Raw genomic sequence first — 57,671 nt, 5'->3', positions numbered from 1 at the left:
CCCGGGGCCTCGCGCGCCCTTGACGCCCGGGAGCGCTACCTGCTGGGGCCGGACACCTACAAGCTCTCCACCATCACCGCTTCCGGAACCGTCAAGGGAACCGCGGACCACCTTCTGGGGCCGGCCGAAATCGCACAGGTGCTCTCCGGGCAAAAGATCTCCCGGACACTGGCCACCAGCGAAGGGAAGCTGCTCGTGGAGGCCCGCACCCTGCAACGCGGCGGCGGCATTGTGCTGACCCGATCGCTGAAGGACGTCAATGCTGAATCCGCCCAGGTGCTTGAGCGTGCGCTTCTGGCCCTCGCCATCGGGCTGCTGATTGCGGTCCTGGCGGGCACCCTGCTGGCCCGGCGGCTCTCGCTGCCTCTGGTCCGAACGGCGGCGGCAGCGCGCCGGATCGCCGCCGGCGAGCGCACCATTGAGCTGGCCCCGTCAGGCATGACGGAAGTGCGGGCGATGGGCGAGGCGGTCAACACCTTGGATCGGGCCCTGATGGCCAGCGAGGGCCGCCAGCACGAATTCCTGCTGTCCGTCTCTCACGAGATCCGGACCCCGCTGACGGCGGTGCGGGGCTATGCGGAAGCCATGGTGGACGGGCTTGTCCGGCCCGAAGAGCTGGCCCGGGTGGGGCAGGTCCTGGCCGCCGAAACCGAACGGCTGGACGGGTTTGTCCGCGATCTGTTGGCGCTGGCGCGCCTGGAGGCGGATGATTTCGCCTTGGAGGTTGGGCCCGTTGATGTTGCAGGGCTCCTGGAACAGGTGCGGGAAGCCTGGCACGGTGCTGCCGTCCAGGCCGGCGTGCAACTGGACATCCGCCTGCCGGCAGGCGGCGGAAGCCTTGCTGTTGACACGGACGGGCAGCGGTTGCGGCAGATCATCGACGCCCTGGTGGGCAATGCGCTGCGGGTGACGCCGCCAGGAAAACCCCTGGTGATCGAGGCCAGGCTGGAATACTCCCAGGGCTCCCCGGAACCTGCGGAAGGATTGGGCGCGGGCAAGGCCACCGCCGGCCGGCCCGACGTCGTCGCTGTTGACGTGCGGGACTACGGTCCCGGACTGACCGCCCAGGACGCCGCGGTTGCGTTTGAACGGGGCGTCCTATTCCGCCGCTATGCCGGCCGGCGGCCGGTGGGCAGCGGGCTGGGACTCTCCATCGCCGCCCGGTTGGCGCAGCGGCTGGGACTGCGGCTCACGGTGGAGCCGGCAACCTCCGACGACGGCGGCGCCTGCTTTTGCATCCGGCTGCCGCGCAGCCCCAGCGGGCAATGAACGTCCGGCAGTGCAACTCCAGCAGTCTGGCTACATGTGGACGTGGAGGCGGCGGGCGGCCTCGGCGATGGACCCGGACAGCGACGGGTACACGGTGAACGTGTTGGCGATGTCGTCCACGTGCAGCTTCTGGGCCACGGCCAGCGCGATCGGGAAGATCAGCTCGCAGGCGCCGGCGCCGACCACGACGCCGCCGATGACGGTGCCGGAGCCCCTGCGCGCGATGATCTTGATGAAGCCGTCGTTGACGTTGCGCATCTTGGCGCGGGCGTTGGTCTGCAGGGACAGCTTCACCACGTCGCCCTGGTACTTGCCGGCTTCCAGCTCGGCCTCGGACACGCCCACGGAGGCGATCTCCGGGGAGGTGAAAATATTGGAGGACACTTGCGTGAGCTTGAGCGGGCTGACGCCGTCCCCGACCAGGTGCGCCACGGCGATGCGGCCCTGCATGGCGGCCACGGAGGCCAGCGCCAACACGCCGGTGCAGTCGCCGGCGGCGTAGACGTTGGGCGAACTGGTGCGGGAGACGCCGTCGACCTTGATGTGGCCGCTGGGGGTCAGCTCGACCCCGGCCGTCTCGAGGCCAATGTCCGTGGTGTTCGGAATGGAACCCACACAGACCAGGCAGTGCGTGCCGGTGACCTTGCTGCCGTCGCCCAGGGTGACCACGACGCCGTCGGCCGTGCGCTCGACTGCCTCGGCGCGGGAGCGGGACAGCACGCGCAGTCCGCGGCGCTCAAACACCTGCTCGAGCACGGCGGCGGCATCCGAGTCCTCACCGGGCAGCACCTGGTCGCGGCTGGAAATCAGGGTGACGTTGGAGCCCAGGCCGTTGAAGGCGGAGGCGAACTCGGCGCCGGTGACGCCGGACCCCACCACGATGAGTTCCTCGGGCAGTTCGTCGAGGTCGTAAATCTGGGTCCAGTTCAGGATGCGTTCGCCGTCGGGCCGGGCCGTGGCGAGCTCGCGCGGGTGGGCGCCAACGGAGATGAGGACGGCGTCGGCCTTGATGATTTCCTTGGTTTCGCCGCGGTCCACCTCGATGGTGCGCCCGTCCAGCATCCTGCCGGTGCCGATCACAATGCGCACGCCCAGCGCTTCCAGGCCCCGCCGGATGTCCGTGGACTGCTCCATGGCCAGCACCTTCACGCGCCCGTTGATCTGCTTCAGGTCCGCACGCAGGGCCGTCTTCAGGTCGCCGTCGTCGGCGTTGAAGCTCACGCCCAGCTCGGTGGAGTCGATGCTGCGGTTCATGGACTCGGCCGTGGCGATCAGGGTCTTGGAAGGCACGACGTCGGTCAGTACAGCGGCGCCGCCCAGGCCCAGACGCTCCACGATGGTTACCTGCGATCCCATGGCGGCTGCCACCATGGCGGCTTCGTAACCGCCGGGGCCGCCGCCGAGGATCGCAAGGCTGGGGACGGCAAAGGGCTTGGATGCTTCTTGATTGCTGGTCACAGTAGTTCATTCTCGCCTATCCGGGGACAGCCGCCAAGTTCTACAGCACACCGAACTGGGGCGGCCGGCACGTGGCGCGGGCCTGCGGCTTGCCGGTAGGTTGGTTCCGTGAACACCCAAGAGACTTCCCCCGAAAAAGACCCGACGCAGCTGGCCAGCGGGGCCGCCGCATACATTGCCCAGGCCACGGGCGTGGAACAGCATGAACTGGCGCTTGTGCTGGGCTCCGGCTGGGGTGAGGCGGCCGGTCTTATCGGCGAGGTGACCGCCTCTTTGAATGCCGCGGACGTGCCCGGCTTCTCCGCTCCCGCAGTGGCGGGCCATGTGGGCACTCTCACCTCGATACGCACCCCGGACGGCAAGAACGTGCTGGTGCTTGGCTCCCGCACTCACTTCTACGAGGGCAAGGGGGTGCGAGCCGTGGTCCACGGGGTGCGCACCGCAGCTGCCGCCGGTGCCAAGACCGTGGTGCTGACCAATGGCTGCGGCGGGCTCAACGGGGCCTGGACCCCGGGGACGCCGGTGCTGATCAGCGACCACATCAACCTCACCGCCACCTCGCCGCTGGAGGGCGCAACGTTCGTGGACCTGACAGACCTGTACTCGTCCCGGCTGCGCTCCGTGGCCCGCGAGGTGGACCCGTCGCTGGATGAGGGAGTGTACGCACAATTCACCGGCCCGCACTATGAGACGCCGGCAGAGGTGCAGTATGCCAAGCGGATCGGCGCCGACCTGGTGGGCATGTCCACCGCCCTGGAGGCCATTGCCGCCCGTGCCGCCGGCATGGAGGTATTCGGCATCTCGCTGGTGACGAACCTGGCCGCCGGCATCAGCCCCGTCCCGCTCAGCCACGCCGAGGTGATCGAGGCCGGCCAGGCCGCGGGACCGCGCATCTCCCGGCTGCTCGCGGACATCATCGCCAAGCTGTAGCGCCTGCGGTCGCCGTCCTGTTCTGCGCCGTCCCAGCTACGGACATGGCGCAGAACAGCGTCCTGCGCCGCGTTCAGCCCGAGCGCGGTGCAGAACGGATCATGGCCAGGGCCTGTCGGACCCACCGCAACATGACCTCAGGTTGGTAGAGCACCACGGCAGCCGGAATCCGCAGCCTCCACATGCCGCGCAGGACATACATGGTGTCCTTGCGCAGATCCTCGGCCCAGCCAGACTCCGTGTCATGGTATTCCTTGCCGTCCCCCTCGATGCCCAGGACACCGTCCACCAACAGGTCCAGGTGCCCCGCATCACGCACATACGCCTGGCCCTGGACATTAAGTCCGGCGTCCCTGAGACGGGACCTGCCCACGGTTTCCGTGATGGCCATGGACTGGGGATCGATCTTCTCGATGATGCCGCGGGCCCGCTTGTCACTCCTCCGCGAGAATTCCGTCCGGAGCTGGTCAATGGTGCACTTGTTCTTGACGACCGCCGATTCCAGGATGACGAGTGCCTCCAGGTCACTGCCGCAAGCCACACATTGGCGCAGCACCTCCAACAGGGTGGGTTCACCGGCCAGGCGGTGGACCGCACAACCGGGAATCGGCCGTCCGTGGGCAGCGGCCACGTGCATCTCCCGCGGTTCCTCCAACAGCCACAGGCCCAGCTCCCTGACCTTGCTCAGGCAGGTCCGCCGGGCCTGGTGCCTGGCCAGGTAAATGTCCCACTCAGACACGCCGGGCAACCCGTAGTGCCCCCTCGCCACGCGCATCACGCGGCCATCCTGGACAGCTGTCCGCAGTTGCCGCGTATTGATCCCAAGGGACAGCAGTTCTGACTGCCGCGCAACCGGTCCGAGCCGGGTGATGGCCGCCTCGACGGAAAGTTTGGGGGTTCTCCTGTATGAATTCATGACTCCATCGTTGCCAGGGTTGACCTGCTCCAGCACGCTCCATCCACCAAATGTGGACAAGACCGGAGGCCGTCCGCCCTGTGGAGGACGCTCATGGCCTGGGGCAGTCCCGTTAGGCGCAGCGGGCATCACGACGGCGGCGCCCGACAGTGCACTGCGCACCTCTCGTGGCGAGCGCAACGCAGAACGGAACGGCGCCGGATACCTCCCGCCGCGGCGCTGCCGCTAGATTAGTCTCGTGACCCATTCTTCGCAGACACGTTCCGAGTCCGCCGCAGCACTCGAAACCGCAGCCCTTTCCACCGCAGCCTCCCAGTGGGCCACCAACGATCCGGATCCCGCAACGGCCGCGGCATTACAGGAACTGGCGGCCCGGGCAGGCAACAGCCAGGAAGCGGCCGCCGAGCTCGAGGACAGCTTCGACGGCAACCTGCAGTTCGGCACGGCCGGTTTGCGCGCCGTCATGGGCCCGGGTCCGAACCGCATGAACCGGACAGTGGTGCGCCGCGCTGCCGCTGGGGTGGCCGCCCACCTGCTGGTTCTGGCGATGCCCGGGACTCAAGGCAACGCGGACGACGCCGGCTCCCCCTCCCAGCCGGACCCGGCCTCCCAGCCCGATACAGACGTGACCGGTCCCCAAGCGAACCAGCAGGCCGGCTACAGGCCCCGGGCGGTGGTCGGCTACGATGCCCGCCACAACTCGGCAATCTTTGCCGGGGAGACGGCGGCGATCTTCGCGGCGGCCGGCATAGAGACCTTCCTGCTGCCCGCGGCTCTGCCCACCCCCGTGCTGGCTTTTGCCGTCCGGCACCTGGACTGCGAGGCCGGTGTGATGGTCACCGCCAGCCACAACCCGTCCCGGGACAACGGCTACAAGGTCTACCTGGGGGGGCGTGCCGTGGCACCCGAGGCCCGCGGCGTGCAGATTGTGGCCCCGCACGATGCACAAATTGCCGCGCACATCGCCGCGGCCTCCACGACGCGGGAGGCCGGCGACACTTCCGCCATCCCGCTGGCCAAGGGGGGCTGGACGGTTGTGGGCGGCGAACTCCTCGCCAGCTACAAGTCGGCCGTGGCTGCCCTGGCGGATTCGGAAATGTTCCCCTCCCGCGAACTCCGCATCGTCCACACGTCCATGCACGGCGTCGGTCATGACACGGCCCTGGACGTGCTGCACAGGGCCGGATTCACCGACATCCATGCCGTCCCCGAGCAGTCCGCCCCCGACCCCGACTTCCCCACCGTCTCCTTCCCCAATCCGGAAGAGCCCGGGGCCATGGACCTGGCCTTCGCCCTGGCCCGCCAGGTGGGGGCCGACGTCGTGCTCGCCAACGACCCCGACGCCGACCGCGCCGCCGTCGGCGCCCTCGACCCGGCCACCGGCCAGTGGCGCAAGTTCCACGGCGACGAGGTGGGAGCCCTCCTTGGGGCCCACCTCGCATCCCGCGGCGGACGTGCCGAAACAAGTGCGACGCCGGACCCGGCCCAGGTGCCCGTCTTTGCCAACTCGATCGTCTCCAGCAGGCTGCTGGCCCGCATCGCCGCATCGGCCGGCTACCCGCATGTGCAGACTTTGACCGGTTTCAAGTGGATCTCGCGCGTGCCCGGCCTGACGTTTGGCTATGAGGAGGCGCTGGGGTACTGCGTGGCCCCCGAGGTGGTGCGCGACAAGGACGGCATGTCCGCCGGACTGCTCATCGCGGAGATGTCTGCCGCGCTCAAGGCCCAGGGCCGCACACTGTTTGACGTGCTGGATGACCTCGCCCTGGAGCACGGCCTGCATGCGAGCGACCAGATCAGCATCCGCGTGGAGGACCTTGCCGAGATTACCGCGATGATGGCCCGGCTGCGCGCCCGGCCGCCGGCGGCCTTCAACGGGTCAGTTGTCGTGGAATCCACCGACCTGTCCGTGGGGACCCCGGAGCTCCCCGCCACCGACGCGCTGCTCTACCTGACGGCAAATGACAGCAGGGTGATCGTGCGCCCCAGCGGCACGGAACCCAAACTCAAATGCTATTTGGAAGTCATTGTGCCCGTGGCGGCACGCGGGGAACTGGACGCCGCCCGCAGCGAAGCTGCCCGCGCGCTGGCCGGCGTTGCTGCGGACGTCCAGGCAGCCCTGGGGCTGTAGGCAGCCGGCCGGGCCGCCGCCGGGGCCGCAGATCTGAGAACCCGGAACCGGAACCGTAGATGTGGTAACCGCGATGCCGAGTCCCGGCAGCCCGCCCCGGGCCCCGGGCCGCCCGGGGCAATCACCGGCGGCAGGCGGCTGGCAGGCGCTAGGGTGAAACCATGTCTGGGACGGCAGAGCGCGCGGCAAGGGAAATACCGTGCGCCCGGCGTCCCGGAAATGAGGCAGGCTTCGAAGGCGGCATCTGCACGGCGCCGTCCATCCGTGACCCCGCATGAAAGGGACTGTTAGATGAGCCCGTACGCAAACGGCGAAACCGGCGCTGCCGTAGAAAAGGCCAGCGCCCCGGCACCGGACGACCCCCGCAAGCCCCGGAACCCCGGCAAGCTGCCGGCCAAGTCCTGGAAATACGTGACCAGGCGCGCTGTGGGCAAGTTCAGCTCCGACGGCTGCACGGACCTGGCAGCCGCACTGACGTATTACGGAATATTGTCCCTGTTTCCGGCCATTCTGGCGCTGGTGTCCATTCTCGGGCTGCTGGGACAGGCCGAACAAACCACCAAAGTGATGCTGGACCTGGTGCGCCAGCTGACGGACCAGCAAGTCATGGACACCATAAAGGGACCCGTAGAGCATTTGGCGTCCTCCTCCGCCGCCGGCTGGACGTTTGCGCTTGGACTGGTCACGGCCCTGTGGTCCGCCTCCGGCTACGTCGGAGCCTTCAGCCGGGCCATGAACCGCATTTACGGCACCGACGAGGGCCGCCCCGTCTGGAAGCTGCGCCCGGCCCTGCTGCTCGTGACCCTGGCCGCCGTGCTGATCGTCGCTGCCATTGCCCTGATGCTGGTGGTCTCGGGCCCGGTCGCCAGGGTCCTGGGCGACGCCCTGGGCGTGGGAGATGCCGCCGTCGCCACCTGGAACATCGCCAAGTGGCCCGTGGTCGCCATCCTGGCCATTGTGCTGATCGCCGTCCTGTACTATTTCACGCCCAATGTCAGGCAGCCCAGGTTCCGCTGGATCAGCGTCGGCGCGAGCGTTGCCCTCGTGGCCATGGTGGTGGCCTCCGTGGGGTTCGGCTTTTATGTCAGCAACTTCTCCAAGTACGACAAAACGTACGGGACCATTGCCGGCATGATCGTGCTGCTGCTGTGGATCTGGATCATGAACCTCATGCTGCTCCTCGGGGCCGAACTTGACGCCGAAGTCGAACGCGGCCGCCAGCTGCAGGCCGGCATCAAGGCGGAAGCGGAGTTGCAGCTGCCGCCCCGGGACACGGCTGCGAGCGCCAAGAAGCACGACAAGGAACTGCTGCTGGTGGCCGAAGGGAGGATGTTGCGCCGGCAGGCTTCCCCGAATCCCGGCCCGGACGCCGCCCAGGAAAAGCGTGTCCTGTGGTGGACCACGGGGGTCGGCGCCGCCGTCGTGCTTGCCGCGGTGCTGCGCCGCCGCCAGAAACGAAGTTGGTGAGCGAATAAGGGGGCGGCTGCGACCAGACCAGGTCCCTAGGACAGTCCTGCGGCGATTCCTTCCACCGCCTGCGTGAGTTCCGCCATGGATTTGGGGCCGCCGTGCCCCTCGTCCTCGACAATGACCAGCTGGCTGCCCTTCCACCGCTGATGAAGCTGCCACGCAGTGATCGCGGGGCCGCTGACGTCCCGGCGGCCGTGTATGAGGTGGCCGGGGATCCCTTCCAATTCATGGATCCGGGGCAGGATTTCCCGGCTGCCAGTGAGGAAGCTGTCGTTGGCCCAGTAGTGCGTCACGAGGAGCGCGAAGGTCATGCGCTGCGCTTCGTCCTCGAACATGGGCCCGGGCTGCCAGTAGGGGCTCATGGATATGTGCGTGGATTCCCACCGGTCCCAGGCTGCGGCCGCCACACGGGCTTCCTCCCTGTCGCTGCCGGCCAAGCGCCGGGCATAGGCCTCCACGATCCGCTCGCCCGGCCGCGCCGCGGCGGCCCCGGCAAACTCGGCCCAGGCCTCAGGGAAGATGCGGCCCACGCCCTCAGTAATCCAGTCCACGTAGTCGCGGTCCGTGGTTGTCACCGCGACCAGGGCGATCCCCAGCACGCGGTCAGGGTGCGCCAATGCGTAGGCGAGCGCGAGAGTGCTCCCCCACGAAACACCGGTGACGATCCACTTTTCGATACCCAGGTGCCTGCGCAGGGACTCAATGTCCTCAATCAGCGTCTGCGTGGTGTTATCCGCCAGATGTTCCAAGTCGTCCTGCGCCGTGGGGGTGCTTTGCCCGCACCCGCGCTGATCGATGCCGATGGTCCAGAACCGCGCCGCATCATGCTTTTTTCGGTACCCTCCCTTGCCCAGCGACCCGCCCGGACCGCCGTGCAGGTAGAGCACCGGCACACCCTCAGGATTTCCCGTCGCTTCCCAATGGATCCTTGCCCTGGGGACTTCCACCCAACCGCTGCGCATGTTTAACGGTTCTTCAGTCATGCCCCAACGATATGGCAGCTGGCCGGCATCGTTTTCTCAGCCCTTGATTTTCGTCACGGCGCTCCCCTTGTGCATGGCCAAGTGGTCCATTTTTTTTATTGCCCTCTATTCAGTTCTGTAAATCGGCGGGCGCGGCCCTCATGGTCGGCGTCCCTGGTGTGGACTTTCTTAACGGTGCACGGAGCCGGTGCCCGTGGCTCGCCTGCGTTTAAGAGTGGGTGAAGTGATGAAGCGCCGGCGGCTGTCCAATCCCGGCTCCGGCGCGCTGGCCGCCAAGAAGGTTGGCGGATTGCCGGTCGATGTAAGCCGGGATGCTCGAATCAACTCTTTCCTGCTCGCCCGCGCACACCGCATCTCTCAGCTCCGTGAGTGTGCAGTGGACCAACGCTTCAGCTGCTTCGGGCTTCAGCCCCCAGGAAACTCCCTCGGCCACCAGGTCGGTTAGCCGTAGGTCCGGCTGGGAGGCCAGTCCGTTGATCCGCAGGGCCATGTTCTGCTGTCCGCCGGTGGCCATGGCATGGGTTGAAACGTCGTAGAGCGGGGCCAGCGCGACTCGTCCGTTTGAGTAGTGCACGATGGAAAAATTCTTTGCATGGGCGTCTGTGTTTCCGATGGCCGCATTGAATGTGACGAATGCCAACAACCGCTCCAAGTCCCCTGGTGCGGATGAGATGGCCTGCCGCGTCCGGCTCACGAGGCCTGCCACCGCATGGAGATTCGCCCGTGTATCGACGGCCTCGAATTTTGCATCGCTGTTCCAGCGCAGCGACAGGGCCTGGGCAGCATCTTCCTGATGGATGCGGTCGACTTTGTTGCCGTGAATCTCTCGGTCATAACGTTCAATGACGAGAACCAGCCGGTCGCCGAAACGTTGAAGATGGCTGTCGAAAGTCGTCAGCCCCAGCGTTCGACCCAGCGAAAGACCATAGGCCTCCCTCTCGGCTGACTGCTCTTATTCCCTCGGCACCGGCTTGAGAATGTGGGTGGAAGCCGCACTGCCTGTGGCCATGCACCACTTTCCGTTGATGCGTGCCAAAGTGGTTTTTGGCTGGTAGCCGGCCAGCGACCCGCCGCCTCCCACGGACCCCATCACGTATTCGTACGTCCTATCCAGCCGCGCGAGGATCTCGCCGTCACTGACGGGTGCATAGCCGCCGTGACTCGCGTTTACCAAGTGCCCCACCTGGACGGCTCCGGCGACGTCAAGGCCGGCGAATTCGATCAGGGCATACACGTCATCAGTGGCTGCGCCGGCCTGTTTTGCCAGGTTGTGCAGTCCCCGGCCTTCAGGAAGGAGCCCACCGAAAAAGTTGGTTGCTGCCTCCACACTGGACGGACGGGAGGCAAGGGGAAGGCTGCGGGAGAGGACGGGTGAGCCAACGGGCGAACCTGGCGCTGCCCTGTTCTGACGAATGGAAGCGAACCCCCGCAGGACTGATGCGTTCCAGATGACCGACAACGGTGCCGTATAGATGGACCGGCAGCAGCGCGCTCACTCCTGAACTTCCCGGTAGATGAGCTCCACACCCAGCTGGTCGAGGACTGAGAGCAGTTTCGCGTTCAGGACCTTGGGTTTCCCAGTCTCCAGCTCCGAAAGATAGCGCTGGCTGACCCCAAGCCGGGTGGCCAGTTCAGCCTGGGTGAGCTGATGCCGCGTGCGGACACCATGAACCATCAGCCCCAGGTCCTGCGTAGTCCTCATGACGCCTTGCACAACTGCTCCTTATTACGTCCCGGTAATAATTCCCATCCTATCCGGAAAAAGTAATAATGGTCCACTAATTACGAGTTCGTAATCAAATTAGGCGCTGCAGTCCTCACAGCCGACCGAGGTCCGCGACGGGCCAGTATGCTCATTAACGGGCCTCAGGACAGCAACGAAGCAACTTTCCTTCGAATTTTGGCTCAACTTTTGGCTCAACGGAGCCCATGCAGCGGCGCTTGCCTCGAATGGACCCGGTGGCGGCGCCGGATTTCCATCATCCCTTGATTTTCGTCAGGGCGCTGCCCTTGTGCATGGCCACGTGGTCCGTTTTGCTGCTCTTGATCTCGTACTGCGGATCCTCGGGCGTACACCGTCGGGTGTGGCCCTTGTAGTCGACGTCCCCGGTGTGGACCTTGGTGATGGTCCCCTGGACATGCCCGGCCTCGGAATTCCATGTGACGTGGTCGCCCACCGCAAATTTATGTGCCATGGATGCGATTCTGCCCGTTCGCGGCAGCCCGGGCAAGTGCAGCCGGGCCTCCGCCCACTGGACACTAGTGGCTGAAATGGGTGCCGAAAACAGCCACAAGTGCCCAGTCACCTCGCCCTTACAGCGCCACCTCGACGGCACCGTCCACCACACGCACCTGGTACGTGCCCAAATGCAGTTCGGGGTTCCCGAAACACTCGCCCGTGGCCAAGCTGTAGACCTCCTTGTGGAGGGGTGAGGCGATGGTGTGGGTGTTCCCCCTCGAGCCGACAATGCCGCGTGCCATGACATTGGCACGGGTGGCGGGATCCGCGTGGGAGACGGCAAAGACACTGCGCTCCCCCACCCGGAAAAGCGCCACCTGGCGGCCGCCGACAAGGGCCGCCTCACCCCAGGAATCGTCCAGTTCGGCGACCCGGCAGACCCGGTGCCATGTGGCACCGCCGTGCGGGGCGGGGACCCCGTGCGGGAGCGGAGTCCCATGCAGGGCCGGTGCGAATCGGGCAGCGTCGCGGTGCGGTGCAGACTGCGTTTCCATGAGGGTATCCATGCCGCTTCTTCCTTAATCTACGGGGTACGTGTGCGGGGTATATACCGGGTTCGATCCGATGGGAAAAACACTATTGGCGGCGTGTTTCCCGCACCCTCCCCGAAGATGACAAGCACGTAAACCTTCCCTCACCGGCCGGCCCCTGCCGTCCGTTAGGTGAAAGTTAACGCGAGGAAACATATCCGAAACGGCGGGGCAACGCCGGCTCCCTAGTCTTGAACCACACCTTGGCCGCAGCACCCAGCACCGGACGCACCCAGCAACCGCAGCAGCACCAGACCGCACTCCGCACCAGCACCAGCACCGGGCCAACCCAAGCGAAAGGCGCCAGCCATGAATCAGGGAACAACCGAGGAAGCAGCGCCGGCCCGCCAGGTCGTGGTGGTGGGCGGTGGTCCAGCCGCCCACCGCTTCGCCGAGGCCATGCACGCCCGCGGAATGAACGGCTGGAACGTCACGGTCCTCGCTGAGGAGGCCCACACTCCCTACGACCGTGTGGACCTGGGCAAGGCCCTGACCGAGACGGAAACCGATCTTTCCCTCGGCGACTCCGCGCTCTGGGACCACCCCGCCATCACACTGGCCACCGGCGCCCGCGCCGTCACCATCGACCCCGCCGCCCGGACGGTCACCACAAGGTCGAGGGACGGCGTGGAAGCCAGCCACCGCTACGACGAGCTGGTCCTGGCCACCGGCTCCGACGCGGCCAGGCCGGCCATCCCCGGCGCCGAACACACCCACGTCTACCGCACCCTTGACGACGTCTGGGCCCTGAACCGCGAGGCGGCCCGCCTGCAACAAGTGCTGGGCCGCCAGGTCAGGGCCGCAGTGCTGGGCGGCGGCCTGCTCGGCCTGGAAGCGGCGGCCGGGCTCATGAAACTCGGCGCGGACGCCACCGTCATCAACGGCGGCGGCTGGCTCATGAACGCGCAGCTGGATGAGGGCGCCGGCCAGGCGCTGGGCCGCCTGGTCGCCGCCAAGGGAATCTCCGCCGCCACCGGCGCCTACCCCTCCGCCATTGAAACGCACGACGCCGGCCAGGTCACCGGGGTGGTCCTGGCCGGTGGCGCCGTGGTCGCCGCCGACCTGGTGGTGGCCGCCATCGGCGTGCGGCCCCGCGACGAGCTGGCCAGGGACGCGGACGGCAACGCCGCCCACGGCCTGACGCTGGGACCTCGCGGCGGCGTCCAAATCACTGAAGGCTGCGCCACCGCCGTTCCCGGCATCTGGGCCATCGGCGAGGTGGCCAACTTTGACGGCATGTGCCTGGGCCTGGTGGCGCCGGCCAACACCATGGCGGAAATTGTGGCCGACCGCCTGCACGGAGGGACCGCCACGTTCCCCGGGTTCGACACGGCCACCAAGCTCAAGCTCTCCGGGGTGGACGTGGCCAGCTTTGGCGACGCCTTTGCCCGCACGGAGGACAGCCTGGAGGTGGTCTATGCCGATCCCGCCCGCGGCATTTACCAAAAGATCGTCACCAGCGCCGACGCCAAAACCCTGCTGGGCGGCATTTTTGTCGGCGACGCCACCCCGTACACCAGCCTGCGCCCGTTGCTGGGCCGGGAACTGCCGGCCGGGCCCGGCGCGTTCCTGTCGGCAGCAGGCGGAGGGGACGCACCCGCCGTCGAACTTCCCGACGACGCCATCCTGTGCTCGTGCAACAACGTCTCCGCCGGCAGCATCCGCGACGCCGTCAACGGCTGCGGCAGCTGCGAGGGCGCCGACCCCGTCCGGGACCTGCCGGACCTTTCGGCGTGCACCCGGGCCGGCACCCAGTGCGGTTCCTGCGTGCCCCTGCTGAAGAAGCTCATGGAGGGCGAGCTGGCCAAGTCTGGCATCGCCGTGTCAAAGGCGTTGTGCGAACACTTCGGGATGTCCCGCGCGGAGCTCTTTGAGGCCGTCAGCGCCCTGGAACTGACCAGTTTTCCGGACATCCTGGCCCGCTTTGGCGTCGATGAAACCGCCCGGGCCGGGCACGGCTGCGACATCTGCAAGCCCACCGTGGCCTCCATTCTGGCCAGCCAGCACAGCGAATACGTGCTCGACGCTGGCCGGGGCACCCTCCAGGACACCAACGACCGCGCCCTGGCCAACATGCAAAAGGATGGCAGCTACTCGGTGGTTCCGCGCATCCCCGGCGGGGAGATCACCCCCGCCAAGCTGGCCGTGATTGCCGCGGTGGCCCAGGAGTTCGGCCTGTACACCAAGATCACCGGCGGGCAGCGCATCGACCTTTTCGGCGCCCGCCTTGAGCAGCTGCCGGCGATCTGGAAGATCCTCATCGACGCCGGCATGGAGTCCGGCCAGGCCTACGGGAAATCCCTGCGCACCGTGAAGTCCTGCGTCGGCTCCACCTGGTGCCGCTTTGGCGTGCAGGACTCGGTGGCCATGGCCATCCAACTGGAACTGCGGTACCGCGGCCTGCGCAGCCCGCACAAAATCAAGCTCGGTGTCTCCGGCTGCGCCCGGGAATGCGCCGAGGCACGCGGCAAGGACGTAGGCGTCATCGCCACCGCCGACGGCTGGAACCTGTACGTGGGCGGCAACGGCGGCGCCACCCCGGCCCACGCGCAGCTGCTCGCCAAGGACCTCGACGACGCCACGCTCATCAGCTACATCGACCGCTACCTGATGTACTACATCCGCACCGCCGACCGCCTGCAGCGCACGGCCCGCTGGCAGGAGGAGCTCGACGGCGGCCTGGCGCACGTGGCGGACGTGGTGGTCAACGACTCGCTGGGCATCGCGGCGGACCTGGAAGCCGCCATGGCCCTGCATGTGGAGCACTACGAGGACGAATGGGCCGCCACCCTGGCCGATCCCGAACGGCTACGGCGCTTCCGCTCCTTCGTCAACGCCCCGGAGGCGGCCGATGACTCGATCGAGTTTGTGCCAGAACGCGGGCAGATCCGCCCGGCCACGGAGGCCGAGAAGGCAGCGGCGATGGAGGCAGCTGCCGGTGAGGCGGGGGTTGGGAACGCTGCGGCCGGATCGCGGGGCCCGGTGCTGGTGGCCACCCACATCCCCGTCCGCGGCGCAGATCCCCACCGGAACTAGGCGCCATCCCCGTTCCCCGCACCCCAGTCCCCCATCCGCTGAATCGATATCGCAGATCTCGGGCAGCCTCCACCGGTCCGGCTGGCGCCCACTTTTCACATTTTCCCGCCAGTACCCAAACCAGCAAAGACAGGCACACCATGTTGACCCGCACCCGCACCCCGAAGACCGGCCGGATCACGCTCGTGGGCGGCGGCCCCGGCCCCGCCGACCTGCTCACCCTGAGGGCCGCCAGGGCACTCGCCGCGGCGGACCTGGTCTATTTTGACCGGCTCGGTCCCACCCGCGACCTGGCGGAGTTGGCGCCGCACGCCTCCTTCGTTGACGTGGGAAAGACTCCGGGGCGTCACTTGGTGCCGCAGGATGACATCCAGCGGCGGATGGTCGAGGCGGCCCGCACCGGGCTGCACGTGGTCAGGCTCAAGGGCGGGGACCCGTTTGTTTTTGGCCGCGGAGGGGAGGAAGTGGCGGCAGCCGTCGCGGCCGGCATCCCGGTCACGGTGGTCCCGGGCATCTCCAGTGCCGTGGCCGTCCCCGGTGCCGCCGGCATCCCGGTGACGCACCGCAACGTGAGCCACCTGTTCACGGTGGTGTCCGGCCACGCACCCCTGGAGCCGCACGAATACCGGCACCTGGCCGGCCTGGGCGGGACCATTGTGGTGCTCATGGGCATCGGCACCCTGCCCCAGCTCGTGGCCGGGCTGCGCCTGGCGGGACTGGCCAATGTTACGCCGGTGGCCGTCGTCGAACGCGGTTTCAGTCACACACAGCGCACCACCACTGCCACGCTCGGTAGCATTGTCAACGCGGCCTCCAAGTGCCGCAACCCCGCGGTCATCGTCATTGGGGACGTGGTGGCCCTGGCGGGCGGCGCCGAGCTGCCGGTGGCCGATTTCCTTTCCGGCCGTCTTCCCCACACCGCACGCCAGCCAGCTTGAAGGAGCCCATGAGCGAATCGCCAGAGCACGCCCAGTCCCGGCCGTTGCAGGGATTCCGGATCGGGGTGACCGCGCACCGGCGTGCCGGGGACCTCATCGATGCCTTGGAACGGCGCGGCGCCCGGGTGCTCCACGCACCCGCACTGAAGATTGCCCCGGTGGAAAGCGACGAGGTCCTGCTCGCCGAAATCGCCGCGGTCATTGCGGCGGCGCCGGACGTTGTCATGGTGACCACGGCCTACGGGATGCGGCGCTGGTGCGAGGCCGCGGACGCCGCAGGGCTCGGTGAGGAACTCCTGGCGGTCCTGGGCCGGGCGGATATTTATGTGCGCGGGCCCAAGGCGCGCGGCGCCGTGCGGGCCGCCGGGCTGGACGATGCCGGCATCAGCTCCGACGAGACCACGGCCGCCCTGACCGGGCTGGTCATTGACACCGGCATAGCGGGCAAGGTAGTGGCCGTGCAGGTCCACGGCTACACGGACGTCGCTGCGCTCGCGCGGCTGCGCGCCGCGGGTGCCCAGGTACTGACGGTCACCCCGTACCGCTGGGTCAATGCCGAGGACGGGGACCGCCTGTCCCAGCTGATCGACGCCGTGGCCAACCGGGAGCTGGACGTCCTCACCTTCACCAGCGCGCCCGCCGTCGACGCCGTCCTGAGCGCCGCCGCCCAGACGGGCCGGGCAGGGGCGTTCCTCGCCGCCCTGCGCGGCGGTGCGGAAGGCATCCTGCACGGGGGCCCGGGCGGCACCCCGTGCACCGGCGGGACAGCCGCTGTGGCCAGTGCCGCCGTCGGGCCCGTCACGGCTGCGCCGCTGCTGGCCGCGGGCATCACGCCCCTGGTACCGGAGCGGTTCCGCATGGGCGCGCTGATCCGGCTGGTCTGCGAGCATCTGGAGGCGGCCGGCGCACTGCGCATGGAAAGTTCGGGTCAGCTGCTGGAAGTGCGCGGGCAGGCGCTGCTCATCAACAAGGTTCCGGTGCCGCTGGCCCCGGCGCCGCTGCAGCTCCTCAAGGCACTCATCAGCGCCGGCGGGTCCGTGCGTTCGCAGGGCGAACTGGCCGCCGAGCTGGGCGTGGGCGAGGCGGAGCATGCACTGCACATGACCATGAGCCGGCTGCGGGCCTCGCTGCCGGACCCGGGCGTCGTGGAGACAGTGGTTAAGCGCGGCTACCGGATCCGGCGGTAGCCCGTCCCGGCGAGTGTGACGGGCTCGCCCGCGGGCCCGGCCAGCACCCGGGGCCCCTTCCACATGGCCCGGCCACGGCCACCTTCGCGCTGGGAACGGGCGCGCATGTGAAGTCGCTCCTGGCCGTGGGGCTCAAGCGCCTGGTCCTGGTTGCCGCAGCCACCGTCTGGGTGGCCTGCCTCGCACTGGCGGGCATGCTGATGTTCCCCTGGCGCTTGTGACACCATTAGCTAACGCACGCTCCACACTGGAACCACACAGGAAGGCCACTCCAATGACGCCGAACGCCACATCCACACCCCAGGATGCCGACTCCGGGCTTGCCGGCTACATCGACCACACGCTTCTCAAGCCCGAAGCCTCCGAGGCCGACGTCCTGCGCCTGTGCAAGGAGGCTGCCGAACATCACTTCAAGTCCGTCTGCGTAAATCCCGTGTGGGTGAAGACCGCCAACCGGGCGCTGCTGGGCACCGGCGTGCTGACCTGCGCCGTCATCGGCTTCCCGCTCGGCGCCAACAACACCGACGTCAAGGTCTTTGAGGCCCGCGGCGCCACGATGGACGGTGCCGACGAGGTGGACATGGTGATCAACATCGCCGCCGCCCGCGCCCTGGACAAGGATGCGCTGGTTTCGGACATCTCCGCCGTCGCCGAGGTGGTTCACGGCGAGGACTCCCTCCTGAAGGTCATCATTGAAACGTCCCTGCTCAGCGACGCTGAAAAGGTCCTGGCCTGCCAGGCGGCCGTGGAGGCCGGTGCCGACTACGTCAAGACCTCCACCGGCTTCAACGGCGGCGGTGCCACGGCGGCCGACGTTGCCCTGATGCGCCAGACGGTGGGCCCCGACATTGGCGTGAAGGCCTCCGGCGGTGTCCGCACCTTGGAAAAGGCCCGGGAGATGATCGCCGCCGGGGCCACCCGCATCGGCACCAGCTCCGGCATTGCCATTGTCACCGGCGCCGCAGGCACGGAAGCATACTAAAACGTACTAAGATCGTGGGTAGATCAGAGCGCCGGAGCACCGGTGCAGCCACCCAGATCCCCGTTTGGGGTTAGGAGGACCCGTGTCCAGCAATGCCAAGTTCCGTTCCGAGAACAATCTGGTGCAGTCCATCATCTTGTTTGTGATTTTCTTTGGCCTGTTCCTGGGCGGCATTTTTGCCATGTCCTTCTGGAGCCTGGAAAGCCCCGAGCACGCCTTCATCCCGGGCGGCATCGCCTTCCTGTGCGTGTTCCTGTCCCTGGCGATCCCGATGACGTGGATCGGCCGCTCCAACTCCGCCGGAGAGTAGCCGCAAGGAACTAGCCCGCCATAGTGGCTGGAAATCCGCGATTTAGCGGTGTTTTTCAGCCACAATTGCGGGCTTGTTTCCGTTTAACGCCCATGCGCCGGACCCACGCCGGGTATGGCGCCAGTGGACAAGCTGTGCCAAACCCGGATCCAGTCCAGCGCATGGAAAAAGCGCATGACGCTGATCGGGCCACTTTTCCATGAACGACGCCGGTTACCTCCCCCAGAGGTGCGGTGCGGGACGCCGCGCTCCGGGAAGGCCGTTGTTTTCACGCCATGCGTGGATCCAGTCAGGGAGCACCAGATCCGCCGGCGGTGCCCCGAACTCCTCGATGATGCGTTCGATGCTGACAGGTCCGTCGGCTGAGAGCAGGCGCGTGGCAATGTACGCCCGGGCATGGATTTCACCGTCGGCCACCATTCGCTGTTCAAAGTAGATGGCTTTCGCGTCCAATCCGATGATCCGGGACTCAATGGTGAAGCGCTGCCACAGCTTCACGGACTTCCTAAACGCTATGGTCTCGGCGCTGACCACCGGGTTCCACTTCAGTTCCTGCATGCGCGCCCAGATGCCGCTGCGCTTCATCAGGTCGAAGCGGCCCAGGTCCATGAGCGAAAAATACATGCCGTTGTTGATGTGCAGGGCCACGTCGATGTCGGTGGGCCAGGCACGTGTGTGCCAGGAGGAGACGTCCCACATGGAGAGCCGGCCGCGGCGCCCCGAGAGAAACAGGTGGAAGAGGGTTCGAATCAGCAGGTGCATGTCCCTATGTTACCCGTGAGTAATATCATTTCGCTCGTTGCGGTTCGAGACCATGACATCCACCGGCGCGCTGAGCCGTCGTCGCCTCGAAGCGGGCGCAGCACCGGGGCACCGGTCGCAGCACCGGCGCCCACAGCTGTCCTCCCGGGCGCCGGAGCCGGGCAATGCGGATGGGCAAGTGCGGATCATGGGCTGTTTTCCGGCTCCGGGGGCTGCCACCGTGCCCGGGACGGGTCCAAACGCCCAAGGGCATGGCCAGCGCCTCGCCGCAGGGGCCGTTCGAACCGTTCAAAAGACAGCACATGCGGGTGCTGCCCCCGGCTGCCCATTGAAAAGACAGCACATGCGGGTCATGGGGCCTGTGACCCGCAGGTACTGTCTTTTCAATCCACAGATGCGCCCAACACCCGCAGGTGCTGTCTTTTCAATCCCTCCAGCCGTCCCCTGCCGGAATTTTCAACTTGCGCCTGTCATTCCGGAACCCTGCGCAGCGTCGGAAGTGGCGCACCGTTGCATGCCACGCGTGCGCGGGCTGCCGAAATGGGCCGGGCCCGGCGATAGCCCGCCGGCGGCGTGCCATGCTGACGACGGCGGGTGAAATTTCATACGCCCCCGCCAGCCTGGCACGCCGTCGGCGCCTAGCCGCTACAGCTACGCCGACGCAGGAGCCGGCTCGAAGAGCGCCTCCAGCACGCCCGCGGCCCACGTGAGCACCTCGGCGTCGGCCAGGTCGCGGCCGCCGATCCGCGCCGTCTTCGGTTTGGGGATCAGGACGGCAGAAAGGGCAGGCTTCACCATGGCGCCCGGGTACATGCGGTTCAGGCGCATGACCTTGGACTCGGGCAGGTCCGCCGGGGCGAACTTGATGAAGTTGCCCTGCAGCGCGACGTCGGACAGCCCGGCGGCGCGGGCCTGGACCTTGAACCGCGCCACGGCAATGAGGTTCGCGGCGGCCGGCGGCAGCTCGCCGTAGCGGTCCACCAGCTCGGCCACGACGTCCTCGATCTCCGCCAGCGTCACGGCGGCGGCCAGCTTCCGGTAGGCCTCCAGGCGCAGCCGCTCCCCCGGCACGTAGTCGTGCGGCAGGTGCGCGTTGACGGGCAGCTCAATCTTCATCTCGGCGGCGCGCTCCTCGCCGTCGCCACGGTATTCGGCCACGGCCTCACCCACCAGGCGGATGTACAGGTCGAAGCCCACGCCCTGAATGTGGCCGGACTGCTCGCCGCCCAGCAGGTTGCCGGCACCGCGGATCTCCAGGTCCTTCATGGCCAGTGCCATGCCGGCGCCGAGCTCGTTGTGGGCGGCCACGGCCTTGAGCCGTTCCAGCGCCACCTCGCCCAGCGGCTTGTCCGCCGGGTACAGGAAGTACGCGTAGGCCCGTTCGCGGCCGCGGCCCACCCGCCCGCGCAGCTGGTGAAGCTGGGACAGGCCGTAATTGTTGGCCTGCTCCACGATCAAAGTGTTGGCGTTGGAGATGTCCAGCCCGGTCTCGATGATGGTGGTGCACACCAGCACGTCAAAGCGCTTTTCCCAGAAGTCCACAATGATCTGTTCCAGCCGGGACTCGCTCATCTGCCCGTGGGCAACGGCCACGCGGGCATCCGGCACCAACTGCTGGATGTGCGCGGCCGTCCGGTCAATGGATTTAACCCGGTTGTGCACATAAAACACCTGGCCCTCGCGCATCAGCTCCCGGCGGATGGCGGCGGCCACCTGCTTGTCGGTATACCCGCCCACGTAGGTCAGGACGGGGTGGCGCTCCTCGGGCGGGGTGGCCAGGGTGGAGGTTTCGCGGATGCCCGTCATGGACATCTCCAGCGTGCGCGGGATGGGCGTGGCACTCATGGCCAGCACGTCGACGTTGGTGCGCATCTTCTTCAGCGCCTCCTTGTGCTCCACGCCAAAGCGCTGTTCCTCGTCGACAATCACCAGGCCCAGGTCCTTGAACGCAAAGTCCTTGGAGAGCAGCCGGTGCGTGCCGATGACGACGTCCACGGACCCCGTGCGCACGCCCTCGACGATCTCCTTCGCCTCCTTGCCGGTCTGGAAGCGGGACAGCGGCTGGACGCGGATCGGAAACCCGGAGAAGCGTTCATTGAACGTCTCGTAGTGCTGCTGCGCCAGCAGCGTGGTGGGCACCAGGACCGCCACCTGCTTGCCGTCCTGCACGGCCTTGAACGCGGCCCGCACCGCAATTTCGGTCTTGCCGTAGCCCACGTCGCCGGAGATCAGCCGGTCCATGGGCACTTCCTTTTCCATGTCCGCCTTGACCTCGTTGATGGCCACCAGCTGGTCCGGGGTCTCCACGTACGGGAACGCCTCTTCCAGTTCGGCCTGCCACGGGGTGTCCGGGCCAAAGGCGTGACCGCGGCTTGCCATGCGCGCGGAATACAGCCGGATGAGCTCGCCGGCAATCTCCTTGACCGCCTTGCGCGCCCTGCCCTTGGTCGCCGCCCAGTCCGAGCCGCCCATCTTGGACAGCGCCGGCGCGTCCCCGCCCACATACGCCGTCACCTGGTCCAGCTGGTCGGTGGGCACAAACAGCTTGTCGCCGGGCGCGCCGCGCTTGGACGGCGCGTATTCGAGCACCAGGTATTCGCGCAGCCCCACGGCACCGCCGGCACCGGCCCCCGCCACCTTCCGCTGGATCAGCTCCACAAACCTGCCCACGCCGTGCTGTTCGTGCACCACGTAGTCGCCGGCGTGCAGCTGGAGGGGGTCGACGGCGTTCCGCCGCTTGGAGGGCAACTTCCGCATGTCCCGGGTCGAGACGGCGGACGCGCGCCCGAGCAGGTCCGCCTCCGTCAGCAGCCCCAGCTTCAGGGAGTCAAACACAAAGCCGCGGCCCACATCCGCCGTGGTCACCTCGATGATCCCCGGCACGGGTTCCTTGTCCAGGGATGCCACGCGCGACGCCGGGATGTTGGCTTCGTGGAACAGCTCGGCCAGGCGCTGGGCGGGTCCGGGACCCTCGGTGGCCACCACCACGCGCCACTGGTCCTTCACCCGCGAGCCAATGAACTCCATCATTTCCGCCACGTCGCCGCGGTAGCCGCGCGGTTCCCGGGCCTGGAGGTTGACAACGTCAATGTCCGGCAGCAGTTCCTCGTCCTGGGCCAGGGAGCTGATGGACCACCAGCTCACGCCGTGGGCCAGCGCGGCTTCCCGGGTTTCGGTCAGCGACTTGAACGAAGCGGCGGCGAGGTCGATTCCGCCCGGGACAGCGTTCTGTGAGGCCAAATCCAGGGGTGCTGTGCCGCCGTCGGACGCGGTGGACCAGGCGGCCTCCAGAAATTCCTCGTTGGTGGATTCCAGGTCGTGGGCGCGGGCGCGGACCTTCTCCGGTTCGAGCACCACGGCCACGGAGCCGGCGGGGAACAGCGAGGTCAGGGCCACCATGCCGTCCACCAGCGCCGGCGCCAGGGACTCCATGCCTTCCACGGCAATGCCGCCGGCAATTTTTTCCAGCATCCCGGCCGCGGCCGGCATCGTATCCTTGAGCTTGGCGGCACGGCCCATGACGGTGGGCGTGATGAGAATTTCCCGGCACGGCGGCGCATACAGCCCGGTGGGCTGGGTGATCTCGCCCTTCACCGAAGTCAACGAGCGCTGGTCGGCCACGGAGAACCAACGCATGGCCTCCACCTCGTCGCCAAAGAACTCGATCCGCAGGGGATGGTTTTCGGTGGGCGGGAACACGTCCAGGATGCCGCCGCGGACGGCAAATTCGCCGCGGTGCGTCACCATGTCAACGCGGGCGTAGGCGGCGTCGGCCAGTCGCTTGACGAGGTCGGTGAACGGCACCTCGTCCCCCACCTCCAGGCGCACCGGCACCAGCTCGCCCAGGCCGGCCACAATCGGCTGCACCACCGCCCGGATGGGTGCGACGACAACGCGAAGGTGGTCCCCGGCGTCGTACTCGGGGTGGGCCAGGCGGCGCAGTACGGCCAGGCGCCGGCCCACGGTGTCCGAGCGCGGGGACAGGCGCTCGTGCGGCAGGGTCTCCCAGCTGGGGAACTCGGCCACGGCGCCCTCCGGCAGGAAGGAGCGCAGCGCGGCCACGGTGTCCTCGGCCTCACGGCCCGTGGCGGTGACGGCCAGCACGACGCCGGGCCCGTCGCCAAGTGCCTTGGCTGCGGCCAGTCCGTCCGCCACCTCGGCCAGGAGGACCGGGCGCAGGCCCGAGGGCGCGCTGAACTGGAGGTCGGAGCTGCGCTGTGCATGGTCCGCGGCCGCGTACGCGCGCACCCGGGCAAACAGCGGATCCTGGGCCAGGGCGGTGCGCAGACCATTAAGACTCATGGGCGGATTTTCTCCTTGGAACGGTGCAGGAACGGGTGGGGCAGCAACACGGGAGCAACACGAAAGCCCGGAATTCACAAGTGAACGCCGGGGACGTCTCCAGCTTACTCCCGCAGGGCGCCGCCAAGGTATCCTGAGGGCTGCCCCAACCCCATCCCCTCGGAGGAACCATGGCGCTCACCGCCTCAACCACTTTGTCAGCCACCGCACAGCGTGTCACGGATGTTTTTGCCGACGAGGAGTTCGTCAAGCACGTGAGCTTCACGGTGGGCGGGGAGCTGAAGTCGTTTGAAATCAGCGGCCCCACGACCGGCGCGTTCACCACCAAGACCGTGCGCACGCTGCCCACCACGCGCATGCCCGAGATCGCCCGGAAAGTGGTTGGCGCCACGCTGACCGTCACCCAGGTGGAGCAGTGGAGCGCCCCGGCGGCCGACGGCTCCCGCAGCAACGCCATCAAGCTCACCGTCGCCGGCGCCCCGCTGGACGTCGCGGCCGTGCAGAAACTTACCGCTTCCGGCGAGTCGACGCTCGTGGAGCTCAGCGGAGAGGTGAAGTCGGCCATCCCGTTCCTGGGCGCGAAGATCGCCTCCGCCGCCGAGCCTGTCATCGGCAAGGCCCTGAACCTGCAGGCAACCCTCGCCCAGGAATGGCTGAACGAGCACCCGTAACGGACAGGCCGCAAAAATGCATGGCACCCTGCGGCGGTTCTCGCGCCAGGATGTCATCAGGCCCCCTCGCGAGGGGGCCTGAGTCATGTCCCGGGACTACTTTGCCGCCGGTGTGGCCGTGCGGGGCGGTGTGGCCGTGGCTGAGGCGGCCGGCTTCGCTGATGGCACCGGCTTGCCGGAGAGCAACTGCTGGACCTGGGCGTTGGTGAGCATGGTCCAGGCCGACGCCGGGTCCCCTTGGAGGGCGGCCGCGGGGCTGTCGTCGCGGGTCCACCATTTGGCCTCAAAGACGCGGCCGTCAAACATCACCCGGTCCCCTTGCAGGTACACCGTGGCCTGTGCCCACACAGGATAGGTGCCGGCGGGGACGGTGACCACCGGCGCAGGCTTGTCCCCGGGCAGCACCGGGCCCACCAGCTGCCACGGTGTGGTCCCATCGGTTGCGACGGGGTTATCCGGAACATCGCCCTGGGTCCACCATTTAGCCAGGTACACGTTCCCGTGCCACACGATCTGGTCCCCCGCCACGTAGACGGCCAAGTCGCTCCAGATCGGGTAGGGGCTGGTGGCAGGATTGTCCGCGACCTGCGTAGAGCGCGCTGTTGCTTGCGGTGCCGCCGTGGTGGCCGCTGCCAGCGGCGTCGTCAGCCCCTGTCCAAGTACCTGGGAAAACAGCTGGTCCCCTTGGTCCACGCCGCTGCAGGCATCGGAGACCCGGGCCACATCGGGGTAATTCGGTCCACAGGTGGCATCCCGGTTCAGGGACCACATGGAGATCCGGCCAACACCCTTGGAGACGGCGAAGGAGTGCAAACCGTTGGCGTCCTGGAGCGTAAAGATTTCCCCTGCCACATCGTTTTGGCCCACCATGGGCGTCAGGCCAATCTTCCGCCAAAGAGTATCGGAGCCAAGGGTCTGCCCCTGTGCCTTGTAGAGCTTGGCCAGCTGGTCATGTGTGGCGTTCGCTGCGTCAATGGACGCCGCCAGCATCGTGGTCCCGGCCGGCTTGCTTCCGCCAAAATCCATGGTCATGGCGTTAACTCCGGCAATGTCCACCCTGGCCGCGAGCATGGCGGTCACGGCGGCCTGCCCTTCTGCGGTGAGGCCGGTGGGGGCAACCGGGAGCGTCAGCCATACGGACAGCGGTTTCTTCGCTTTGAGCCGTTCGGCCTGAACCGCGGCAATGGCAGTGGCCCGCCGTGCCATCGCGGCCGTGTCGCTCAGTCCAGCCCCCTCAAGGTCCAGGTCAACGGTTGAAAGGCTGTAGCGGTCCACCACGGAGGCGTACGCGTCGCGTAGTTGATCGGGGTCGGTGCATCCCGTGGCAAGTTCGTCATTGGCCTGGCCACCAAAAGAGACCGCAACGGTACCCCCCTGCTGCACCAGGCGGGCCATCCTCCGGTCCAAGTCCAAATCAGATCCTGCTTGCGTCATCGAGTAGGCGGTGCCCCAGCTCGGCTCGCAGGGTTTGTTCTTGGCTGAGACGATGAAGGAAAGGACCACCGACTTGGCGGCCTTGGATACAGGCGCTTCAAAGGCATAGGTGGGGGTGGCGGTGACATCAACATAACCGGCAAATATCGCCGGATCGTTCGACGCGGCTTGAGCGTCGTTGTAACGCCCCAACCCCACATAGGCCCCTCCTGCCAGCAGTGCCACCACGGCAATCACGACGGTAAGGCGGAACAGGGAAAGCTTCCGGCCCGGAAAGCGTTGAGACACTACATAACCCCGATCAATGTTTTGTTGCTGAAGAGAGACCTGCGGTGAAGAGCGGCGCGGGCGGCGACCTTATTGCCCGCCGAAGTCAAAGCCGCGAACTGCCGACGTCATGGACAGGGCCACCGCCGCCAACAAAATCGCCAGCTTGCATTATCATAAGTGTACTTACCAGTTTCCGGTCACTTGGTCTCCTTCAATTTCCCGGGCATGGTTTTTTCTGGTGCGAGCTTGATCGCACCCATAATGTGGCACGGGGGATGGATGTCTGAGGTACTCGTTGCGGCGGCAGAAAATGACGGCTTGCCGCCCGGGACACCCACGTCGGCCGACGTCCGTCCTGGTGGAGCCAAGCAGGGGCCACGGCGTCAATGGGGCGCTGAAAAGCGCTCAGAGCCGCTCTCGATCGTTCATCCCGTGCCATCGGGGCGAAAAATCACCCTGGGCCGCCTGGCCATAGTGGTCACCATCGCCGCGTGGCTGCTTTACCTGGTTACCACGGTGCTCAAGCAACTTGCGGACAACCCCAATGTCGGCTTCCGGTTCCAGATGGAAACGTTCTCCTACGTCCTGGTGGTGACGTTCCTCACCTTCTCAGCCTTGATGTACCTCATGGCCCGGCAGGGGGCGCTTTATCGCTTCCGGGACCACAAGCGGGTGCCTCGTGGCGAACTTGACCGACACTTTGCCCAGTACAACGACGGCATTACGGTGCTTGTTCCGTCGTACGCGGAGGAAGTCCAGGTGGTCCGTGCCACCCTGTGGTCCGCGGCCCTGCAGGAATTCCCGCACTTGAAAGTGGTTCTCCTGCTCGATGATCCGCCCACCCCCTCCGATCCGCTGGCGGCAGAACGCCTCGAAGCCACCCGGGCACTGTCGGCAGAGATTTCCCAAGCGCTTTCCGTCCCGTCCGCCCGGGTCAACGCGGCCCTGGCCACATTCCGTGCCCGCACCAGCGGGGCCGGCCCGGTGCCGTCGGTGGAACTTGACGCAGTGATCACCGAATACAATTTCGCCGCTACCTGGCTGGAAACCATGGCCGAGGCCGAAACGGTCTCGGACCACGTGGATGAATTCTTCGTGGACCTCGTCCTGATGGGACTCGCCCGGGAACTGCGGCTGGTCCTGCTGGCGCTGGGCGCGGCCAAGGCCCAGGAAACGGGTCCTGATCACACCCGCGTGGAGCAGTTGTACCTGCGCCTGACCTGGATTTTCAATGTCAAGACCGAATACTTTGAGCGCAAGGCCTTCGCCAGCCTCTCCCACGAGGCCAACAAGGCCATGAACCTCAACGCTTACATCTCCTTGATGGGCGGCCGCTGGCGTCGGGAGGTCACCGACGGAAGCGTGGTGCTGCGCCGCAGGGCAGCGGAGGACGCCGGCGACGCCACGGACCTGGTGGCTCCGGACACCGCATACCTGCTGACGCTCGACGCCGATTCCCTGCTGCTGCGTGATTATTGCCTGCGCCTCGTCTACTTCCTGGAATCAGCCGGCAACGAGCGCGTGGCCGTTGCCCAGACCCCCTATTCCTCCTTCCGCGGTGCCCCCACCCGCATCGAGCGGATCGCCGGGGCGAGCACCGACATCCAGCACATTCTGCACCAGGGAATGACCTACTACGGGGCAACGTTCTGGGTGGGTGCCAACGCTGTGATCCGTAAGCCTGCGCTGGAAGACATCGTTGAAGTGGAAACCGTGGGCGGCTTTGAGGTCCGCACGTACATCCAGGACCGCACCGTCATTGAGGACACCGAGTCCAGTGTGGACCTGGGCACACACGGCTGGACCTTGTCCAATTATCCGGAGCGCCTGAGCTACAGCGCCACTCCGCCGGACTTTGGCTCCTTGGTGGTGCAACGCCGTCGGTGGGCCAACGGCGGTCTGCTGATCCTGCCAAAGTTGTGGACCCAGGTGCGCCGCCGGCGCCAGCTGCGCGAACCCGTGCTGTTCCGCGAGCTGCTCCTGCGCGTCAATTACATGTCCTCGATCGCATGGGCCAGTTTCGGCCTCTTGTTCCTGCTCGCCTACCCCTACGACAGCCGGCTGCTCAGTCCGCTGGTCCTGGTCGCGGCGCTGCCGTACTTCCTGGCCATGGGCAGCGACCTGCGCGACTGTGGTCACCGTTTCAGCGATATCTTCCGCATCTACGGCTTCAACCTGGTCTTGCTGCCGGTCAACCTGGCCGGTGTCCTCAAGTCGCTCCAGCAGGCCTTCACCGGGGACAAGATTCCCTTCGTGCGCACCCCGAAGGTCAAGGACCGCACGGCAGCTCCGGCACTCTATGTGCTGGTTCCCTACCTCATCGTCGCCTTTTCCCTCTTCACCTTGTGGCGGGACGTCATGATCGGCAACTGGGGCAATGCTGCCTTTGCCACGTTCAATGCGATCCTGGCCGCCGTGGCCATCCGGTCCTACATCGGGCTGGGAAATTCCGTGGTTGACCTTGGCTTGGGGGTGGTCAACTGGCTCTACGTCAAGCCGCGGGTCCGCACGGCTCCTGTTCCCGTGGTGGTGGCAAAGACCACCGAAGAAGTCGATTGGCAGGCGCTTCTCTACCACGGTGACCGCAGGCTGAACCGTGACCTGCGCGGTGGAACGGACCGCCGCCGGAGAGTGAACAAGCGATGACCGCCGCGGCGCGGGAGACCGGCAGGCCAGTCCCGGAGTTCCCCGGCGAGAGTGGTGAGCGGCAAACCTGTGAAGGTGGCATCCAGGTATGGCTCGAGGCCCCCGGGGTCATGCGTGTCAAGCTTCCGGAGCTTGCCGAAGTGGCTGGTCGGCACGCTGCAGCAGCCGCGGATTTGGTCCGGACGTTATCGAAGGGGCAGACGTTTCCGCTGCTGTTGGATCTGACCCGGGTCAAGTCCGTTAGCCGGCAGGCCAGGAGCGTCTACGGTCACCCCACGGTGGTATCAGCCTATGCACTTTTAGGTGACGGACCCGTCGACCGGGTTTTAGCCCACTATTTTTTGGGTGACAGCCCCGAAGGACTGCCCGCGAAGTTCTTCGAATCCGAAGCCGATGCCCTTCACTGGTTGGGCACGGTCTGCGATGAGCCGTGACGTTGGGGACCCACGTCTGAGCGAACTCGTGGAGGGCATAGTCCGGATCGCCGGTGGCGAATTGGATACCCGGATCAAGGCCTCCGCGGCCCGCGACGAGCTCGATGCCGTCATCGCCGGCTTCAACCTGATGGCTGAGGAGCTGATGGTTGCCCAAGGCGAGCTGGAATCACGGGTAAAAACACGCACCGCCATGCTGATGGATGCCTACCGCAAAATGGAATTGATGGCCTTGACCGATCCACTGACGCAGCTGCGCAACCGGTCGGCGCTGGAAACAGCCTTGGAGACGTCGCTTGCTGAGACGGAATTTGGCGGTGCCCCGGCGCTGCTGCTGCTCGATCTGGATTCCTTCAAGGGGATCAACGACACCCTCGGGCACAGTGCCGGCGACGCTGTCCTGAAGATCGTGGCAGAAAGGCTGCGTGGTTGTGTACGCAAGGCCGACACCGTCGCCCGGCTCGGCGGCGACGAGTTCGCCGTCGTGCTCCAGGACACCTCCGTGGCCCGAGCGCAACGTGTGGCGCGAAGGATCATCACGGCCCTCGCCCAGCCGGTGACGGTCGATGATAAGGAACTTTCCGTTGGTGCCAGCGTCGGCATCGCCACGCCCAGGCCCGACGACTCGGCCCTTGACTTGATGCTCTACGCCGACACCGCCATGTACTCCGCCAAACGCGACCCCTCAGGCAGCGTGGTGGTCTTCAACCCGGTGATGCTCAGCGTGCGGCAAATGCACAGTGCCTTGGCCGCCGAGCTCCGCCAGGCCATCGAGCGCAACCAACTGCTCCTTCACCATCAGCCCATAGTGGAGCTGGCTACAGGCGCGCTCATTGGCGTTGAAGCGCTCGTGAGGTGGCAACATCCGCTCAGGGGACTGTTGATGCCGGATGAGTTCATTGAGTTGGCCGAGGAGATCGGGGCCATGACCGATCTGACAGCATGGGTGCTGCGCACCGCGCTGGCGCAGGTGCACCAGTGGCGTGAAACCCTTGAACTGGATCCGCGTTTCACCATGCGGGTTAATATTTCTGCAACCCAGCTCCAGCGCCCCGAACTGCTCGACGACGTCCGGCACATTCTGGCAACCGAGGATATCAGCGCCTCGGCCTTGGTCCTGGAGCTTACTGAATCCGCGCTGGTTGCCGGCAATGAATGGGACGCGTATTCCTTCACGGGGCTGCGGCAGCTGGGTGTGGGGCTGGCCGTGGATGACTTCGGCACGGGATATTCTTCCATCAGCTATTTGCGCACCCTGCCCGTTGACGCCGTGAAACTTGATCGGTCCCTGATTGGCAGCCCGGGAGACTCGGCCGCCCAGCGTCCCTTCATCGCCGCCATCTTGCAGCTGGTCAGTGCCTGCAAGCTGACTGCGACGTTCGAAGGCGTTGAAACCCGGGAACAGGCCGCGCTGCTCACCGATTTGGGTTGCGAAAGCGCGCAGGGCTACTATTTCAGCCGCCCCGTCCCCGCGGAGCAGATCAATGCTGATTTGCTGGCGCAGCTGGGGGGCACCCCCTGGCTGGTTTCCGATCCAGTGCTTTCGAGGCAACCGTGATCCATGACAATAAACTGCCGTCCGTGCCCGTTGCGGCAGTAGAATGGTCTGCAGCACGCCAACAATCGCACCACGGCCAGCAATGGTCCGTATCTTCGGAAGGCAGGAGCATCTCATGAACACTTCTTCCCTGCCATTGGTCTCCATGGACTCCCTGCGCGAACTGGAGGAGTCACTGGACGGCCAATCAGTGTTGTGCCGCGGATTTGTCCACCGTTATGTCCAGATGTGGCCGCAACGGCTGTGCCGCATCAAGGTCGCGGTTAATTCGCACCAATGGGACGAGGCCACCGAGGCCGCACTCAGCCTGTTTTCCTCCAGTGCCATGGTGGGAGCCGAGCAGCTGGGCCAGCTAGCCGGAGACCTGGTGGAACTGCTCAAGCAACGGCATTTTGAGGGCGCTTCGGACTACCTTGCCGCACTTGCCCTTTGCGGTGACAGGACCGCCGTCGAGCTCGAGGACTCCTACGTCCAGTCAACCGCCTGACTGGACGGCCGTGCTCCTGCGCCCGTTAGGCATCCTCGGGCACTTCGCGGGCTGCGAGCGCTTCGACGCGGGCACGCAGTTCGTGGGCGCGGAAAGGCTTGGTCAGGTACTCATCCGCTCCGGCTTCCAGGCCGGTGACGGTGTCCATCTCGCCACTGCGGGCCGTGAGCATGATGATGTGGCTCTGGCACAGGGGGCGAATGCGCTCAGTGACCTCGAACCCGTCCATGTCTGGCAATCCCACATCCACGGTGACCAGTGCCGGCCGGTGGAGCCTCACGGCGTCCACACCGGCCATCCCGGTTTCCGCGGCATGAACCTCGTAGCCTGACTGTCCCAGAATGATGGTGAGCAGCTCACGGATGTCCTGATCGTCCTCGATGATGACTGCGGTCCGTGCACTGGTCATTGCGTCCCCGTTTTGCTCTCTTGTGTCGCCCCCCAAGCCACCCCCGGCTTTGGCTGCCGCAGGTGGGCCGGGCCCCGTTCGGAGCCTCTCCACCAGTATGACATCATCAAGGCAACAGCCCCAGTTGTTGCCTGCGCCTATGGAAGAGGCTCGGCGGTATGGCACCGCGGGGACGCCGGCTGCTGCGGGTCCGCGTCGCAACCTTGGATATTGGAGTCCCCCATGACGAACACCACCAGCCAGGCCCGGTTCCGAAGTTATTTCTACCAGGTCCGCTCACTGCGCAGACGCGTCCTGCTCAACCAGCTGCCCATGGCCTTGGCCGTGGGCGTCTGCACGGGGCTTGCCGCGATTTTCTATCCCCAGTCCTTTCACCATCCCTTGTTCGTGACCGGATTGTTGCTGAACGTAGGGCTGGTGGTGGCAGCTGCGGCAATTCCCTGGGACAGGACCCCGAAAGGCACCTTTCTGGTCATCCCCTACCTGGGTTTCCTGGCGGTTGGTGTATTCCGCACTGGTAATGAACAGTTCCTCACCGCCGTCGGCCTGCTCGTTTTTTTCCCGGTGTTTTGGGTGGCTTCCTGCGGGCTGGCCCGGCGCACCGCCATCACCGTCAGTGGCGTGGGATCCCTGCTCATCGTGTGGGTGCCGGTGTTCACCGCGTCCGGGGGCGTCACGGTGGAGCAGCTGGCCAAGCCGTTGCTCTTTCCGTTGATCATGGTGGGGTTTGCGGTCACTGTGGTTTTTGCGACCACCAGCATGGATGCCCAACGCGTGGCTTTGGAGATCAAGGACAGGGAACTACGGGCGGCCTTGAACGCCAGCCAGGCGCGGGAAGGGCTCCTGGAAACAGTGGTGGACACGGTTGCCGTCGGTGTGGTGGTGGTCGATGGCGACGGCAACGACCAGCTGATGAACGCCACCCAAAAGGAGCTCCACGCCCTGGCCGTGCCCCACGATATTGCCGATCCCGCTGAACACGAATTGCTGGTGTTCGGGGTGGACGGCGTCACTCCCCTAAAGGCCCGTGACCGCCCAGTCTTTCGGGCCATCCAGGGTGAAACATTCACCAATTATCAGGTGTGGCTGGGCACCGGGGCCGGTGCCAGGGCGCTTTCCACGGCCGCTCGGCCGCTGAGGGACGCCGCCGGAAACTTTGCTGGCGCGGTGATCGCCTTTCACGACGTCACCGAGATGATTGCGGCACTGGCAGCCAAGGACAATTTCGTCGCGAACGTTTCCCACGAATTTCGCACTCCGCTGACGTCCATCCAGGGCTATCTGGACATGGTGCTGGAGGATCCGCAGCGCCTGCCACCGGACGTCCACAGGTACCTGGCCATTGCCGCACGCAATGTGGACCGCCTGGCCTCGCTGGTCGAGGACCTGCTCGCCACCGATTCTGTCACGATCTCCCGGGCACGGGCAGATGTGGCGCGACTCGTCTCGGAGAGCCTCGCCTCGGCTGCGCCGCTGGCGGGGACGAACAAGGTTGAACTGCGCTCTGAGGTGCAGGCTTCCTTGGACGCGGTCCTCGACGCCGGTCGGATCGGGCAGGTTCTGGACAACCTGGTCTCGAACGCGGTCAAGTACTCCCCCGACGGCGGAACAGTCACGGTACGCGCACGGGCCCGCGGGAAGGAGCTGTGCTTCGAGGTCCAGGACACGGGGCTGGGAATGTCCGGAGAGGAACAGCTGGGCCTGTTCACCAAGTTCTTCCGGGCCAGGTCCGCTGTGCAGCGCTCCATTCCAGGCATCGGTCTGGGATTGATGATTGCCAAGACCATCGTTGCCAAGCACGGCGGCACCCTGACAGTGGAGAGCGAGCGCGGAGTGGGCACGACCGTGGGCTTTGTTTTGCCGGCGTGTGTGGCAGCGGAGGCCATCCCCGCGGCCGCGTTGGGCGGGGCGGCCGGGCTTGACGAGGCGGCCGGGTTTGACGGGGCTGGCGGGCAGGGCGGGCCGGCCGCGTTTGACGGGGCGGCCGGGCTGTAGCTTCAGCTGGTGCGGCCCGGACCTGCGCCCGCGCCCTTGCCCTGACCGGGCCCCACGCCCAGGCCCGCGCCCTGACCGGGCCCGACGCCCAGGCCCACGCCCAGGCCCGCGCCCGCGGTAGAATGGTTGATGGTGCGCCGGGAAGTCTGGTCGGCAATGTCACAGCCGCACCCAAAAGTTCCCCCGGCAACATGGGGACCTTGCACACCGAGAGGCCTGCCAGCCGATGAACATCCCGACCCCCCGCCGGATTCTCGCCCGCGGCAGCTACCCGGAGTCCCTGCGGGTCAGCCAGATCCTCCGCTCGGAAACCGTGGGCGGCGCGCTGCTGCTTGCCGCCACGGTCATCGCCCTTGTTTGGGCCAACTCCCCCTGGGCGGACGGCTACTTCGCGCTCCGTGACTTCAAGATCGGCCCGGCGGCTTGGCACCTGAACCTCAGCCTGGGCGGCTGGGCGTCCGACGGACTGCTGGCCATCTTCTTCTTCGTGGCCGGGCTGGAACTCAAGCGCGAATTTGTCGCCGGCGACCTCCGAAACCCGGCCCGCGCCGTCGTGCCCATCACGGCGGCCGTGGGCGGCGTCCTGGTCCCGGCAGTGCTGTTCACCCTCGTCAACCTCGGCGCCGGCCCGCAGGTCCTGCACGGCTGGGCCATTCCGACGGCCACGGACATCGCCTTTGCCCTCGCGGTGCTGGCCGTCATCAGCACGCACCTGCCCAGCGCCCTGCGCACCTTTCTGCTGACGCTGGCCGTGGTGGACGACCTCATCGCCATCGCCATCATCGCCGTCTTCTACCCCGGCGAGCTGCATCTGCAATTCCTGGCCCTGGCCGTCCTGCCGCTGCTGGCGTTCACGTGGCTGGTGCAAAGGCGCATCCACTCCTGGTACCTGCTGCTCCCGCTGGCCCTGGCTACTTGGGCCCTGGTGCACGCCTCGGGCATCCATGCCACGGTGGCCGGCGTGCTGCTGGGCTTCGCCGTCCCGGTGGTCCGCTCCGCCAAGCGCGGCGGCCCCGATGCCGGCCCCGGCCTGGCCGAACACTTCGAGCATTTGGTCCGGCCGCTGTCCGCCGGGGTTGCCGTGCCGCTGTTTGCGTTCTTCTCCGCGGGAGTGGCGCTGGGCGGGCTGTCCGGGCTGAAGTCCGCCTTCACCGACACCGTGGCAATCGGCATTGTGGTGGCGCTGGTGGCAGGCAAGTTCATTGGCGTCCTGGGTTCCACGTGGCTGGTCACCAAAACCACCAAGGCCACGCTCGACGACGGACTGGCCTGGATCGATGTGGCCGGCCTTGCGCTGTTGGCCGGGGTGGGCTTCACGGTATCCCTGTTGATCAGCGAGCTCAGCTTTGGTGACGGCAGCCCCCATTTCAACCATGCCAAGGTCGCCATCCTGGCCGGATCCGTCATTGCGGCGCTGTTGGCCTCCGTGGTGCTTCGCATCAGGAACAAGCACTACCGGCGCGTGGCCATCCTCGAATCAGCCGATGACGACGGCGACGGCGTCCCGGACGTCTTCCAGGTCGACGGGGACGGCAGCTGAGCCAGCCGACACGGAGGTTTAGTTTGTCGAAACCCCGCAGCCGAACATGAGACCCTACACTGGGAATTGTGAAGCCCTCCCGCCACCACGTGACCATGGTTCTTGCCGTGCTGTACTTCGTGGCCCTTGCGGCCATGGTGTTTTGGCCGTCCCCCGTGGACCGGCCAGTTGACGGTGCACTAATGCAGGTCATTGCCTGGTTGCACAGTCACGGCCTTCCCCAGTGGTTCATCGGCTACCGGAAGGTTGAATTTGCGGCGAACATCCTTTTGTTTGTTCCATTTGGCTTCATAATCGCCGTACGGCTGCACCGCATATATTGGTGGGTGGCCGTGGCGGCAGCAGCGGTGGTGTCCGGCCTAATTGAACTGACACAGGCAATGCTCCTGCCCGAGAGAGTCCCTGCATGGAGCGACATCGTGGCCAACACCTCAGGGGCACTAATCGGCGCAGTGCTCGTCCTCACGCTGCGGGCGGTCTTCACCCGCAGCAACAAGCGGGCAGACGCCCGACAGTAAAAGCCGCATTACCCCGTCTGGTTCAGTGCGTCCTCAGCCGCCACCCAGGCGAGCATGGCGCACTTGACACGGGCCGGAAACTTGGAGACCCCGGAGAGCGCCGCGGCGTCACCGAGCACCTCCTCGTCGGCTTCCAGCTTGCCGCGTGAGCGCATCACCTCGCGGAAGGAGTCGATCAGCCCCTGCACTTCACCGGCGCCCAGGCCCACCACCAATTCACTGAGGATGGACGCGGAAGCCATCGAGATGGAACAGCCGTCCCCCGCCCAGTGGATCCCGGAAACCGCCCGCCCCGAACCGGTGCCGGCCGTTTCCACCCGGAGCGTGATCTCATCCCCGCAGACGCGCCGCCGACATCTACGAACTCCTCGGCCACCCCCGCGACCACATCACCGGCGTCCCCGCAGCCGACTACTTCACCGACAAACCCGACAACGCACCCTGTCCCACCCACTCAACCCTCAACCTGGCCAAACTCCAAGCCACCGGCTTTACGCCGCGGCCAGCCCGCGAAAGGTTCGCTGCCCACCTCTTTGACAATGAAATTTGATTCGCTTGATCTAGAGACCGCAATGATATTTTTCTAATAATATTAATTGCTAATACGTTAGATTTCAATTTATTGGGGTTTCCAATTAGTGTCCTAGTTCTTCAAGCCGGATGTGGTCGTCGCCAGGGAAGTAGCGGTTGACCCACGTCCAGGCTGTGCGGAGATGAGTGCGGCCTGTCCGCTGGCGGTGGGGTCGGTCTGGTCCGTCCGGTCTTGCGTAGCGACTGGTAGGTGATTGGCTTGCCGCCGACACCGTTGAGCAGGAGGGTGTAAAACAACAGTCCGCGACTGCGGGAGTGCCGCCGGTTGAAGTGGAACACCCACTCGTCGAAGTACGCCTGCACATGCTCGGGGCTGACCGAACCCTGCAGGGTGCCCATAACGCCTTCGCGAACGCCTCCGCAAATCCCGCCGGCTCCGTCAATTCCACATTCTCTGCGGTAACACAAGACTAGCGAAAAATCCGGTCAAAACACGACTAATTTCTACGCGAGCCCTAACGCTGGCATTGTTGCACTCCTGACATATCCGAAATGTCCCGTAAGAGGGTCGTCAACCGGCCGAGGAATCAGAGCGTGTTGACGTCGAGATTTCGAAGCGTGGGTGTCACCGAACGGACCTTGGACCGACGCTTTTCACGGAGTCAGCACCGCCAAATGCCGACAGGACGCTTCCAGACGGGAGGGCCGGGCCTGGATCAATTCCATGGTGGCCCGGCCGGCTTTCCACGGAAGGCATTGCCGGGTCGGGCCGCTCCGGCTAGCATCGAGGGATGAGCCAGAAGGGCAGATTATTTGTTGTATTCGTGATCGGATTCACCGCGCTCGGGCTGTTCATGGCAGGGTGCACCTCTCCGGACCCCGTTGCCAGCCAGGCCCCGTCGCCCTCGGCATCCGTCTCGAGCCAGCCGGCAGGCAGCCCCGCCGCCGTTGGGGGAACGCCTCCCGGGATCGACCATGTCGTCATCATCGTCGAGGAGAACGAGTCGGCCTCAAGCATTCTGGGCAATGCCGCAGCCCCCTACATCAACAAACTGGCCGCCGAAAATGCACTGGCGACCAACTACAAGGCTGTATCCCACCCGAGTCTGCCCAACTACCTGGCCCTGACCAGCGGCACCACCGCCGGCTTCACGGATGACTGCAGCCCCGGCGGCCGCTGCACCGCACGGGTACCGCCCATCACGGATGCAATCGAGAAATCCGGGCGAACCTGGAAGATGTACGCCGAGAGCATGCCCGCTCCCTGCACGCCGGAGAACGCCGCCACCTACGGGGTGAGACACAACCCGTTCATGTACTACCCCAGCGTCACCGACAACCACGCCTCATGCGCGGCGCACGACGTTCCCCTCACCCAGCTCAGCGACGACCTGAAAACCGCCTCAAGCCTGCCCAACTATGTATTCATCAGTCCCAACGTTTGCAACGACATGCACGACTGCCCGGTGGCGACCGGCGACACCTGGCTCTCACACCAAGTGCCGGCCCTCCTGGCCTCACCGGCCTTCACGACGCAGAACTCCCTCCTGGTGATCACCTGGGACGAAGGCGGTGGGGACAACAACACCGTGAACAACACCGTGTCGACGATCTTCGCCGGACCAGCAGCCCGACATGGCTACAAATCCCCGCGGGCGTACAGCCACTATTCCCTGCTGCACACCATAGAAAGCCTGTGGGGACTGGCCCCCTTGACCAACAACGACAGGAACGCGCCCATCATGAGCGACCTGCTCAAATAGCGGCCAGCACGCCAACCAAGGCCGGCGGGCAGGGCGACCGGATGACACTAGTTGCCGGGCTTCCGCCTTGGTCACAGATGCCCGAATCAATCGTCCGAAAGGGAGCGCTCAGCTGACGCCAATGGCTGCTAGGGGATGGTCGACACGACGACTACAGGGAGTTGTGCAAAGTCGTTTAGCTGATAGTGATGCGGGCGAGTTTTGGATCGACTTCGACCAAGATCACGACATCGGCGTGGTGGGCCTTGATGGCTTCGGCCACCGCGCCGATATCCGCTTGCGCAAGGTCGAGATTTACGCTGAACACCGTTCGGGGTTTACCCGAGCACGCTGCGGGGAAACCCGTGGCCGGCACCATCGATGGAACGAATCCCAGCGCGGCTCCCAGAAGAAGTACCAGTGCCTGAACCAAGCGCCTGCCGCTTCGCGGGGAGCTCGAAATCAGGGTGGCCAAAACAAGTATCAACGCCACTAGCAACGCTGCCGCACAGAGCACCGAGACTAGTGCCTGGAAGACCGGGATCCACCCGCGCCCACGCAGGTCAAGGTGCGGCAGTACGCTGAGGACGAGCGCAACAACGACCGCGCAGCTTGTTGGCAGACCGGGTGCGAAGACGGGTCCCCGCCCGCTATTCGCGCCGGCGGCCTTGGTTGCACGGACGTCCATGTCAGCAACACTCCCGGGAGCATCCGCCCGGGGCCCGGGACACCATGTCTTCCATGAGGTTCTCCCCGAGTCAGCGTTTTTCGCCGGTTTCGTCCCCGGGCCGAAGGTTTGGTTCCGGTGCTTGGGCCGGGAATTCCAGATGCCACCGAAAACCCTTTTCGGAATCATTGCTGCCCGCCTCGGTGCGACGCAACGGGATGAATCCGCACAGGGTGATCAGCAGCAGCGCGGCGAACCCGGTCCAGGGAGACCACCAGCGGCCCACCGCCATGACGGTTCCCACGGCAACCGTTGCACAGATGCTGAATACGGCGCTCAGTGCCAGGGTGTCGCCTTTGTCCTTCAAATGCATCCGGCGGGCCCACCCGTACCCTGGCACCAGCAGGCAGAAGGCTGCCGCGCAGAGCGGTCGCACCCAGTCGGTCTCCGCGGCCAGCACCAACAGCAACGCCACCGCCACGACAACAGCGCCTGTTTTCAGGATTCCCCGCTCGTTCATCGGCCCGCCGCCCGCTGCACCGGAGCAAACACCGTTGCGTCGCGTGTTTGGTATGCGACGGTGAAGCTCTTGGACCTGCGCAGCGCTTCCTCGATCGTGTCGAGGAAGCCCGGCGGCATCGCTTCACCGCTCTCGACGGCGATCTTCTGGCCCCGGGTGATGATCACGTAGCCGCCAGCGTATTTTGGATCCGAGAACCATCCGGCCAATGTGGCGGCAGGGTCTTTCAACCAAACCTTCGTCGAGTCTCCGGGCTCAAGATCCAGGGATACATAAGTGAACTTCTCGTAGTCGATGAAGCGGCCCGGGTAGTTGGTGCTTCCCTCCACCAGCAGCGAGTGCGGTGCCGCGTGTGTATAGGCCCATCGTGATGCCGCCACCTCCCCAGGGGTGAAGTAGTTCTGGCGTTCCTTCCCGTAATACCCCAGCAGGAATCCCGGGAGGACCATGGCGGTGATGATCGCGGCCGCCACAAGGGAACGGACGGCAAAACCACGCCCGTTACGCGGGATGCATGCCTGGGCTTGGAGGAAGGCGATGAACGGGGCTGCGAAGAGGAAAGCCCGGAAGAGCACCTCACCGCCGAACCCCGTGGTCAGCACCAACACCCCTGGCAGGACCATGAGCGTCGATGTGGTCAGGATCAGAGTGCCGGTCCTGCGCTGGCGCCACACCCCGATGAGCGCGACAACCCCCGAGACGAACACCGTCATCCTGCCTCCCCAGATCACTTGCAGATCCCCCACGCTGGTCTGCCCACTGGATTTTGCCAGGGTTTGGTCGGCGTTGCCCACGACGTTGCCGAATTGCGAGATCAAGTCCATGAGGTTTGGAAACGTGTAGGAGAGAGCGCCGGTCAAAGCCCACGCCACGATAATTGCCGCGGCAAGCCACGGCAGGTACCAGCCCGGGGTGCGGCGCAGGGCTACCAGCGCAATGACGGCAAGCAGCATCATCATGGGGGTGATCTGGTGACTGACGGCGATCGCCGCGACGATGACGGCGAACGGCACCACCATCACCCGCCGTTTCATGCGCCGGAGCATCAGCCCGATCAGGCCCAGGTACAAGAGGTATGCCATCGCTTGCGGGGAATAGTAGTCCTGTCCCACCCAGTTGATGACCAGGAAAAACATGAGCGCCATCCAAACCACCGTACGGTTCCGGGTCAGCCCACGGAAGAGGAAGCGCAGCGCCACGAGGTTGAGCAGGTTGAAGGCCACCGGCGCCCACGAGGCGATGGAGAGGGCGTCAGGCTGGCCGGACAGCTCAGTCAGCAGTGCGCCACCGGCGAAGAACCCCAGCCAGTTGTGGTAGATCTGTCCGACCCCGATGCCCGGGTCCACCGACCCGTTGCGCATGATGTAGTCGACGATCCCTACGTGTTTGTAGGCCCACGAATACCTCAGCGTCCCGTAGAGCACCGGCGGCGTGCCGTGGATCAAGGCGATGTAGACCACCAGGTAGGTGGCCAGCAGCCATTCGGGCTTGTGCAGGTGGAGGCTGGCCAGGAATCCGCCCAACAGCAGGATGAGCGCCAGGACCGTGAGTGGGGTGAAGAGGTCCAACAGGCCCAGTGCCCCCATGTTGCGGGGATCGGCTCCCCGAAAACCCAAGGTCCACAGGGCCGCCGCCACGAACGGAAGCGCCACGAACACCGTATCCCGCCGGAACACCGCATCCCACCAGTGCGCGGGGTATGCAGGGGATGCCGGCGGGCCCTGGGGTGCCCGTGGCGTCTGCACGGCCGGCCCGTGCTGCAGCTTCACCGGATCCTCCCTGTGGTTGTTTTCGGGTTGTCCGTCTCAAACAACCTCATGACCGGACCGACATTGCGGCTCAGCCACACCAGTCCGACCCTGTTGGTCGATGCCCTGGTCAGTCCCGCATCGACGTGCCACAGCCAAGTTTGCAACACCACATGCTCGATTTCAAGGTCGCAGTTGGGCAGCGTCACCCCCAGCCGGGCCAATCCCGAGCGAACCGACTCCGGGTTTTCCAGTGCCGCGAGCACCGCATCGCCGAGTTCACAGGGTTGCGCGGTGAGCCACCAGTGCACCAGATCGGTGTCCGGCAACCCGATGGCCCTGGCGTTTTCCCAGTCGACGATCCCGCTGACTTGCGGGGTTTCCGGCTCCCCGCGTAGCAGCACGTTTCCCGGCCACAGGTCCCCGTGGACGTACCCCGCCACTACCTGCCGGCCCAGCCAGGCCCGCCGCAGTTCGGCACTCAAACGTTCGAGTCTGACCGCGGCCCCCGGTGACCCGTACACCTGCCTGATCGCCGCAAGGGGACCATCGACCCAGGCGGCCAGCAGCTCCTCGTCGATTTCCAGTACCCTGCCGGTCGCCGTGTGGATCCTTCCCATCATGGCCAGGGCCGCGCGAGCGACTACATCTTTTTCCTCCGCGCTGGCCGGCAGGGAGGTGGCGGGGGTGCCCGGCAGCCGTGATTCGGCCAGGACCAGGTTGCCCTCGAGCTCGGCCCGGCCTAGCACCCGCGGCAGTACTGCAGCCAGGTCCCCGGCCAGTTCCGCGCCGAGGTACTCAACGGCCGCGGCATGCCGGTCAAGGCCCCGCGAGGCGGCCGTGGAAATCGCAATCTTGAGTACCAGCCCGCCCTGCTCACCGGTGACCGAGAGCACCAGAGTGTCCGAGTCCGACGTCAACAGTCGGGCCGTCGATCCCGCCGGCAACCCGCATGCGGCCAGCGCGGGGGCCACCAGGCGCTCGCTGCGCCGCGTGTTGCGCAGCTGCCGCCACGCGCGGGGAAGCGCACCAAGCGTTGCGGGGAATGAACGCCACCCCCGCTTGTCTTCCCACAATCCCGAACGCCCGAAGCACAGCAGGAAAAGCGCCACCAGGCTCTGGTTGACCAGAATCACGACCCCGATGCCGGTCAGTCCCCACCAGCCCAAGGCCAGCCAGGAACCGCCCCAGGTGGCTGCGGCGGTGAATGCGTACACCCCAAGCACGGTGCGCATGTCTCCGCGCACCCTTGCCATGCTGATGCCGATTCCCACGATCAGTTGCGGGATGGCCGAGGCCAGGATCAATTGCAGTGTGCCCGTGGCGTTTTCGGCGTAGTGCGGGCCCATCACCCGCAGCACGAAGGGTGCCAGCAGGGTCCCGGTGAGCGTGGCGGGGACCACCAGCTGGGCACTGTGGAGCAGGGCCCGCCGGGCGTGGGAGGTGGCGTGTGCGGGGTCGTGCACCGATTCGGCGATCAGGGCACTGCCGACATTGCTGGTGATCAGGTACAGCGAATACCCCACGGTGTCGGCCATGAACCAGTAGGCGGCGGCTTCGGCGCCCGCGACCTGCAGCACGATCAGCGTTAGCACATCGGTGGTGGCGAACCACAGCAGCGACGCAGCATGGTCGGGGGCCGCGAATCTGGCCAGCCGGGCCAGCGGCACCCGGGCCTGGGCGGGCGTGCGTGAATCAAGTGCCGCGGCCCGTCGGGCGAAGCGTAGCGCCAAGGCCCCGACGAAGAGCACCACCAGCACTGCGGGGAGCACCGTGGCGGCAAAGACTGCCCATACCGCGGCCATACCCAGCAGCGGAAGTGCTGCGATTTTCAACAGTGAGGAGGCTCCGTTTTCGATCGGCACCCAGCCGGTGCGCCGCAGGCCGATCAGCACCTGGTCCTGGAGCACGAAGATGACCCACACCGCGGTGCCCAGCACGAAGGCCAGCACGGTCAGCGGGCTTTTGACCAGGAAGCCGAGCTTTTGGGCCCACAGGGGCTGCCCGGCCAAGAAGATTCCCGCGGCCAGCATGGCGGCCCCGGCGCAGGTCGCATAGCAGGTGAAAACGAGTCGCGGGGTGCCCGCGCCGGCTTCGGGCAGGAAGCGCAACAGCCCGTTTCGCATCCCCAGGGTGGAGATGTTCGCCAGCAGGGTCACCGTGGACATCAGTGCCGCGCCCACCCCCACGGCCTCGGTCGTGAGCAAGCGCGCGGCCAGCGCCCAGAAAGCAAGACCCAGCAGCGAGGTCAGCGCCGTGCCGATGATCAGTGCGTCGGCGCTGCGTCGCAGCGGATCCCCCAGGCGGGCCCGCAGCAGTCCGGCGAGCCCGTTTGTTGTCTTAGCCATGGCCCCAGATCCAGACATGGTCGATCTCAAAGGTGGCCGGGAACTTGGTCCCCGCATCGGGTGGCCCGGGATATTCGCCGCCCACGGCCAGGTTCATCACCAGATACATTGGTTCATCGGGTATTTGGGAGCCAACCAGCTGCCACACCTGGCGTCCGTCCAGGAAATACACGAGTTTGCCCGGTGTCCAATCCAGCGAGACGGTGTGCCAGCCTCCGGCGAGTGTGTTCCCCCGGGGCAGGTCGTATATTTTCCCGCTCGTGGACGCCGAGGGGTCCTTGGGGTGAAAGTGCATCAGCAGCTGTCCGGGATTTTGGCCCAAGACCTCCAGCATGTCGATCTCGGGCACGGATTCCTCGCTTGCCGGAAGCAGCCAAATCGCCGGCCACAGTCCGCGTCCTTCGGGAATCCGGAACCTGACCTCGACCGTGCCGTAGGTGAACGCCAGCTTGGCCGGCTCGCCATGCGCAGGGGGCCCCGTGGTGACCATGCCTGAGGCGAATTTGTAGTCCTTGCCGTCGGAGCCGGGGGTCGCGCGGCGCTCGGCGGTGAGCCTCAGTGTCCCCTCGGAGATTGAGACCTGCTGCGGGGTGTACCACTCAAGTTCGTTGTTGGAGCCAATGGTGCAGCCCTTCACCTGCCACCAATGACAGGTGTTCCAGATGGAGCTGCCCAAGGTGTTTGAGTCGAATCCTTCATCCAGCAGCAACCTGGCGGCCGGCGAGCCCGTGGGCCGGGCACTGGATCCGAGCAACAGAACCAGACACAGTGCCAGACCGGCAGCCACCACCGTTTTCCAGCTCCGGTTAGACATCGCGGAAGCCCAGGACTCGCTTGACGACACCGCGAGCCGCGGCGTCGGCGCGACTCCAAGGCAATCGATCCAGCCGCAGTTCGGCGTAGTCTCGGGGCAGTGCCCCGAACTTCTCCTTAAACTTGGCCAGCGCGAGCGACTGGCCGGACTCGCCCAGGTGGTAGGCGGCGCAGCCCTTGGCGCAGGCCAGTCGCAGCGTGGTCCATTGCACCAGCTCACCGGCCCCGGTGCCGCCGACCAGCGCCTTGTCCATGGCCGAACGCGTGTCATGGGCCGTGGCACCGAAGAGCGTGATGGTTCCGATCGCGGGCTTGCCATCGACGTAGGCGAGCGTGACGGTGAAATCTTCTCCCAGATGGCGCCCCATCGACTGCAGCTTCGCCAACGGGTCGCGCCGCCTGGCCCGTGCGTGGGCCAGCGCCCGCGGTTCGTGCTGGTTCGCGGCCCAACGGTCGATCGAGGTCATGAACAGCGAGTAATACGCCTCCAGCAGGGCGCCGGAGTGGCCGGTCTCGATGCGTACCCCCTCGCGTTTGGCGGCCCGGACACCGCGGCGTGCCGACTTTGACAGGGCCATCCAGGCCGCGTCGACCCCGTTGGACAGGTCGATGACGTGCGCACGGCGCGGGATCACCAGCAGGCTCCCGCCCAGCTCCCCGCCATCAACCGCGTCCTGGTCCAGGGCCTGTGCCCAGGCCGCCCAGCGCTGCGGGTCAGGCCGGATGGCCACCCGTTGCAGGTGCAGCCCGCGCAGGTCGCTCAGGATCGACTGGACCATGCCCTTGTCGGTTTCGGCCCCCAGCAGCCCCCCGATCCCCCATCCCGGGGGGAATGACTGCAGCCAGCCGCCCAGGCCGGCCACGCCTTGCCTGCGGACAAGTGGGAGCAGTGCTTCCCGGCCGTCGGCAAAGGAGTAGAGCCTGCTGGCATCGCTGAAGGGTCCATCCTCCACCATGGCGTCGACCCATTCCGGGGCTTGGTCGGGCAAGGATGCAGGGTCGGAGGCCAGCATGCTGCGCCATTTTTCCCGCGGAACGGGTGAGAGGACCACCGGGGCGTTCATGGCCGATTCGCCTCGGGGTAACTTGCGCGCAATCGCCTGACCTGCCGCCACACGCCGGTGCGCAGGTGCTCCCGCCGGCCGGCACGCTTGGCGTGGCGCCCGTCCAATACGCCCGCCAGGTGTTCTGCGGTGCAATCTGCCATCACGGTGCATCTGGCCAGGGCATAGAGGTCATCCCCCGGGTGGCTCAGCGCGTTGCGCACCGCGGCCGCGGAGGTGTACCCGGCCTCCGCGACCATCTGCTTGGTCACCCGGTCGTGGTAGCCGTGCGGGTACGCGAAGGTGTCCACTGGCCGGTCCAGGATCGCCTCCAGTGCTTTCTTGCTTTCGCTGATCTCCAGCCAGGCGCGATCGCGGCCTACGGCATCCAGCTGCGGGTGGGTCATGCTGTGCGCGCCGATCTCCACACCCTGCGCGGCAAGTTCGCCGATTTCGCCGGAGTCCAGCATCGGGAGCCCGCTGGCACCCACCGGGGCAAGCCATTCGCTGTGCCCACCCACCAGGCCCGCGGTCACGTACAGGGTGGCAGGCAGTCCCCTGGCCTGCAATTGCGGCCAGGCGTTCGAGGCGAAGTCCGAGAATCCGTCGTCGAAAGTCACCACCACGGCACGCTCCGGCACCGGGTCCCCGGCCCGAATCAGCGCCGTGAGCTGGCCGATGGTCAACCCCACGCGCCCCAGTTCGGCGAGCATGTCCAGATGTTCGGCGAACATCTCGCGACCAACGGCCCACGGTGTGAAATCCACCGGCGGATGGTCGTCGACGGAATGATAGAGCAGGATCGGGATGTGCTGGCTCACCGGGTGCCCCCCGGATTAGTCGGATGCCTGAGCAGGTACCGGCTCAGCACATACCGTCCCGGACCGGAGAGCAGTCCGCGCCGGTGTTCACGCATCAGGTCCCGCGGCCACGGTGGCAGGCCGGGGACGGTGGAGGGGTGTTGAACGCGGGCAGTCTTTTCCCGCAGGGAAGCAGCGTTCAGGGCCAACACCACCACCATGCGCGGGTTGCGCATTAGGCAGCGCATCAGGTGCGCCCCGAGTCCTGCCCCGTATCCATAAACCTGGCGGCGCAAGGCCGCATAGTCGCGGTGGTGCGGGTGCAGTACTATCGCCGCCGGTTCGTAGATCAGGCGGTGCCCGGATTCCAGCACGTCGTAGAAGGCTGCCAGATCGTCCCCGCCCATCGCCACGGTGCCGGTGCCCAGGGCTGCCTCGAAGCCGCCGGCCTCGTGCAGGTAGGAAGTCCTAAAGGCCATGTTGGCCCCGGAACCGCAAACCCCGGAGGCAAAGGGCAGCAACGGGTACTCCCGCTTGCCGTGTGCTAGGTCGAACACCCGGCGGTGCAGCCCCTTGTCGTAGGTTTCGTTTCCCTCAACCCATTGCTGCGGCAGCGTTTCAAGTTCGCGAGGCGCAATGAGGCCTGTGACGCACACGGCGCCGGTGTCCTGTGCAAAGACCAGCGCGAGCCGTTCAAGCCAACGCCGATCGGCCAGCACGTCGTCGTCGGTGAAGGCCACAATCTCCGTGTCGATATGTGGCAGGGCGGCGTTGTGGGCGTGCGCCAGCCCGGGCTTGTCCTCGCGCACGTAGACCAGGCGCGGGTCCTCCGCGATGCGCCGCGCCATCAATTCGGCCGTTCGATTATCGGAGGGGGCGTTGTCCACCACGATGATGCGCTGCGCGTCCATGGTGCCGGCAAGGATTGATGCCAAGCATTCTTCGAGCTGTTCGGGGCGGTTCCGGGTGGCAACCACCACGGTGGCCGACACCCCGGCAGCAGGCATCGCGCCCGGGGTGTGGGCCGTGGCTTCGGTTCGTTGGGTCCCGGCAGCGGGTGCTGTTTCTGCCACCCGCTCCAGAAGCAGCTCGGCGGTGAGCCTCTCGTCCCCGGAGAGTTCGATGCGCACCTTGGCCAGAGGGTCGCCGCCGTTGGTGACCAGGCACAAGGCACTTCGATGCGCTGGTGCCGGTTCCAGGGCTCCCAACGTAGCGTCCGGGTCCTTGAGATCGAGGATCAGGGGCAGGACCGCCGGAACGGATGGCAATTGTGTCGGCTGTGCTCCGTGGCCCTTGAGCCGCGCCTGCATGAAGCCGGTGGCGGTAAATGCGAGTCCCGCCATGATGGCCCCCCTGGCCGGGCCAAAGGGATCCAGCCGGAGGCCGGTGGTGAGATGACCTGCCACCCCGGCGGGCAGAGTCCGTCGCAGGTAGGAGCGTTCGGCGGAAAGCGCGCTCAGCTGGCCGTGGGTGCGTGCGACGCTGGCCTGGGAGACGCCCTCGGCGTGGCACCGTATGCGGAAGTAGGACCAAGAGGCCCGTGCTGAGGGGACCTTGTGGTGGACGATGGCTTCGGGCTCGTACAGGAACACCCCGTCGGGGAACAGCTCGGAGGCACGGATGCACCATTCGGTTTCCTCGCAACTTGCGGCTCCGGCCGCGGTGCGGCCCAACCCGCTGTCGAATCCGCCCACGGCGTCAAGCACGCTGCGTCGCATGGACATGTTGCATCCCATGAACTTGCGCACCGGGGCGCGCTTCACGGGCTGGCCCGTGTAGCTGCACCCAACCATCCAGTTGAATTCCGACGGCCACCACGAGGGCTTCGCACCTTCCCAGACGGACAGGGCGGAGCCGCCAACCCCCAGCACCCCGGGATCGCTGAACGGGGCCACCAGCCGCTGAAGCCAGTGCGGATCGGCGGTCGCGTCGTCGTCGAGAAACGCCACCACGTCCCCCAGTGCCTTGCCGGCCGCGGTGTTCCGCGCACCGGACAGCCCGCGAGGACCCGTGTTGGCAATGACTTCAACACCGTCCAGCTCGCGCCGAGCCCGCCGAAGCAGCGACGGATTATGGTCGACAACGACCAACAGCTGTCCACAGGGAGCATTTTGGGCCCGCACGGATGCCACGGAAGCCGCCAGGTCCTCCCAGCGCCGTTCGGTATAGGTGCATATCACGACAGATGTCGCAACGGGTTTCATGGCTTTTCCGCGGTCCGTGCGATGTGGGTGAATTCTTCCACGGTGTGCGCGAGGTGACGCGGCACCCCCAGGCTGGCGCGGGCGCGGGTCAAGCCGCCCCGTTCACGGTAGTTGGTCCGCAGGACCCGTGCCCCGTCCCGGAACGTGTGCAGGTTGCTTTCTCCATGGATTCGAGGTCTTTCGAATGAAGCGACTTCCACCACCCGAAGGCCCGCGGCCAAGGCAAGGATGTTCAAGAACGTTTCCACCTCGAATCCGCCGATCTCGCCTTCGAAGGCAGGACGCACATGGCGCCAGAAGGCCATGTAGCCGTAACACAAATCGGAGTAGCGTCCGCCAAAGACCATGCGAACCGTTTGGGTGAGGGCGAGATTGCCCGAGGTACGCAGCAGTGTCAGGTCGCTGCTGCCACCGCCCTGGACGAAGCGCGACCCCTTGACGACGTCGGCACGTGCTTGAAGCGACGCCACGAAGATGACGATGTCCCTTGCGTCCATTGACCCGTCGGCATCCATCATGACGATGATGTCGCCGTGGGCGGCCTCAAATCCGGCCCTCAACGCATGACCCTTGACATGGCGCTTTTCAAGGACGATCAGAGCATCCGGCCGACGTTCCCGTACGAACCCCAAGGTGTCGTCGTCCGATTCCCCGTCGACAATCACGAGTTCGTCCACGATGCTCGTGATGGTTGGCAATACCTGGACGAGGTTTTCCGCTTCGTTTAGCGTGGGGATGATGAGGCTGACCTTGGGGTGAGGCTCCGAAAGAAAGATCATCGGCGAGATGGCTTCAGGATCTTCCAAGTATTCTTGCAAATCCTCATGCTTGGTCATCAAAGTCATTTGAAACTCCCCAACCAGTTGGACCCGGCGGATCCTTCGTGATATGTCGGCTTGGATCTGGGAAAAGGTCCAAGCACTTTGGTTTTGGATTGTAGGCGTGGCTCGTGGGGCGAGTGTTGATTCCCGCCCGGAGCGGCCAAACGTCGTGACTGCATCGATATTTCACATTCTCGATGCTCTGATCACGACCGCACCAATCAACAAACCGCTGCTCAGCTAACCAAGGGGTCAGCGGTTGTTGCTACCTCAAGCACGATCTTCTTGCTCCGTCACGGAAATCATGCCGGCTCAATATGAGACGGTGATTGCTGTGGGCTCCCGAAGCGAAAAGTGCCAACCGCTAGCTCGGGTCATTGACGTCTAGGGGACCTCGAATCGTGAGTTCAGCAGACGTCGGGTAGCCCCGACCTCGGATTCATCAACCCAGTAGACATAGCCCATGTCATCCTCCATTCGGACCCGAATCGTCAACCCCAATGCATGAACTTTCAGGTGCATTCCACATGCAGTGTATACCTCATTGCTCCTTGCAAACCGCGTAAGGGCCCTCGTATAAATTAGTGCGACTAAGGACCCGAATCGTTGGCCGCACCGAGACCTTCCTGGCCGCGAGGGGATGCCAGGGGATCACCGGGCACGTCAGGCACCCGCAAACCCAGGGGAAGAACGAATGCAGCCAGTGCGCCACGAGGCGCGTTGCTATATCCCCGACGCAGTCGGGACAAACTCGAAGGGAGGTTTGTAGGTCTGATGGCTTACCCGGATACCGAAAGGTGATGGGGACCCTAGCTTGCCAGTAAACCGGTGACCGTGCCCAGGTGTTAGGGACGGTGCGCCGGGAAGGCCCGCGTGACATGGCGAAGTCTTGATTGCTTGAATCTCAACCTCCAGAAGATGAAAGTTCACATCCACCGGAAATGACACCCGATGCCGGTGCCTGTCCTGCGACGGTTATGTGGATGAACCGTTGCAACCTTCGGGACCAGGAGCGATGCCCAATGAGGGCATTTCAAGGAGATGAGTGGGGCGCCTAAATCAACGATGTGCTGACACCGTTTGTAAAGGAGGTCATGAGCACGTGTGCAAACAACGATGCGAGTGGATACATGGGAAACGCGGAAACGCGGATGCGGGCCACCGCCCGGGACCCGCAGTACCACCCGGTGCTGATCCTGTGGCCCAACAACAACGCCTCCTCCAAGTGCGCGGAGATTGACTACGCCGAAGGCACAACGGAGACCGCACAGATGAAGCTCTTCCTCCACCACGCCTGCGGCGGCTCCGACTTCCAGACCACCACCTCGACGCCGATTGACCCCACCCAGTGGCACAACTACGCCGTGGAGTGGACGCCGTCCGGAATCACCGGCGACATCGACGGCGTGAAGACCTTCACCGACACCAACCCGGCCCACCAGCCGGGCGTCGGAATGCACCAGACCCTCCAGCTGGACTGGTTCCCGACCGGCGGGGCAGCCAAGTCATCCCAATGCAGGTTGATTGGGTCCGCGTCTACAAGTAGCCCGACACCAAAAACTCGTGGCGCAAGGGCCGCCGGAGGTCCCACCGATTCCCGGCGGCCCTTGCGGACGGTATCCTCAGTGCGTCGCGCGGCCGTGGAGTACGTACGCAGTACTCCGCCCAAGTAGTCAAACTAAGTAGTCAGACCGAAAAACAAGTACTTCAACCGGAAAATCAAGTAGTGCGCACACTACCGGCTGCCACCGCCCGGACGTACCATTTTCCTAGTCGCCAGGGAACTTGCAGGACGGGGCGGCGGGTCTAGGCCTCATTGGGGATAGTACTTGACATTGTTGTGCTGGCGACCACCCAGGGGGGGCAGCCGCGGCAGGGGCACGCGGGCCGAACCGGGCTTAGTCGTGTCTTCCGCATGTTGTGGAGGAAGCAATGACATACCTGGGGCAAGCAAAAGCAGCAAGTTTCGAGCAGGATCACCTGCACGAAGAACTTCCCCACCCTCCCGTCCCTCCCCTCGTACACCGGCATCCGTCCGTCAGTCTGGTCATACCCACCCTCAATGAGGCACGGAACCTGCCGTGGGTGCTGCGGCGCATCCCTCCGTTCGTTGACCAGGTCGTCATTGTCGACGGCCGCTCCGTGGATGACACCGTCAAGGTGGCCCGGGCCGTCCGTCCGAACGTCGACATCGTCCTGGAACCTGAAAAGGGCAAGGGCGCTGCCATCCGTGCCGGATTCGCCGCCAGCACCGGTGACCTGATCGTCATGATCGATGCCGATGGCAGCATGGACCCGGGCGAAATTGGCTGGTACACCGAACTCCTGAGCAGCGGCTTCGACTTCGTCAAGGGCTCGCGCTACCTCACGGGCGGCACCTCCGACGATCTGACTTGGCTCCGCGGACAGGGAAACCGCGCCCTGACAGGCCTGGCCAACGTAGCCTGCCACCGCCACTTCTCGGACCTTTGCTACGGCTACGTCGGCCTGCGCCGGCAGGTCCTGCCCCTGTTGGAACTGGCGTCGAGCGGCTTCGAGATTGAAACCGAACTGGCAGTGCGTGCAGCCCTGGCCGGACTGCGCATTGCCGAAGTGCCCACCCACGAACTGAATAGGCTCTCCGGCACGTCCAACCTGCGCACCTTCCGCGACGGCTGGCGGGTGCTGCACACGCTCGTGAAAGAGTGGTACGTGTGGGATTCCCCCACGGCCGGCGCGCCCGCGGAGTCGATCCTGCGGGTCCGCTACCACGAGCTCCCAGTCGAGATCACCCGCTCGCCCGACGACCCGGCCGCACTGCTCGCCCCGGCGACGGGGATTTGAGATGCCACCCGTCCAGCTTCCCATTGCAAGCGTTGTCATCTGTTCGCACACCGAGGAGCGCTGGGCCTGGCTGCAGCAGGCCATCGCCTCCGTCCAGGCGCAGACGGCCGCCCCGCACGAACTGATCATCGTCGTCGACCACAACCTTCCGCTGCAAAAGCGGCTCCTGCACCAGGTCACCGGCGCCTACGTGCTGGAGAACAACGGCGCCAAGGGGCTTTCGGGGTCCAGGAACACCGGCGTCCTCGCGGCAACCGGGGAGGTCGTCGCCTTTCTGGACGACGACGCCATCGCCGCGCCTGACTGGCTGCTTCGCCAGCTGGAACTCTACGACGACCCCGCCGTGTACGCTGTCGGCGGCCGGATCGACCCCCTCTGGGAAAACGGCCGGCCCGCCCACTTCGCACTGGAGCTGGACTGGATTGTGGGCTGCTCCTACCGCGGCCTGCCACGGGTCGCGGCCCAGGTCCGCAACCCGATTGGCGCCAGCATGTCCTTCCGCCGCACGGTCTTTGAAGAGGCGGGCCTTTTCGACGAAAGCATGGGCCGGACGGCGTCACCGCGCGGCTGCGAGGAAACCGAGCTGTGCATCCGGGCGGCCGCCCTGCGCCCGGGCGGGCGGGTGGTCTACGAGCCGGCGTCACTGGCTTCCCACCATGTCCCCGCGTCCCGGGGCACCATGAGCTACATGCTGGCCCGGTCGTGGGGTGAGGGGATCTCGAAGGCACAAATCTCCGCCCTGCCAGGGGCGCGACGGCGGCTGGGCCCTGAGCGCCGTTACGTCGCCGAGGTGCTCCCCCGGGCCATTGTCCGAAGCTTGGCTTCCGGCGAGGTTGCCGGCCTGGCCCGCAGCGGGACAATTCTTTCCGTGCTGGCAGCAACCGCTGCCGGCTATTTGGTGGAGCAGGCAAGGCACCCGTTCGCCGTGGTGCACGCCCCTCGGGGCGGTACCGGCGATGTGGAGGTGGCATTGTGAGCAGGCCAATAGTCGGCATTCGAACTGTGATGATGACGGCGGGTCTGGCGGCCGCGGCTGCCACCCCACCGCCACCGGAAACGCCTGGCGCAGGTCCGACGGCGACCATCGACTCCCCGGCACCTCCGGCCAGCGCGACGCCGGCCAAGCCGGCACCTCTTGCAACGGCGACGGCCAGACAGACACCCACGGCACCCGCCGTGACAGCACCGGCGCCGAAGATTGCCACCACGGCGCCGGCACCGAAGCCAACCGCCACGGCAACATCAAGCACAAAGGCGACTGCTAAGACGGCCGCGAAGGCAACCACGCAAGCAGCCGCCGCGCTCGCGACAGTGTGCAAGCCCCTCACCGCGCGGCCCACCAACACCTTCCCCGGAACCACCGTTGTGGCTGACAACTTTGAGTCCGGGAACCCGTCCAAGTGGACCGTCAACACCGGCGGCAACGGCACGGCAGCGATTGTATCCAACGCCTTTGTCACGGGAGCCTGCTCCACCCACCTGCACGCCACCACGGCGCTTGGCTCCATAGCCACCCTGACGAAGACCATTCCGGCAGGCCTGGGCCAGGTGTATGCGGACGGCTTCTTCGACGTCCAAACGACGGCGGTTGTCGCGGCCGTGAACGCCTACCTGCAGTTCTACATGGGCACCACGCGGATCGCCTCCGTGTACCGCAACACCACCGACGGGCGGCTCCGGCTCGAGGCGCTCACGTCCACCGGCACCTGGGCACGCACCAAGCTGACCAGCACGGCCGTCACCACCGGACGGTGGCACCACATCCAGATGCACGTCCTGCCCAACGGGACAACGTCCGCGCTGGAGATCTGGCTGGACGGCGTCAGGCTCTACCACACCAACAACAACGACGGCCGCACCGGCGCAGTCACGTCAGTGTCAACGGGCAACGAATTCACCAGCCAGCAGGGCGACCTCTACCTGGACAACCTGATCATCAAGGGCCAGGCCCAGGTCACCTCCAACTGCAACACGGCAGTGCCCACCAACACCTTCCCCGGCCAAGTGGTGGTGGTGGACGGCTTTGAATGCGGAAACCTCGCCAAGTGGACGGTCCACACGATGGGCGACGGCGCAGCAACCGTGCAGGGGGCAACCGTTCACTCGGGCCCGGATGCGGCCCGCCTGGCGACCAGCCCCAACAGCAAGTCCATGGCCAACCTGTCCCACGCCATTCCGGCAGGGTCCACGGGCGTGTACATTGACGGGTGGTTTGACATCACGGCCATAGGGCCCGTGGGCAACGACGTGCCGTACTTCCGCTTCTTCACCGGAGCCACCCGGTTCGCGGACATTTACCGGTACAACTCCACCGGAGCGCTGTGGCTGCGGGTGCTGAACCCAGCCGGCACGAACTCCTACGCGCGGCTGACCAAGACAGCGGTCACGGTGAGCGCCTGGCACCACGTCCAGATGCATGTGGCAGCCAACGGTGCCGCCACCACCCTCCAGATCTGGTTGGACGGCGTGCAGGTGTACAACTCGTCCGCAGTCAGCACCTCACCCACCAGCACCACCTCGGTGATGCTGGGCTCCGAGCACTACCCGCAGCCGGCGTCCATCAACATTGACGACGTGATTGTCAAGTCAGTCCCGTGACGGCCAACCAGCTTGCAGCACCATCTCCGGTGCAGACCGGCGCCCACTTCGACATCCACGGACTGGTGGGCATCGAAGTGGCCCCCGGCACCCCCGGGGCCCCGCAGCTGGTGGACATGCTTGGCCCGTTCCACACGGCCCGCCCGGCCGAGGAGCAGTGCCGGATCCTGGTCACCGGGACCACGGCCACCTTGGTGAACCCGTCCCACGCCGAGGACGCCTACCGGTACTCGGACGACACGCTGTTCCTCCCGCGGGAACGGGTCACCGTGACCGTGACGGACGCCGGGTTTACGGTGGCCGGCCGCGGTGAGTTGCTGACCGCCATCATCCCCCTGCTGGACCGGCTGTGCGTGCTCAACGCCGCGGCCATGGTCCATGCGGCCATCGTCAACTACCGCGGCGCCGGCATGCTGATGCCGGTGTGGGGCGGGGTTGGCAAAACCAGCACCGTGGCCAAACTGGTGCACATTGAGGGAGTGCAGTTCATGGCCGACGACTGGGGCTTCCTGCGCTCCGACGGGACGGTGCTGGGCTACGCCAAGCCCATGTTCATCAAGGCCCACCACCAGCCGATCTACCCGCAACTGTTCGAAGGGCCGCGCAAGCCGCTGGTGCCCAAGGGGCTGACCAAGCCGCTGGAGCGCGCCTCCACCATGGTCCACCCCGTGATCGTCCGGTATCCCCGCACGGCGGCGTTCACCCGGCGCTGGTCCCCGGAACACCGCATGGTCCACCCGGAGCAGGCATTCGGCGCGGAAAACATAGCCAGCGAGGCACCCGCCTGCGTGGCCATGTTTCTGGAGCGGCACTCGGGGCCGGACGCGGTTTTGGAACCGCGTAGCGCCGAGTGGATGACGACCCGGATCGTGGGCAATTTCCACACTGAGCTGCCCGGAGTGTCGCGCAGCCTCATCGAGGCCCTCGGTGCCACCGGACTGATCCCCCTGGAACGCTACTTCGCAGACAAGGCCAAGGTGGTTCGCCGCGGCTTGGGAGAAATTCCGTGCCACGTGCTGAAGCTGCCGGCCAGCTGGTCGGCAGACCACGCCAGCGACCATGTCACCGCCACCGTACAGGCACTGCTCAATGATTGGGCCTAGCCCCCAGTGCCGTTTGCTTAGCTCAGGTGTGTTAATCTTTCGGCATGGCGCGTAGTGGATGGGGTGACCCCCGGGGGGTCCCGAACGATTGAGTGACCACGTTTCCCTTGGTGTGTTGACGCGGGTGTTCCCGGCGGACGTGGTCGACGCGGTGATCGAGCGTACCGGGGCGTTGCAGCAGCAGAACCGGCTGCTGCCCTCGAGGCTGATGGTCTACTACATCATGTTCCTGGCCCTGTTCTCCAACCGTTCGTATGAGGAGGTCAAGCACCACGCTGGTGGCCGGGATGGAATAGCTGAGCGGCCGGTTCCGTGAATGGACGATGCCGACGAAAGCGGTGATCTACAAGGCAAAAACTCGCCTGGGCTCCACGGTCATGGCGGAGTTGCTCGCCGAGGTCGCCAAGCCGTTCGCCGCCCCGGGGGGTCCCGGGATTTATAAGGAATGGTGGCTGGTCAGTGTCGACGGGACCGTCCTGGATCTGGCCGACACCCTCGCGAACGAGAAGGCGTACGGGCGGCCCGAGACGAAGACGGACTTCAAGAGCACGTTTCCCCAGGCGCGGGTGCTGGGCCTGGTGGAGTGCGGCACCCATGCCGTCTTCTCCGCCGTGGCCGCCAGCTGCAACACCAGTGAGTACGACATGTATCCGGCGCTGCTCGCGGATCTGGCCAAGGACATGCTGGCGATGGCCGACCGCGGGTTCTTCTCCTACCAGGCGTGGAAGGACAGCGCCGCGACCGGGGCGGCTTTGCTGTGGCGAATGAAGGCCAACAGCGTCATGCCCGTCCTCGAGGAACTCGGGGACGGCTCCTACCGCTCAGCCGTCTATCCCTCCAGCAAGGACCGGGCCAAGGACACGAACGGGATCCCGGTGCGGGTCATTGAATACGAGGTCACCACCGCGAAGAAGGACGGCGGGGAGGAGGTCAGCAAGTTCCGGCTGACCACTTCCATCCTGGACCCGGCCGCCGCCTCGGCCGAAGACCTGGCCGACCCCTATGCCCGACGCTGGGAAATCGAGTCCAGTTTCGACGAACTCAAAACCCACCAACGCGGCCCCGACAACGTCCTGCGGTCCAAAATACCCGACGGGGTGTACCAGGAAATCTACGGCTACCTCTGCACGCACTACGCGATCCGGTCCCTGATCGACACCGTCGCCAACGAATTCGAGGAAGACCCAATGAGGTTTTCCTTCATACGCACCCTCCGGGCAGCAAGGCGATCCCTCGCCGGGCGCCCGGCTTTTTCCCCCTCACAAACTAGCTGAAGCCTTCGTCGTCTTCTGCCAGGAAGTCCTCCACGAATTCCTCCCCCCGCACCGTTCGGGAGCCCGGCTCCGTGCGCGAGACCGCACCCGCTCCCCTCCCCGGCTCCATGGCGGTCCCTGCCCGCAACGCAGCCCTCTGGCTGGCCAACGGCGGCGTGGCCGGCCTGGCCCGCGGCGGAACAATTCTTTCGGTGCCGGCAGCAACCGCCGCCGGCTATTTGGTGGAGCGGGCAAGGCACCCGCTGGCCGCGGAGCACGCCCTGCGGGGCCGCACCGGCGATATGGAAGTGGCATTGTGAACAGGCCAGGAACCGCAATTCGTACCATGATGATGACGGCGGCGCTTGCGCTGACGGCGGGTCGGCGGTCACGGCCGCCACGCCGCCACGCCGCCACCAAGCAACACGCTCAGCGCCAGCCCGCCGGCAACCGCCACAACGCAGGCACCGGCAGCAACCGCCACATCGGCCCCACGCCAAGCCGGCGCCTGTTACAACGCCGACGGCCAGACAGACGCCCACGGCACCCGCGGTGACAGCACCGGCGCCGAAGATTGCCACCACGGCGACATCAAGCACAAAGGCGACTGCTAAGCCTTGATCCACCGATTTGGTTTGGGGTTGATACGGCGGTTTAAACACGAAATGCCCGTCTTTTCAAGGATAATTGGACTTACCACAGCTCAATTTTCCTGAAAATGAAGGACATCTCGTAGATGCTAGTTTTCCACACCCCGGCGGCCGTGTCAGTTTCCTTCGACGAGGAGAACCTTGTGTCGCCCACGGGCCTGGTCCCGGTGATGCGTCTGGCTCAGGACGCGGGTCTGCATTCGCTGGCCAATGAGTGGATAAAAATACCGACGGACAAGGGAGCAAATGCCGGGTTGAAGGTCGCCGCCCTGGTGGCGGGCATGGTTGCCGGGGCCGATTCCATTGATGACATGGCCTTGCTGCGCCACGGAGGAATGAAGAAAGCCTTCAAGGGGTGCTATGCCCCGTCAACGCTGGGCTCGTTCCTGCGCTCCTTCACCTTCGGACACGTGAAGCAACTGAATGCTGTTGCCTCCCGGCTCCTGGTCAATCTGGCACGGAAGGCACCCTTGTTCGGGCCCCCTTCCGGGGACGGCGAGTTCATTTTCGTGGATGTTGACGACACGATCATCGAAGTCCACGGCTATCTGAAGCAGGGCTCCGGCTACGGCTATTCCAAGGTCCGGGGCCTGAATGCCGTG

The 57,671-nt window shown here is 65.9% G+C and carries 47 protein-coding genes and 2 pseudogenes (1 of these 49 running past the window's edge); 26 read left to right on the top strand and 23 right to left on the bottom strand.

Annotated features, from left to right (window positions below):
• Window positions 1-1,269, top strand: the 3' portion of a protein-coding gene (locus CVV68_RS16625) for a sensor histidine kinase (protein WP_170133216.1). Its footprint begins 228 nt before the window's first position; only the last 1,269 of its 1,497 coding nucleotides appear in the window; its start codon lies beyond the left edge, outside the window; it ends in the stop codon at window positions 1,267-1,269.
• 30 nt (window positions 1,270-1,299) lie between these two features.
• On the opposite strand, the gene CVV68_RS16620 is transcribed toward CVV68_RS16625, so the two are convergent.
• A complete protein-coding gene (locus tag CVV68_RS16620; RefSeq protein ID WP_438502652.1) occupies window positions 1,300-2,727 on the bottom strand; it encodes an NAD(P)H-quinone dehydrogenase in 1,428 nt (475 codons plus the stop codon).
• A gap of 108 nt (window positions 2,728-2,835) precedes the next feature.
• Here CVV68_RS16620 and CVV68_RS16615 point away from each other — a divergent pair, with 108 nt between their 5' ends.
• The gene (locus CVV68_RS16615) at window positions 2,836-3,657 is read left to right on the top strand and encodes a purine-nucleoside phosphorylase (protein WP_110502123.1); all 822 of its coding nucleotides are present in this window, start codon (window positions 2,836-2,838) and stop codon (window positions 3,655-3,657) included.
• Window positions 3,658-3,730: 73 nt separating this feature from the next.
• On the opposite strand, the gene CVV68_RS16610 is transcribed toward CVV68_RS16615, so the two are convergent.
• Entirely contained in the window at window positions 3,731-4,573 is an 843-nt protein-coding gene (locus CVV68_RS16610) for a type IV toxin-antitoxin system AbiEi family antitoxin domain-containing protein (protein WP_146238937.1), read from the bottom strand.
• A gap of 238 nt (window positions 4,574-4,811) precedes the next feature.
• Here CVV68_RS16610 and CVV68_RS16605 point away from each other — a divergent pair, with 238 nt between their 5' ends.
• Both CVV68_RS16605 and CVV68_RS16600 read left to right on the top strand, forming a co-directional pair.
• Window positions 4,812-6,704: a phospho-sugar mutase gene (locus CVV68_RS16605; RefSeq protein ID WP_110502121.1), complete on the top strand. Its 1,893-nt coding sequence runs from the start codon at window positions 4,812-4,814 to the stop codon at window positions 6,702-6,704.
• 291 nt (window positions 6,705-6,995) lie between these two features.
• Complete coding sequence (locus CVV68_RS16600; RefSeq protein ID WP_211320883.1) at window positions 6,996-8,171, top strand: YihY/virulence factor BrkB family protein; 1,176 nt, start codon at window positions 6,996-6,998, stop codon at window positions 8,169-8,171.
• A 35-nt stretch (window positions 8,172-8,206) separates the two neighbouring features.
• Here CVV68_RS16600 and CVV68_RS16595 read toward each other — a convergent pair whose 3' ends face one another.
• From CVV68_RS16595 to nirD, 6 genes are all read right to left on the bottom strand, one after another.
• Window positions 8,207-9,157, bottom strand: a complete 951-nt coding sequence (locus CVV68_RS16595) for an alpha/beta fold hydrolase (protein WP_110502120.1) — start codon at window positions 9,155-9,157, stop codon at window positions 8,207-8,209.
• Between the two features lie 208 nt (window positions 9,158-9,365).
• Entirely contained in the window at window positions 9,366-10,055 is a 690-nt protein-coding gene (locus CVV68_RS16590; protein ID WP_245933603.1) for a HipA domain-containing protein, read from the bottom strand.
• A 54-nt stretch (window positions 10,056-10,109) separates the two neighbouring features.
• Window positions 10,110-10,616: a HipA N-terminal domain-containing protein gene (locus CVV68_RS16585; protein WP_170133215.1), complete on the bottom strand. Its 507-nt coding sequence runs from the start codon at window positions 10,614-10,616 to the stop codon at window positions 10,110-10,112.
• A gap of 33 nt (window positions 10,617-10,649) precedes the next feature.
• Window positions 10,650-10,859: a helix-turn-helix domain-containing protein gene (locus CVV68_RS16580; protein WP_146238936.1), complete on the bottom strand. Its 210-nt coding sequence runs from the start codon at window positions 10,857-10,859 to the stop codon at window positions 10,650-10,652.
• 277 nt (window positions 10,860-11,136) lie between these two features.
• Window positions 11,137-11,352, bottom strand: coding sequence for a hypervirulence associated TUDOR domain-containing protein (locus CVV68_RS16575; protein ID WP_110502154.1), 216 nt, complete (start codon window positions 11,350-11,352; stop codon window positions 11,137-11,139).
• Window positions 11,353-11,470: 118 nt separating this feature from the next.
• Window positions 11,471-11,902 (bottom strand): nitrite reductase small subunit NirD, encoded by a 432-nt coding sequence (gene nirD / locus CVV68_RS16570; protein ID WP_245933596.1) that lies wholly within the window; start codon window positions 11,900-11,902, stop codon window positions 11,471-11,473.
• A 333-nt stretch (window positions 11,903-12,235) separates the two neighbouring features.
• Between nirD and nirB the strand changes: the two genes are divergently transcribed.
• The 3 genes from nirB (at window position 12,236) to CVV68_RS16555 (ending at window position 17,087) form a co-directional block, all read left to right on the top strand.
• Entirely contained in the window at window positions 12,236-14,962 is a 2,727-nt protein-coding gene (gene nirB / locus CVV68_RS16565; protein ID WP_110502116.1) for a nitrite reductase large subunit NirB, read from the top strand.
• 140 nt (window positions 14,963-15,102) lie between these two features.
• Entirely contained in the window at window positions 15,103-15,900 is a 798-nt protein-coding gene (gene cobA / locus CVV68_RS16560; RefSeq protein ID WP_110502115.1) for a uroporphyrinogen-III C-methyltransferase, read from the top strand.
• A gap of 8 nt (window positions 15,901-15,908) precedes the next feature.
• Window positions 15,909-17,087, top strand: coding sequence for a uroporphyrinogen-III synthase (locus tag CVV68_RS16555; protein ID WP_110502114.1), 1,179 nt, complete (start codon window positions 15,909-15,911; stop codon window positions 17,085-17,087).
• Here the strand turns inward: CVV68_RS16555 and CVV68_RS24645 are convergent.
• Window positions 17,069-17,194, bottom strand: a complete 126-nt coding sequence (locus CVV68_RS24645; RefSeq protein ID WP_281268296.1) for a hypothetical protein — start codon at window positions 17,192-17,194, stop codon at window positions 17,069-17,071. The two genes, CVV68_RS16555 and CVV68_RS24645, sit on opposite strands and share 19 nt — an antisense overlap.
• Window positions 17,195-17,361: 167 nt before the next feature.
• On the opposite strand from CVV68_RS24645, the gene deoC reads away from it, so the two are divergent.
• Entirely contained in the window at window positions 17,362-18,069 is a 708-nt protein-coding gene (gene deoC, locus CVV68_RS16550) for a deoxyribose-phosphate aldolase (protein WP_110502113.1), read from the top strand.
• Window positions 18,070-18,151: 82 nt separating this feature from the next.
• Window positions 18,152-18,379 carry a hypothetical protein gene (locus CVV68_RS16545; protein ID WP_110502112.1) on the top strand — a complete coding sequence of 76 codons (228 nt, stop codon included), beginning with the start codon at window positions 18,152-18,154 and terminating at the stop codon, window positions 18,377-18,379.
• A 213-nt stretch (window positions 18,380-18,592) separates the two neighbouring features.
• Here the strand turns inward: CVV68_RS16545 and CVV68_RS16540 are convergent, their stop codons facing one another.
• Both CVV68_RS16540 and mfd read right to left on the bottom strand, forming a co-directional pair.
• A complete protein-coding gene (locus tag CVV68_RS16540; protein ID WP_110502111.1) occupies window positions 18,593-19,141 on the bottom strand; it encodes an acyl-CoA thioesterase in 549 nt (182 codons plus the stop codon).
• A gap of 651 nt (window positions 19,142-19,792) precedes the next feature.
• Entirely contained in the window at window positions 19,793-23,443 is a 3,651-nt protein-coding gene (gene mfd / locus CVV68_RS16535; RefSeq protein WP_110502110.1) for a transcription-repair coupling factor, read from the bottom strand.
• 170 nt (window positions 23,444-23,613) lie between these two features.
• Between mfd and CVV68_RS16530 the strand changes: the two genes are divergently transcribed.
• Window positions 23,614-24,114: a DUF2505 domain-containing protein gene (locus CVV68_RS16530; protein WP_110502109.1), complete on the top strand. Its 501-nt coding sequence runs from the start codon at window positions 23,614-23,616 to the stop codon at window positions 24,112-24,114.
• 96 nt (window positions 24,115-24,210) lie between these two features.
• Here CVV68_RS16530 and CVV68_RS16525 read toward each other — a convergent pair whose 3' ends face one another.
• Complete coding sequence (locus tag CVV68_RS16525) at window positions 24,211-25,836, bottom strand: chitinase (protein ID WP_110502108.1); 1,626 nt, start codon at window positions 25,834-25,836, stop codon at window positions 24,211-24,213.
• 600 nt (window positions 25,837-26,436) lie between these two features.
• On the opposite strand from CVV68_RS16525, the gene CVV68_RS16520 reads away from it, so the two are divergent.
• The 4 genes from CVV68_RS16520 to CVV68_RS16505 all read left to right on the top strand — a co-directional run bounded on the left by CVV68_RS16520 (window position 26,437) and on the right by CVV68_RS16505 (window position 30,943).
• The gene (locus tag CVV68_RS16520) at window positions 26,437-28,464 is read left to right on the top strand and encodes a glycosyltransferase family 2 protein (RefSeq protein WP_245933602.1); all 2,028 of its coding nucleotides are present in this window, start codon (window positions 26,437-26,439) and stop codon (window positions 28,462-28,464) included.
• Entirely contained in the window at window positions 28,461-28,898 is a 438-nt protein-coding gene (locus CVV68_RS16515) for a DUF7793 family protein (RefSeq protein ID WP_110502106.1), read from the top strand. Before CVV68_RS16520 ends, CVV68_RS16515 begins: the two co-directional genes overlap by 4 nt.
• Window positions 28,888-30,456 carry a putative bifunctional diguanylate cyclase/phosphodiesterase gene (locus CVV68_RS16510; RefSeq protein ID WP_110502105.1) on the top strand — a complete coding sequence of 523 codons (1,569 nt, stop codon included), beginning with the start codon at window positions 28,888-28,890 and terminating at the stop codon, window positions 30,454-30,456. Before CVV68_RS16515 ends, CVV68_RS16510 begins: the two co-directional genes overlap by 11 nt.
• Window positions 30,457-30,571: 115 nt before the next feature.
• Window positions 30,572-30,943 carry an Hpt domain-containing protein gene (locus CVV68_RS16505; RefSeq protein WP_110502104.1) on the top strand — a complete coding sequence of 124 codons (372 nt, stop codon included), beginning with the start codon at window positions 30,572-30,574 and terminating at the stop codon, window positions 30,941-30,943.
• A 25-nt stretch (window positions 30,944-30,968) separates the two neighbouring features.
• Here CVV68_RS16505 and CVV68_RS16500 read toward each other — a convergent pair whose 3' ends face one another.
• On the bottom strand, window positions 30,969-31,352 hold the full coding sequence (locus CVV68_RS16500) for a response regulator transcription factor (protein WP_110502103.1): 384 nt from the start codon (window positions 31,350-31,352) through the stop codon (window positions 30,969-30,971).
• A gap of 222 nt (window positions 31,353-31,574) precedes the next feature.
• Here CVV68_RS16500 and CVV68_RS16495 point away from each other — a divergent pair, with 222 nt between their 5' ends.
• The 3 genes from CVV68_RS16495 to CVV68_RS16480 all read left to right on the top strand — a co-directional run bounded on the left by CVV68_RS16495 (window position 31,575) and on the right by CVV68_RS16480 (window position 35,405).
• Window positions 31,575-33,347, top strand: a complete 1,773-nt coding sequence (locus tag CVV68_RS16495; RefSeq protein ID WP_110502102.1) for a sensor histidine kinase — start codon at window positions 31,575-31,577, stop codon at window positions 33,345-33,347.
• Between the two features lie 226 nt (window positions 33,348-33,573).
• Complete coding sequence (nhaA, locus tag CVV68_RS16485) at window positions 33,574-34,887, top strand: Na+/H+ antiporter NhaA (protein WP_110502100.1); 1,314 nt, start codon at window positions 33,574-33,576, stop codon at window positions 34,885-34,887.
• Window positions 34,888-34,955: 68 nt separating this feature from the next.
• Window positions 34,956-35,405 carry a VanZ family protein gene (locus tag CVV68_RS16480; RefSeq protein ID WP_110502099.1) on the top strand — a complete coding sequence of 150 codons (450 nt, stop codon included), beginning with the start codon at window positions 34,956-34,958 and terminating at the stop codon, window positions 35,403-35,405.
• A gap of 8 nt (window positions 35,406-35,413) precedes the next feature.
• On the opposite strand, the pseudogene sufU reads toward CVV68_RS16480, so the two are convergent.
• Window positions 35,414-35,773 (bottom strand): annotated as a pseudogene (sufU, locus tag CVV68_RS16475) (Fe-S cluster assembly sulfur transfer protein SufU); the annotation flags it as partial.
• Between the two features lie 954 nt (window positions 35,774-36,727).
• Between sufU and CVV68_RS16470 the strand changes: the two are divergent.
• The gene (locus CVV68_RS16470) at window positions 36,728-37,699 is read left to right on the top strand and encodes an alkaline phosphatase family protein (protein ID WP_110502097.1); all 972 of its coding nucleotides are present in this window, start codon (window positions 36,728-36,730) and stop codon (window positions 37,697-37,699) included.
• Between the two features lie 175 nt (window positions 37,700-37,874).
• Here the strand turns inward: CVV68_RS16470 and CVV68_RS23960 are convergent, their stop codons facing one another.
• The 9 genes from CVV68_RS23960 to CVV68_RS16425 form a co-directional block, all read right to left on the bottom strand.
• A complete protein-coding gene (locus tag CVV68_RS23960) occupies window positions 37,875-38,366 on the bottom strand; it encodes a hypothetical protein (RefSeq protein WP_110502096.1) in 492 nt (163 codons plus the stop codon).
• A gap of 70 nt (window positions 38,367-38,436) precedes the next feature.
• Complete coding sequence (locus tag CVV68_RS16460) at window positions 38,437-38,865, bottom strand: hypothetical protein (protein ID WP_110502095.1); 429 nt, start codon at window positions 38,863-38,865, stop codon at window positions 38,437-38,439.
• On the bottom strand, window positions 38,862-40,634 hold the full coding sequence (locus tag CVV68_RS16455) for a hypothetical protein (RefSeq protein WP_110502094.1): 1,773 nt from the start codon (window positions 40,632-40,634) through the stop codon (window positions 38,862-38,864). Before CVV68_RS16455 ends, CVV68_RS16460 begins: the two co-directional genes overlap by 4 nt.
• Window positions 40,631-42,961, bottom strand: coding sequence for a phosphotransferase (locus CVV68_RS16450; protein WP_170133213.1), 2,331 nt, complete (start codon window positions 42,959-42,961; stop codon window positions 40,631-40,633). The genes CVV68_RS16455 and CVV68_RS16450 overlap by 4 nt, the downstream gene beginning before the upstream one ends.
• The gene (locus CVV68_RS16445) at window positions 42,954-43,775 is read right to left on the bottom strand and encodes a glycoside hydrolase family 16 protein (RefSeq protein ID WP_110502092.1); all 822 of its coding nucleotides are present in this window, start codon (window positions 43,773-43,775) and stop codon (window positions 42,954-42,956) included. The genes CVV68_RS16450 and CVV68_RS16445 overlap by 8 nt, the downstream gene beginning before the upstream one ends.
• Window positions 43,768-44,838, bottom strand: a complete 1,071-nt coding sequence (locus CVV68_RS16440; protein ID WP_170133212.1) for a GNAT family N-acetyltransferase — start codon at window positions 44,836-44,838, stop codon at window positions 43,768-43,770. The genes CVV68_RS16445 and CVV68_RS16440 overlap by 8 nt, the downstream gene beginning before the upstream one ends.
• Window positions 44,835-45,638, bottom strand: coding sequence for a polysaccharide deacetylase family protein (locus CVV68_RS16435; RefSeq protein WP_110502090.1), 804 nt, complete (start codon window positions 45,636-45,638; stop codon window positions 44,835-44,837). Before CVV68_RS16435 ends, CVV68_RS16440 begins: the two co-directional genes overlap by 4 nt.
• Window positions 45,635-47,821 carry a glycosyltransferase family 2 protein gene (locus CVV68_RS23565; RefSeq protein ID WP_170133211.1) on the bottom strand — a complete coding sequence of 729 codons (2,187 nt, stop codon included), beginning with the start codon at window positions 47,819-47,821 and terminating at the stop codon, window positions 45,635-45,637. Before CVV68_RS23565 ends, CVV68_RS16435 begins: the two co-directional genes overlap by 4 nt.
• Window positions 47,818-48,666: a glycosyltransferase family 2 protein gene (locus CVV68_RS16425; protein WP_245933595.1), complete on the bottom strand. Its 849-nt coding sequence runs from the start codon at window positions 48,664-48,666 to the stop codon at window positions 47,818-47,820. Before CVV68_RS16425 ends, CVV68_RS23565 begins: the two co-directional genes overlap by 4 nt.
• 1,070 nt (window positions 48,667-49,736) lie before the next feature.
• On the opposite strand from CVV68_RS16425, the gene CVV68_RS16420 reads away from it, so the two are divergent.
• The 8 genes and pseudogenes from CVV68_RS16420 to CVV68_RS16380 form a co-directional block, all read left to right on the top strand.
• Window positions 49,737-50,315 carry a glycoside hydrolase family 16 protein gene (locus CVV68_RS16420; RefSeq protein ID WP_245933594.1) on the top strand — a complete coding sequence of 193 codons (579 nt, stop codon included), beginning with the start codon at window positions 49,737-49,739 and terminating at the stop codon, window positions 50,313-50,315.
• 259 nt (window positions 50,316-50,574) lie between these two features.
• Window positions 50,575-51,465, top strand: coding sequence for a glycosyltransferase family 2 protein (locus CVV68_RS16415; RefSeq protein ID WP_110502089.1), 891 nt, complete (start codon window positions 50,575-50,577; stop codon window positions 51,463-51,465).
• A gap of 1 nt (window position 51,466) precedes the next feature.
• A complete protein-coding gene (locus CVV68_RS16410) occupies window positions 51,467-52,441 on the top strand; it encodes a glycosyltransferase family 2 protein (protein WP_110502088.1) in 975 nt (324 codons plus the stop codon).
• Window positions 52,442-52,641: 200 nt separating this feature from the next.
• Window positions 52,642-54,063 (top strand): hypothetical protein, encoded by a 1,422-nt coding sequence (locus tag CVV68_RS16400; protein ID WP_146238935.1) that lies wholly within the window; start codon window positions 52,642-52,644, stop codon window positions 54,061-54,063.
• The gene (locus CVV68_RS16395) at window positions 54,060-55,166 is read left to right on the top strand and encodes a hypothetical protein (RefSeq protein WP_110502085.1); all 1,107 of its coding nucleotides are present in this window, start codon (window positions 54,060-54,062) and stop codon (window positions 55,164-55,166) included. Before CVV68_RS16400 ends, CVV68_RS16395 begins: the two co-directional genes overlap by 4 nt.
• A gap of 44 nt (window positions 55,167-55,210) precedes the next feature.
• Window positions 55,211-56,440 (top strand): annotated as a pseudogene (locus CVV68_RS16390) (IS4 family transposase).
• A 71-nt stretch (window positions 56,441-56,511) separates the two neighbouring features.
• Window positions 56,512-56,739, top strand: a complete 228-nt coding sequence (locus CVV68_RS16385) for a hypothetical protein (RefSeq protein ID WP_146238934.1) — start codon at window positions 56,512-56,514, stop codon at window positions 56,737-56,739.
• Between the two features lie 416 nt (window positions 56,740-57,155).
• Window positions 57,156-57,671: transposase (locus tag CVV68_RS16380; RefSeq protein WP_211320882.1), on the top strand; the 516-nt coding region annotated here is incomplete at its 3' end.

Source organism: Arthrobacter livingstonensis (assembly GCF_003219815.1).
Taxonomy (GTDB): Bacteria; Actinomycetota; Actinomycetes; order Actinomycetales; family Micrococcaceae; genus Specibacter; species Specibacter livingstonensis.
This window is presented reverse-complemented; position numbering and strand designations above follow the sequence as displayed.

What these genes read in the sequence shown, in the direction of transcription:
- CVV68_RS16555 (WP_110502114.1), top strand. Translation starts at nt 15,909, where the DNA reads ATGAGCGAATCGCCAGAGCACGCCCAGTCCCGGCCGTTGCAGGGATTC.
- CVV68_RS23960 (WP_110502096.1), bottom strand. Translation starts at nt 38,366, where the DNA reads ATGGACGTCCGTGCAACCAAGGCCGCCGGCGCGAATAGCGGGCGGGGA.
- CVV68_RS16515 (WP_110502106.1), top strand. Translation starts at nt 28,461, where the DNA reads ATGACCGCCGCGGCGCGGGAGACCGGCAGGCCAGTCCCGGAGTTCCCC.
- CVV68_RS16415 (WP_110502089.1), top strand. Translation starts at nt 50,575, where the DNA reads ATGACATACCTGGGGCAAGCAAAAGCAGCAAGTTTCGAGCAGGATCAC.
- CVV68_RS16450 (WP_170133213.1), bottom strand. Translation starts at nt 42,961, where the DNA reads ATGGCTAAGACAACAAACGGGCTCGCCGGACTGCTGCGGGCCCGCCTG.
- CVV68_RS16505 (WP_110502104.1), top strand. Translation starts at nt 30,572, where the DNA reads ATGAACACTTCTTCCCTGCCATTGGTCTCCATGGACTCCCTGCGCGAA.
- CVV68_RS16530 (WP_110502109.1), top strand. Translation starts at nt 23,614, where the DNA reads ATGGCGCTCACCGCCTCAACCACTTTGTCAGCCACCGCACAGCGTGTC.
- CVV68_RS16510 (WP_110502105.1), top strand. Translation starts at nt 28,888, where the DNA reads ATGAGCCGTGACGTTGGGGACCCACGTCTGAGCGAACTCGTGGAGGGC.
- CVV68_RS16500 (WP_110502103.1), bottom strand. Translation starts at nt 31,352, where the DNA reads ATGACCAGTGCACGGACCGCAGTCATCATCGAGGACGATCAGGACATC.
- CVV68_RS16425 (WP_245933595.1), bottom strand. Translation starts at nt 48,666, where the DNA reads ATGACTTTGATGACCAAGCATGAGGATTTGCAAGAATACTTGGAAGAT.
- CVV68_RS24645 (WP_281268296.1), bottom strand. Translation starts at nt 17,194, where the DNA reads ATGCGCGCCCGTTCCCAGCGCGAAGGTGGCCGTGGCCGGGCCATGTGG.
- CVV68_RS16580 (WP_146238936.1), bottom strand. Translation starts at nt 10,859, where the DNA reads ATGAGGACTACGCAGGACCTGGGGCTGATGGTTCATGGTGTCCGCACG.
- CVV68_RS16470 (WP_110502097.1), top strand. Translation starts at nt 36,728, where the DNA reads ATGAGCCAGAAGGGCAGATTATTTGTTGTATTCGTGATCGGATTCACC.
- CVV68_RS16520 (WP_245933602.1), top strand. Translation starts at nt 26,437, where the DNA reads ATGTACCTCATGGCCCGGCAGGGGGCGCTTTATCGCTTCCGGGACCAC.
- CVV68_RS16575 (WP_110502154.1), bottom strand. Translation starts at nt 11,352, where the DNA reads ATGGCACATAAATTTGCGGTGGGCGACCACGTCACATGGAATTCCGAG.
- CVV68_RS16595 (WP_110502120.1), bottom strand. Translation starts at nt 9,157, where the DNA reads ATGACTGAAGAACCGTTAAACATGCGCAGCGGTTGGGTGGAAGTCCCC.
- CVV68_RS16600 (WP_211320883.1), top strand. Translation starts at nt 6,996, where the DNA reads ATGAGCCCGTACGCAAACGGCGAAACCGGCGCTGCCGTAGAAAAGGCC.
- nhaA (WP_110502100.1), top strand. Translation starts at nt 33,574, where the DNA reads ATGAACATCCCGACCCCCCGCCGGATTCTCGCCCGCGGCAGCTACCCG.
- CVV68_RS16495 (WP_110502102.1), top strand. Translation starts at nt 31,575, where the DNA reads ATGACGAACACCACCAGCCAGGCCCGGTTCCGAAGTTATTTCTACCAG.
- CVV68_RS16410 (WP_110502088.1), top strand. Translation starts at nt 51,467, where the DNA reads ATGCCACCCGTCCAGCTTCCCATTGCAAGCGTTGTCATCTGTTCGCAC.
- CVV68_RS16610 (WP_146238937.1), bottom strand. Translation starts at nt 4,573, where the DNA reads ATGAATTCATACAGGAGAACCCCCAAACTTTCCGTCGAGGCGGCCATC.
- mfd (WP_110502110.1), bottom strand. Translation starts at nt 23,443, where the DNA reads ATGAGTCTTAATGGTCTGCGCACCGCCCTGGCCCAGGATCCGCTGTTT.
- cobA (WP_110502115.1), top strand. Translation starts at nt 15,103, where the DNA reads ATGTTGACCCGCACCCGCACCCCGAAGACCGGCCGGATCACGCTCGTG.
- CVV68_RS16460 (WP_110502095.1), bottom strand. Translation starts at nt 38,865, where the DNA reads ATGAACGAGCGGGGAATCCTGAAAACAGGCGCTGTTGTCGTGGCGGTG.
- CVV68_RS16445 (WP_110502092.1), bottom strand. Translation starts at nt 43,775, where the DNA reads ATGTCTAACCGGAGCTGGAAAACGGTGGTGGCTGCCGGTCTGGCACTG.
- deoC (WP_110502113.1), top strand. Translation starts at nt 17,362, where the DNA reads ATGACGCCGAACGCCACATCCACACCCCAGGATGCCGACTCCGGGCTT.
- nirD (WP_245933596.1), bottom strand. Translation starts at nt 11,902, where the DNA reads ATGGATACCCTCATGGAAACGCAGTCTGCACCGCACCGCGACGCTGCC.
- CVV68_RS16420 (WP_245933594.1), top strand. Translation starts at nt 49,737, where the DNA reads ATGAGCACGTGTGCAAACAACGATGCGAGTGGATACATGGGAAACGCG.
- CVV68_RS16540 (WP_110502111.1), bottom strand. Translation starts at nt 19,141, where the DNA reads ATGCACCTGCTGATTCGAACCCTCTTCCACCTGTTTCTCTCGGGGCGC.
- CVV68_RS23565 (WP_170133211.1), bottom strand. Translation starts at nt 47,821, where the DNA reads ATGAAACCCGTTGCGACATCTGTCGTGATATGCACCTATACCGAACGG.
- nirB (WP_110502116.1), top strand. Translation starts at nt 12,236, where the DNA reads ATGAATCAGGGAACAACCGAGGAAGCAGCGCCGGCCCGCCAGGTCGTG.
- CVV68_RS16440 (WP_170133212.1), bottom strand. Translation starts at nt 44,838, where the DNA reads ATGAACGCCCCGGTGGTCCTCTCACCCGTTCCGCGGGAAAAATGGCGC.